The sequence below is a fragment of the Burkholderia guangdongensis genome (assembly GCF_013403875.1).
In the GTDB taxonomy this organism is placed as follows: Bacteria; Pseudomonadota; Gammaproteobacteria; order Burkholderiales; family Burkholderiaceae; genus Burkholderia; species Burkholderia guangdongensis.
Genome location: NZ_JACBNX010000003.1, coordinates 1 through 55,325 on the forward strand (window position 1 = coordinate 1; position 55,325 = coordinate 55,325).

Sequence of the window (55,325 nt, forward strand, 5' to 3'; positions counted from 1 at the left end):
TCTGGCGAAGAGCGGGATGACGATGATCGTGGTCACGCACGAGCTGGGGTTTGCGCGCGAGGTGGCCGATCGCGTGGTGTTCATGGATGGCGGGCAGATCGTCGAGAGCGGTCCGCCCGAGCAGGTGCTGGCGCGGCCCCAGCACAAGCGCACGCAGGACTTCATCGCCGCCGTCATCGCGTGATGGAGCGCCGCCGGCGCGCGTCGCTCAGTTCGCGAGCAAGGTCCTGAGCGACGCGACCGTATGCGGCCGCGCATACCAGAAGCCCTGCGCTTCGTCGCATCCGAGCTCGCGCAGCCGCTCGGCCTGTTCGACCGTTTCGACGCCCTCGGCCGTCACGCGCATCTTCAGCGCATGCGCCATCGCGACGACCCCGCTGACGAGCGCCGAGCTGCCCGCGTCATCGGGCAGCAGCGCGACGAACGAGCGGTCGATCTTGACCCGGCCGACCGGGAAGCGCGTCAGATACGACAGGCTCGAATACCCGGTGCCGAAATCGTCGAGCGCGATCTCGACACCGAGCTGCCGGATCGCCTTGATCGTCGACAGCGCGACCTCCGTATCCGCGAACAGTACGCCTTCGGTGATTTCGATCTCGAGACACTGCGGATCGAGGCCGCTGCGGTCGAGCGCGCTGCGGACGATCTCGAGCAGATTGCCGCGGCCGAACTGCTGCGGCGACACGTTCACGCTCACGCGTGGCACGTGCCGCGTCGTCCGGCGCAGCTTGCCGAATTCCTCGCACGCGGTATGCATCACCCATTCGCCGATCCGGTCGATCATCCCGCTCTGCTCGGCGATCGGGATGAATTCGGTCGGGCTGATCTCGCCGTGATGCGGATGTCTCCAGCGCATCAGCGCCTCGACCTGCGCGATCTCGCCGGTCGCGAGCGTCACCTGCGGCTGATACGCGAGCCAGCATTGCCGGCGCTCCAGCGCACATGCAAGCATCGACTCCAGCTCGAAGCGCCGCGCCGCGCGCACGTCGAGCGCGCTCGAGAAATGCACGACGCCGTTCGTCCCCGCGTCGCGCGCGGACGACAGCGCGACGTCGGTGCGGCGCATCAGCGTGTCGGCGTCCTCGCCGTTGTCCGGATAGGTCGCGATGCCCGCGTGCGCGGCGACGAACAGATGCCCGCCGACGAACTCGACCCGCTCGCACGCCTGCGCGACGACCGCGTCGATCAGCGCCGCGGACGCCTCGTCGCTGAGCAGCGCGAACTTGCCGTCGCCGATCGACGCGAGCGCATGCGCGCGCGGAATCCGCGCGCGCAGCCGGCCGCCAATCACCTGTGCGACCATCTCGACGCCCGCATGCCCGAGCGCGTTGCGGATCGTGTCGAGCCCGGACAGCTCGATCATCAGGACGCTGAACCGGTCGTTGACCGCGCGTGCTTTCGCGATGCGCAGATCGAGCCGCTCGGTGAACAACCTGCGATTCGGCAACTGCATCGAATCATCGAAATGCCACGCGTACCAGCGCTCGCCTTCCGGTGGCCCGTCGTTCGTGCGTTCGAAGCGGTCCGCCCGCTCCGGCGTGCCGGGCAAACGCGGTTCGTCGTGCGTGCCGGCGAGCGGCGACGGCGCATCGGACCGGTCGCCCGGCGAGGTACTTTCTTTCATCAGGCTTCGGCTCCGGCCGCGGATGCGCAATGCGCAGGAATGCGATCGACAAGGGCCATCGCACGATCGGCCCGATTCATCAGATGATAAACGAATCGGGCCGATGCGCGACGGTCGGGTCCGGAGATGTTAAGCGATTTGTCCGACGTACATGTGTCCGGCGTTCTTCACGCCGGCGCGCGAAAAAACGCCGCATTCCTTACTTTCGCGGCGCCGCCGGGTCGGTGACGAACCCCACCTTCGCAAGCCCGTCCGCGTTCGCGGCCGACAGCAGCGCCGCGACGCGTCCGTAGCGTGCGTCGCGATCGGCGAGCAGGCGGATCTCGGGCTGCGGCGCTTGTCGCGCGGCCGCGGCGAGCCGCGCGTAGACGTCGGCGTCCGGCATCGGCTGCGCGTCCCAGCTCATGCGCCCGCTCGCGTCGATGCCGATGTCGACGTGCGGCACGCGCAAGTCTTCGCGCCGGCTACTCGCGTGCGGCAGCGCGATCTTCGCCGCATGATGCAGTACCGGCAGCGTCACCATGAACACGACGAGCAGCACCAGCATCACGTCGATCAGCGGCGTCATGTTGATGTCGGCCGCGAGCCCGCCGTCGTCTCGCGCGGAAAGATCCGTGTTCATGCGCGCTCCTTCGTCACGACGCCCGGCATCGCAGCCGCCGACGGACGGCCGCCGGTCAACAGCAATGCATGCAGCCCGTGCGAGAAGCGATCGAGGCGCGCGACGACGCCGCGCGACAGCCGCGCGAGCGTGTTGTAGCCGAGCACCGCCGGAATCGCGACGCACAGCCCGAGCGCGGTCATGATCAGCGCCTCGCCGACCGGCCCCGCGACACGGTCGAGGCTCGCGTCGCCGCTCACGCCGAGCGACAGCAGCGCATGGTAGATCCCCCACACCGTTCCGAGCAGCCCGACGAACGGCGCGGTACTGCCGATCGATGCGAGCAGCCCGAGGCCGCGCTGCAGGCGCGTTGCGGTGTCGTCGACCGACGCCCGCAAGCTTCGCAGCAGCCAGTCGCTCAGCTCGATCCCACCGTGGCTCGCCGCGTGATGCAGCATCGCGGCCTGGCCCGTGCTCGCGAGATCGAAGAACGGCGTTCCCGGTTCGCCGAGCGCGCGCATCCCGCTGCCGAGGCCGTCCGTGTTCCAGAAGCGCGATTCCGTGCAGCGGCAGAGGCGACCGAGCTCGATCGCCTTCAGCACGATCACGCTCCACGACAGGATCGACATCGCGATCAGCAACAGCGCGACGGCGCGCGTCATCGCATCGCCTTGTGCCCACACGTGCGTGATTCCATAGACTGGCATGATGCCCTCCTCTTCATTCGTCGAGATTGAACGTGATCGGCACATCGGCGCGGGCCGGCACCGGCGTGCCGTTTTCCGCGTACGGCCGGCAGCGGCTCGCGAGCACGGCCTCGCGCGCCGCGTCGTCGAGACGCGCGTAGCCGCTGCTCGTGACGACGCGCGCGGCGCTCACGCGCCCGCCCGAGTCGGTTTCGAGCTCGACGACGACGGTGCCCGCTTCGCCGCGACGCAGAGATTGCGGCGGATAGTCGGGCTTCACCAGCGCGCAGTCGAGATGCGCGACGCGGCGCGGCGTGGCGATCGCGGGCGACGCGGGCGCATCGGCGCGCGGTGCTTCCGTGTTTTTCGGGATGGCCGGTTGTTGCGGCGCATGCTGTTCGGTTGCTTGCGCCACTTGTCGAGTCGAAGACGTCGGCTCGGACGGGGCCGGCATCGCTCGTGATGGACTTTCGTGCACGGGCGGATTCGGTGCGGGTGTCGCCTCGGCCTGACGTTTCGCTGCGGGCGACGCGGGCGGCGCACGATGAACCCGCGTCGGCTCGATCGCACGTTCGCGCGGTGCAGGTGCCGCCGTTGGTGTCGGCGTCGTTATCGGTGCCGGCGTCGGCACAATCAGCGAAGCCTTAATGACCTTGACGCGCACCGTATCGACGCGCAGCGGCGCACTGCGCATCATCGTCGCGAGCAGCACGACGTGCATCGCGAGCACACCCGCGACGATCGCCGCGCGCCGCCCCGCTTCCCGTGCACTGCGCGAGCGTCCGACGTGCATCGCACCCGTCACCTCCGCCACGACCGCGCTCATCGCCGTCTCCACTCAAAGCGCCAGCGAATTTTCCGTGCTGCGGAACACGAGCGGCCGTGCGTCGTCGCGCTTCGGCTGCCGCGCAAACGTCACCGCCTGCACGACCTGCCCGTGATGTTCGGACTTCGCGCACACCGGATCGGCGGCGGCCGGATCGCCGGCCAGCAGATACGCCTGACAGCGGCACCCGCCGTGATCCGCATGACGCTCGTCGCAGTCGCGGCACGGCTCGCGCATCCAGCCGTCGCCACGAAACGCGTTGAATGCGTCGCTGTCGTACCAGATTTCCTTCAGCGACATGTCGCGCACGTTCGGCAGCGCGAGGCCAGGCAGCGAGCGCGCCGCGTGGCACGGCAGCGCGGTGCCGTCCGGCGCGACGCCGAGAAACACCGAGCCCCAGCCGTTCATGCACGCCTTCGGCCGCGACTCGAAGTAGTCCGGCACGACGAACAGAATCCGGCAACGCTCGCCGACGAGCTTCCGGTAGCGGTTGACGGTCTCCTCCGCTTCGCGCAACTGCTCGGCCGTCGGCATCAGCTGATCCCGGTTCAGCATCGCCCAGCCGTAATATTGCGTGTTCGCGAGTTCGAGATAGTCAGCGCCGAGATCGAGCGCCATCTCGATGATCTGCCCGACGTGCGGTAGGTTGTAGCGATGCAGCACGCAGTTCAGCACCATCGGGTAGCCGTGCGACTTGATCAGCCGCGCGACGCGGTGCTTCAGCTCGAACGTGCGCGTGCTCGTGAGGAAGTCGTTCAGCTCGCGCGTCGAGTCCTGCAGCGACAGCTGGATGTGATCGAGCCCGGCCTGCCTGAGCCGCTCGATGCGCGACGCGCTCAGCCCGATTCCAGACGTGATCAGGTTCGTGTAGAAGCCGAGCCCGCGTGCGTGCGCGACGAGCGTTTCGAGGTCGTCGCGCTGCAGCGGCTCGCCGCCGGAGAAGCCGATCTGCGCGGCGCCGAGCGCGCGCGCGGCGCTGATCGTGTCGATCCACGTCGCGGTGTCGAGCTCCGCGCCGTGCCGCGCGTAGTCGACCGGGTTGTAGCAGAACGCGCAGTGCAGCGGGCACCGGTAGGTCAGCTCGGCGAGCAGCCACAGCGGCGGCGATGGAGGAGAAGTGTCGTGTGTCATCTCAGTCGAGCCAGCCGCGCAGCCGCGCGTGATCGAGAAAGCGATAGACGTCGGGCGCGAGCTCGGATGCGCTGAACAGCTGCTCGAGCTCGCCGATGATGTCGTCGAGTTCATGCGCGCCGTCGCAGCGCGCGAGAATCTCGCCGGCGCTCGGATTGAGCTTCACCATCCCCTCGGGATAGAGCAGCACGTACGCGTCCTGGGCCGCTTCCCACTGCAAGCGGTACATGCCCCGCAGGCGGGGACGCAGCGGCACGCCGCTGACGGCATCGATCGGGTTCATACGGGATACGCCTTTTCGACCGCATCGAGAATCGACCAAAGAATGTCGAGCTTGAACTGCAGGATGCCGAGCGCGCGCTGCTGCGCGTCCGGCGTCCGGAAATGATCCAGCGTCACTTCGAGCCCGTGCTCGACGTCGCGCCGCGCGAGCGGCACGCGGCTGCGGAAATAGTGCAGCCCTTCCGGCTCGATCCACGGGTAGTGCGACGGCCAGCCGGCGAGCCGGTCGAGATGGATCCGCGGCGCGAACATCTCGGTCAGCGACGAGCAGACCGCCTCCTGCCACGGCGCGCGCCGCGCGAAGTTCACGTACGCGTCGACCGCGAAGCGCACGCCCGGCAGCACGTGCCGCAGCGACCACAGTTCCGCGCGATCGAGGCCGACCGCTTCGCCGAGCCGCGCCCACGCCTCGATCCCGCCTTCGTCGGCGCCCTGCCCGTCGTGATCGATCAGCCGCTGGATCCAGCGGCGCCGCGTTTCCCGGTCCGGGCAGTTCGACAGGATCGCCGCGTCCTTCAGCGGAATGCTGATCTGGTAATAGAGGCGGTTCGCGACCCAGCCGCGAATCTGCTCGGGCGAGCAGCCGCCGCTGTTCAGCAGCCGGTTGAACGGATGATGGATGTGATAGCCCGATTCGAGCGCGCGCAGCCTCGCCTCGAATTCGGCGGGCGTCCACGGCGTGTCGTGCGGAGCCAAAAAGGAGATTGGTGCGTTCATCGTCATACCTCGAATTGCATGCCGTCACGCGCGACGTCGATGCCGTGCTCGCGCAGCAGCGCATGCTCGGCGGAATGCGGGTCGAGAATCGGGTTCGTGTTGTTGATGTGCGTGAGCACCTTGCGCGTGCCGCGTGGCAACCCGTCGAGCCAGTCGATCATCCCGGGCCGGCCGTGGTCGCCGCATTGCGCGAGATGGCCCATGTCGGCCGCACGCTTCGTCGAGAAGCCGAGATCGATCATCTCGGTCGCGCGCCAGAACGTGCCGTCGACGAGCACGAGGTCCGCGCGATGCATCGCGGCGCGCACGTCGCCGTTGATTTTCTCGAGGCCGGGCGCGTAGAACGCGCGCATGCCGCTCGCGACGTCCTCGATCAGCAGCGCGATGTTGTCGCCGGGCACTGACGACGCGCGGTGCGGCGAGTACGGCGGCGCCTTGCTGTCGACGGGAAACGCGGTGAAGCGCACACCGTCGCACGCGGGAATCGCGAACGGCTCGCCGAGCGCGATCGGATGCGCGTCGACGCCGCAGTAGTGGCCGAGCAGCGGCACGAGCGGTAGTCCCGTCGACAGATCCTCGAGCACCGGCGCGCACGCATAGAGCGGCAGCGGCGTCGTGCGCTCGCGCAGCATCAGCAGGCCGGTCACGTGATCGATCTGCGCGTCGCTGAGCACGACCGCGGCGATACCGCTGTCGCGCATCGCGCGCGCGGGCTGCAGATCCGGTTGCGCGCGCAACTGGGCGAGCAGGTCCGGCGACGCGTTGACGAGAATCCAGTCGACGCCGTCGTCACTGACCGCGATCGACGACTGCGTGCGCGGCAGCACGTCGCCACTACCGTCACGCGCGCGGCGGCAGTTCGCGCAGTTGCAGTTCCATTGCGGCAGTCCGCCGCCGGCACCCGAGCCCAGTATCTTGATCTTCATGATCGTTCGTTCCCGATGCCGCGCGCGCCGCATGATCCGCGACGCGCACGGCGTGTCACGATGCTCAGCGGTTCGCGATGTACATCGTGATTTCGAAGCCGAAACGCAGATCGGTGTAAGACGGCGTCGTCCACTGCATGATGTGTCTCCTGATTTGAAAGTTTGAAAGTCAGTCGAAGAACCGCGCCGGATGTGCGGTCGATACCTTCTGAGCAAGAGGCATGCCGATGCAGCCGCGAGCGCGCGCAGCCGCCGTGAGCGCGGGTTGGCGGTGCGTCCGGACAGGGATTTTTCATTCGCCGCGAAAATCCGGCATGCATGGCGAGCCGCGCGTCGAACGCGCGACACGTTTGGGAAACGAACGGTGTTGAATTTCGGAGCACCGGTGTTGCAGGACGCAACACCGGTGTGACAGTCGGCGCGCGTCAGTCGTCGTCGGATGTGCGGCCGGGCTCGGCGGCGGGCATCTTGCGGTAGATCGTGTTGCGCGACACGCCGAGCGCGCGCGCGGCGGCCGACACGTTGCCGCCGTGCCGCGCAAGCGCGGCCGCGATCGCCGACGCGGCGACGTCCTGCAGCCGCGCGCCGGCCGGCGCGAACGCGACGCCGGCCGCAAGCGGCGCCCCAATGGAGTCTGCGGAGTCGACGGAGCAGGCGGCGGCATCGGCGCCGGCCGCGCAGGGTTCGACGCCCCGACGCAAATCGTCGAAGAAGTCGTCCGGCAAATGCTCGCGCCGGATCTGACCGTCGTCGTCGACCATCGCGGCCGCTGTGCGCAGCAGATTGCCGAGTTGCCGGAAATTGCCCGGCCATGCGCAGCGCTCGAACAGCGCCATCACGTCCGGCGCGACGCTGAGCGGCGGCCGGTCCGCACCGGCAAGCGACTCGCGTTGCAGCATCTTCTGCACGACGACCGCGAGATCGCTACGGTCGCGCAGCGGCGGCAGCCTGACGACGAGGCCGTTCAGCCGGTAATAGAGATCCTCGCGGAAGCGGTTCTGCGCGATCATCTCGCGCAGGTCGCGGTGCGTCGCGCAGATGATCGCAACGTCGACCGGAATCGTCTTCGTCGAGCCGAGCGGATTCACGAGCCGCTCCTGCAGCACGCGCAGCAGCCGCACCTGCAGCGGATACGGCATGTCGCCGATCTCGTCGAGGAACAGCGTGCCGCCGTTCGCCTGCAGCAGCTTGCCGACCGCGCCCTTGCGCCGCGCGCCGGTGAACGCGCCTTCCTCGTAGCCGAACAGCTCGGATTCGATCAGCGTCTCCGGAATCGACGCGCAGTTCACCGCGACGAACGGCCCGTCGCGGCGCGGCGAATCGTTGTGGATCGCCTGCGCGAGCAGTTCCTTGCCGGTGCCGGTCTCGCCGGTGATCAGGATCGGGATATCCTTGCCGATCACCTTGCGGACCTTCGTGATCACCAATGCGACCTGCGGATCGCCGGTGTCGAGATAGCTGAGCCGCGAAAGACCAGAGCCAGAGCCAGAGCCCGCGCCCGGCGCGGCCGGCTGCGGCGCGCACGCACGTGCGGGCGGCCGCGCGGCGTCGTGGTCGTCGATCGGGCGGCGGCCATCCGCGACCGACGCGCGCCGGAACTGCACGCGCGCGCAGACGACCGCGCCGTTGATCAGGTTCAGCGCGAGATGCGGGTCCATGCTCGCACGCACGCGGTCGATCAGTTGCGCGCTCGTGATCTGGAACAGCGACGACAGCGTATGCGCGCGCAGCGCGGCGAGCGGCATCCCGAGCTGGAACTGCGCGCTGCGGTTCGCGGACAGGAAGCGGCCGTCGCTCGTGAACGCGACGATCCCTTCCATCAGCGTGCCGAGAAACTCGGGGCGGCCGTGAAAGGACACCTGCAGCGTCTCCTGAAAGGTCGTCGTAAACAGATGATTCTCGATCATCTGCACCGACATCTTCGCGAGCGCCATCGTGTGCTGGTGATAGCTCCGGTAGTCGCCGGTCACGTCGAGCACGCCGATCACGTCGCCGTACGGATCGAGGATCGGCACGCTCGAGCAGGTCAGGAAGCGGTTCGCCGCGAGATAGTGCTGATCGCCGTGGACCACCATCGCGCAGCGCTCCGCGAGCGCGGTGCCGATCGCGTTCGTGCCCTGCCGGCTCTCCGCCCAGTTCGCGCCAGGCCGCAGCGCGACCTTCTCCGCGCGCTGCAGGAAGTCGTCGTCGCCGATCGAGTGCAGAATCAGCCCTTCCGCGTCGGTCAGCACGATCATGCTCTGCGTGTTGACGATCTGCTCGTGCAGCGTCTCCATCACCGGCATCGCGTGCGCGCACAGCACGCGATTCTGCTCGCGCTTCAGCCCGAGCCCGGCATTCGAAAGAATGTCGTAATCTGGCCGCGCCGATACGCAAAGCCCGAACGTCTCGGAACGCTCGTGCGCCTTCTGGATCGGCGGAGCGGGCCAGCCGGCGGGCCGCAAGGCCGTCTGGCCGTCGGCCGGATCAACATCGTCACGCATTGTCTCCTCCGGGATCGTCCGGTGTCCGGCCGGACGTTTTGCTTCACGATGAAGCAAGCTCCGGGCCAGTCAGTCGTCGTGGACAGGCCGATCGATCGGCACCGAACGCGCGCGCAACGCGCGACACGTGAATGAAAGGCTTGAAAGGCTGAAAGGCGATCGGAATCGCCGAGTCGATACCGGACGGTTTACCGCGAACCGCTACCACGGTGATATCCGGACTCGCACCGATCCACGAACGTCGTGCGCGATTCTTGCTTCGTCGACCGATCATCCACGATACGCATTCACCGGACACCGCCTTCATGACTTCGCATTCCTCAGATCGATCGGCGATGCCAATCGCGGCGCGCCTCCGCCGCGACGGGCAATCGATCGCGTTCGCGGTCGCCGGCAACGACGACGCGCCGGCCGTCGTCGTACTGCACGGCGGCCCAGGCAGCGGCAGTGCGTTCGGGATCCTGAGTTTGTTTGATCCAGCGCAACTGCGTGTCGTGTTCGTCGATCAGCGCGGCGCGGGCGCGTCATCTCCACGCGGCGGGCTGCGCCGCAATCGCACTGACCGACTCGTCGACGATCTCGATGCGATTCGCCGCACGCTCGGCATCGAGCGCTGGGGTGTCGTCGGCGGGTCGTGGGGTGCGGCGCTGGCGGTCGCGTATGCGGGCACGCATCCGGCGAGCGTCGACGGTGTCGTGCTGCGCGGCCTGTTCCTGACGTCGAGGCGCGAAGTGCGGAGCCTGTTCGTAACGTCACGCACGAAGGCACCGCGCGAATGGCAACGCCTGTGCGCGGCGGCCGGATGCGCGCGCCCCGGCGCATTGCTGCGATGCTGTGCCCGGCGACTGCGACCCGGCGTCGGGAAAGCGCGGCAACGCGCAGTCGCGCTCGCATGGCGTGCGTATGAAGATGCGATCCTCGCGTCGGCGCGGCCGGGGCGCTCGCGCGCGGCCGGATCGCGCGACGCGAACCACCCGAAAGCCGTCGCCGCGCTGATCGACAAATACCGGGTTCAGGCGCACTACCTGCTGCACGACTGCTGGCTCGGCGAACGTCGCGTGCTCGCGCTCGCGCGCGCCGCGTCGATCGTGGGCGTGCCGATCTTCGCCGTGCATGGGCGGCGCGATCCCGTCTGCCCGGTCCGCAACGTCGATCGCCTCGCGCACGTGGCGCCGCCCGCGCGAATCGAGCGCGTCGACGCCGGCCATCTCGCGGGCGATCCCGCGCTCGCGCGCGGCGTCGCGCGCGCGATCCATGCGATGTTCGTCGATGCGCGCGCCGCATGACGCACACGTGACGCGCACGTCACACTCACGTAACGATCGCGCGCTCAATCCCATTTGTAATGCAGCCCGACCCAGATACCACGCGGCGCGCCGGGCCCGACGAACTGCTCGTTGACCGGATTCGCGCCATCGAACGAGTGACCGGGCCCGTTGAAGAAGTTCTGACCGAGCACGGCAAAACTCGCGTAGCGCTTATTGAGCACGTTCGTCACGTTCGCGAACACGTCGAGCTGCTTCGTGATCCGGTAACGCGTATCGACATCGATCAGCAGGTAGCCGGCGATCTTTCCGTTGGCATCCTGATTGTTTTCGTCACCTTGCGCGTATACACCGCTGCGCCAAGTGACATTCGTGCCGATGCTCCACGTCGTCGTCGCCGCATAATCGAGCCGCAGCTTCACCGCGTGCTCGGGAATACCCGGAATGCGGTTGCCCGGCTTGACCGTGACGATGCCGTTCGCGTCGGCGCTCGAATTCGCGGGGCTGCTCTCGGTCCACGTCGACCGATAGGTCGCGTCGATGTAGCTGTAGTTCAGCCCGATCCCGAGCGGACCGAGCTGCGTGCGGCCCGCGAGCTCGATGCCTTGCCGCCGCGTCTTGCCGACGTTCTGGAAGTAGCCCCGCGAGCTGCCGGCGGTGCTGACGAACTCGATGTCGTCATCGAGCGTCGTCCGATAGGCGGCCGCGCTCCACGTCGTCGCTCGCCCGATCCGGCCGCGCGCACCGACCTCGAACGTCTTCGACACGACCGGCCGCAACGCCGGGTCCGCGACAAAATCGTTCGGCAGCGAGCACGGCGCGGCAGGATCCGCGCACGCGAGCTCGATCGCGGTCGGTGCGCGCATTCCTTCGTTGTACGTCGCATAGGCGGTCACGCCGGGCGTCGGATTCCAGTTGACCCCGATCGCCGGATTGAAACGCGAGAACGTGTGGTTGCCGTCGAGCAGCGGCTGCACCCCGCTCTCGTCGCCGATTCGCGCGTTCGCGCGGTCGTAGCGGCCGGACAGCGTCATGGTCCATTGCGGCGTCAGCGACAGTGTCTCGCTCAGATAGAAGCCGTCATTCGCGTTGCGCGTCTTCGCATTCGTCTGCTGAACGAAATTGCCGATGCCGATCGCCGCGCGATCGGCGGTGAAGTACGCGTCCTGCTGCGACGCCACGTAACTCGAATTCGCGACGTCGGCGGTAACGCCCGCGACGAACTGACTCGCCATGCCGCCGAGCTTGCCGAGCAGCGTGAGCTGCAGGCTCGCGCCGTAGCTGTCGGTCGTGACGATCGAATCGGCGTTGGTCCCCTGCACCGTGTCGACGTTGCCCTCGGCGTCAAGCGCGCCGTAGTCGGTATTGTTGTTGCTGCTGACGTTCTCGCTGCGCAGATGCCGGTAATACGCATTGCCGCTCAGCTCGACGCCGTCGCTGAAGAAATGGTCGCCGGACAGCGTCAGATAGCCGGCGCGATTGCGGTTCAGGTCCGGATACGTGTACGCCTGCCTGGGGTTGTCGAGGAACGAGCGCGGAATCGTCTGGCTGCCGTACAGCGCGTTGTCCGCGCCGCCGGCCGCGATCGACAGCGTCGTGTCGTCGTCGGTGTAGCGCAGCTTGCCGAACGCCTGCCGCACACGGCTCGCGTCGTGGTCCGCCCAGCCGCCGTCGTTCGACGCGTTCGCGGTCGCATAGTAGTCGACATGCGGGCCGAGCGTGCCGCCCTGCTCGATCTGCGCGGTCTTGCGGCCCCATGAGCCGCCGGTGATCTCGGCCTCGCCGCCGGGGTCCGCGCGGCCGTTCTTCGTCGTGATCGCCACCGCGCCGCCGAGCGTATTCAACCCGTACGCGGGATTCGAGCCCGGGATCAACTGGATCTTGTCGATCGCTTCGACCGGAATCAGATCCCAGTTCACGACGTCGCCGAACGGCTCGTTCACGCGCACGCCGTCGACGAACACCGAAATCCCCTGCGGCGTGCCGAGCAGCGGCGACGCAGTGAAGCCGCGATAGTTGAGGTTCACCTGATTCGGATTGCCTTGCGCATCCGCCAGCGTCACGCTCGGCAGATTCGCGACGAAGAAATCGGTCAGCGTCGCGCGATGCTGGGCGTCGATCTCCGACGCGCGAACCGTCTGCACATTCGCGGGCACCTTCGCCAGCGGCGTGCCGATCCCGAGCAACGGCGTCGTGCCGACGACGACGACGGTCGGCAGCAACGCGGGCGCGGCAGATGTCGCCGCGGGCGTTGCCGATGCCCGCGCGTCGCTCGCCGCGTCGGCAACGGCGGCGATAGATTGCGCGCATGCGCCGCCACCAATCGCACTGAACGTCAGGCCCGCGCCGAGCGCAACGCCGATGCGTCGAGCGCGGCTGCGGCAACGCCCCCGTTGGGTTCGCATGATCAATTTCCGTCTCCGTCCGTTATTTGAAGTCGTGCCTGGCGCAGCCGCGCCGACCGATGCGGATGCAACCGTCTCGTTGCACGTCGACTTCGCGAAAACCGTGCCAGCACCAGTCGCACCGCGTGCGGCCCCGCCGCCGTTCGCTCGACACCGGCATGGCGCGCCAGCTGTGACGTTCGGCAACACCATTCGGCCTGACATGTACCCGAATGCAACACATCGCCCGGCGCCGCCGCATCGCTGCCGAACCCGCGTCACGGCCGCACGGCCGCGCCGCACATGCGTTCCGCGCGAATGGCATGCGATTTGCGAGAACGGGAGCACCCGGCCCGGCACCACGCGAATGCGTCACAGGGCCGACATCGCGGCAGTGCATCGACAAATACTCAGGAGACGATTATGAAAAAACCTTCGGCATCAGCCAGCCGGCTGGCGACGTGCGGGATCGGCATCGCGGCCGTGATCGCGCTGAACGCGGGCCCGGTGGACGCCGCCGCGGACTATCCGGCCGTCACGTACGACCGGCTCGCACACGCGCAGAACGATCCGGGCTGGCTCACCTACTACCGCACGTACAACGGCCAGTCGCATTCGCCGCTCAAGCAGATCGACGCGTCGAACGTCGGGCAGCTGAAACAGGCGTGGAGCTACCCGTTCCCGGCCGATCTGAAGCAGGGCTTCGAGGCGACGCCGATCATCAACGGCAACTACCTGTTCGTGACGACGCCGAAGGACAACGTCTACGCGTTCGACGCCAAGACCGGCAAGCAGCTGTGGAAGTACGAGCCGAAGCTCGGGGCGGAATCGTTCAAGACTGCGTGCTGCGACGTCGTGAACCGCGGCGTCGCGCTGTACGGCAAGAACGTCTACATCGCGATGCTGAGCGGCGAGGTCGCCGCGCTCGACGCGCAGACGGGCAACCTGGTCTGGAAGAAGCAGATGTTCGATCCGGGCCTTGGCTACGCGTTCTCGCTTGCGCCGCTCGCACTCGACGGCGCGATCGTCGTCGGCACGTCCGGCGGCGAGTACGGAATCCGTGGCTACATCGCCGCGCTGAATCCGAAGGACGGTTCGCTGCTGTGGAAGCGCTACACGATCCCCGGCGCCGGCGAGAAAGGCGCGGACACCTGGCCCGACGGGATGCAGGCGCACGGCGGCGGCGCGGCGTGGCTGACCGGCACCTACGACACGGCGTCGCGCACGCTGTACTGGGGCGTCGGCAACCCCGGCCCGTGGCTCGCGGCGCTGCGTCCCGGCGACAACCTGTACTCGGATTCGCTGCTCGCGCTCGATCCGAAGAGCGGCAAGCTGAAGTGGCACTACCAGTACACGCGCAACGACACGTGGGACTACGACGGCGTGAACACCCCGATCCTCGCGGACATCAAGTACGACGGCAAGGACTACGACGCGATCATTCACGCGGATCGCAACGGCTTCTTCCACGCGATCGACCGCCAGACCGGCAAGCTGATCTACGCGAAGCCGTTCGTGACGGCGTCGTCGGTGACCGGCTACACGGCGGACGGCAGGCCGGTCGAGGACGAGTCGAAGTTCCCGAAGGCCGGCACGACGATCGACACGTGCCCGAGCTTCCTCGGCGGCAAGAACTGGTGGTCGGTATCGTACGACCCCGAACGGCACATCGCGGTCGTGCCGTCGCTGCACGCGTGCATGAGCCTGTCCGGCAAGTCCGTCAGCTACATGGAAGGCCTGCCGTATCTCGGCGAAGGCTTCGAGATCAAGCCCGAGCCGGGCAGCCAGGGCTACGGCGAGCTGCAGGCGATCGACGTGACCACCGGCCAGAAGATCTGGAGCCACTGGACGAAGATGCCGTGGAATGGCGGCGCGGCGACGACGTCGACCGGCCTCACGTTCAGCGGCTCGCTCGACGGCCACCTGTACGCGTTCGACACCGCGACCGGCAAGGTGCTGTGGGAGAGCCCGCAGCTCGCGAGCGGGATCATCGCGCAGCCGTCGGTGTTCGAGGTCGACGGCAAGGAGTACGTCGCGGTGCTCGCAGGCTACGGCGGCGCGAACCCGATCTGGGGCGGGCCGATGGCCGACGTCGCGAAGGACGTGCCGCGCGGCGGCACGCTGTACGTGTTCGCGCTCGATCGGAGCTGACACCGGCCCGTTAGCCACCGTCGCGCCCGTGTGGGCACCATGCGGGCACCATGCGGGCGCGACCTCCCCCGCCTTTACTGGAAAGCACGACCATGAACACTCGACTCACTCAAATCGCCGTGGCCGGCGCGCTCGCGGCGGGCGTCGCGCTGACGCCGTTGCACGCATCGGCCGCCGGCGTACGCGTTTGCACGATGCCCGGCAGCCCTTCCGCCGCGCTCGACAAATCCGTCGCACACGAGGCCTTTCTCGCGGCCGGCGTCGCCGCTTCGTTCGCGTCGCACGGGATCGACGGCGGCGACGACGACGACGGCGTCTCCGCACGCGAACTCGCGAAATCGCTTGCACGCGACTGCGACGTGATCGCCGGCTTCCCGCGCTCGGCGCTCGCCGACGCATCGGACACGCATCTGATTTTCTCTCGGGGCTATCTGCGTTCGGGCTACGTCAGCGTCGCGCTGCGCAACCCGCGCGCGGCCGGCGCGTCAGCCGCCGGCAAGGAAACCATCGCCGCCACTTACTCGAGCCCTTCGCAGCTCATCGCGGTTCAGCAGAAGAATGCGCGCTTCGATCTCGAGAACACGTCCGAGCTGACCGTCGACGCGGTCGCGAAGGGGCGTGCACAGCGCGCGATCGTCTGGTATCCGGCCGTCGTCGCCTATCAGCGAAAACATCCGCAGCAGCGCTTCGACATTTCGCCGACCGCGTCTCCCTATACGGACTGGAATCTCGCATTCGCATTCGGTCCGGGCCGGGAAGATCTGCAAAAGCGCGTCGACACCGCGCTGTCGCGGATGAACGACGACGGCCGTCTCGCCGCACTAACGCGCAGTTGGGCGCTGCCGGACACCGTCGCGCAGACGGGCCCGGCCGCGTCGGCTCACTTCACCGGCAACCGGGTATGGGGCCAGCCGCGCGCAAACCTGCTGCCCGCGCGCAACGACACGTCGATCGGCGGCTTCATCAAGGTCGCCGCCACCGCCGGCGGCGACGCACCGACGTTCGATCACGAACAGGTCGAGCACGGCCAGCATCTGTATGCGGATTCGTGCGCGAAATGCCATGGCGCGCAGCTCGAAGGGATCACCGCGCCGGCGCTGAGCGGGCCGGCGTTCGCACCGGCGGCGCACTCGCACCTGACGATCGGCGGCATCTATCAGTACATGTCGACGAACATGCCGGCGGACCGCCCCGGAAAGATGACCGATCAGGAATATGCGGATCTGATGGCCTTCCTGCTTTACACGAACGGCTACAACGCGGGCAACGCGAAGCTGACCGCCGACATGGCGCGTACGTCGGCGACGCCGCTCAACGCGGGCCCGCGCAAGTAGCGCGCCGCGATGCCGGGCCGCGCGCCCGGCACTTCTTTCCTTGCTTTTTATTTAGTAATACGAATAAAAACACTCAACAACCTGGAGACGCCCTATGAAAGGCAAGCAGTTGATTCTCTGTACGGCACTACTCGGCGCGACGACCTGCACGAACGCATTCGCGCAAAGCAGCGTGACGCTTTACGGAAATCTGGACGGTGCATTGCTGTATACGAACAAGACGCTGAACTCGGCGACCGGCGGTAACGCCGGTCATCAGGTCGCGCTGGTCGACACCGGCATGACCCCGACGAATTTCGGGCTGAAGGGAACCGAGGATCTCGGCGGCGGCCTCACCGCGCAGTTCCAGCTCGAAAACGGCTTTGCGATCACGGACGGCGCGATCAACCATTCGAACGGCAACTTCTTCGGACGTCAGGCATGGGTCGGGCTCGGCGGCGGATTCGGCACGGTGAAGCTGGGCCTGCAATACTCGCCGTTCGTGCTCGCGGTGCTCGGCTCGGACCCGCGCCGCGTGTCGCACTTCGGCAGCACGCTCAACAGCTACGTCGACAACGTACTCGTCACCGGCCTGTTCAACCAGAACTCGGTCTCGTACACGACGCCAACGCTCGCCGGCCTGACCGGCAGCGCGATGGTTGCGTTCGGCGGCCAGGCGGGCGACTTCCAGGCGGGTCGTCAATACTCGGGCAGCCTCAAGTATCAGCTCGGCGGGCTCAACGTCAACGCCGGCTTCTACGACAGCAACGCGGCCACGTCCCCGACGCCGGTGCCGAGCACGGTCGCGTTCGTCGGGCGCACGCTCGGCGCGTCGTACAACTTTGGTCCCGTCACCGCGTCGGCGGCGTTCGCGAGCTACAAGGTCGCGGGCTCGTTCAGCAACAACGTCTACAGCGGTGGCCTCGACTATCAGGCAACGTCCGCCCTCGACCTGAACGGCGGCGCGTGGTACACGACCGACCGGAACGACACGCACAACCATTCGCTGATGGCGTCGGTCGGCGCGGACTACAGTCTGTCGAAGCGCACCGGCCTTTATGCGCAGGTCGGTGTGGTGAACAATCACGGCGCGATGGATTCCGGTCTCGCGATCAATGGCGGCGCGTTGTTCGGTGCGGTCGGCACGACCGTCGGCATCGACGTCGGCATCCATCACACGTTCTGACCGGCCAGCAGTCGGACAGGCCGGACGGGCCGCACGCGCTCGTCCGGCGCCCGATCCGGTCACGGTCACTTCAGCGCGACGCTCGCATTCGCATGCGAATCGTCGTACTCGCTCCATCCACCCCCGAGCGACCGATACAACGCGACCGCGGCCAGCGCCTGCTCGCGGCGCGCCTGATTCAGCGCCTCCGCATCGTGCAGATACACCTCCTGCGCGGTCAGCACGTCCAGAAAATCCGTTGCGCCGCCTTTGTACAGCTTGTTCGCGAGATCGAGCGCGCTGCCGGACGCGGTCGACGCATTCGCGAGGCGCTCGGCGGCCGTCGTCGAACTGACGAGATCGGCGCGGGAATCCTCGACTTCGCGCAACGCCTGCAGCATCGACTGATGCAGTTGCAGTTCCGACTCGCGCATCTGGCTCTCGCTCCGGTCGATGTCCGCGGAGATGCGCCCCGCATCGAAGATCGGGCTGACTGCGCTCAACGCGGCGCTGAACAGGTTGTCGGTCAGCGTCGGCAACCCGAGATACGACGACGCGAGCACGCCGTCGGCCAGGTTCAGCGAGAACTTCGGATAACGCTCGCTCTTCGCGACACCGACCTGCGCCGCTTGCCGTTCGACGCGCGCATACGCGGCCAGCACGTCCGGGCGGCGCAGCAGCGCCTCCGACGGCAGCATCCGCGGCGTCCCCTGCGGCGGCGCCGGAATCTCGCCGGGCGTCGACAGCACCAGTTTGTCGACCGACTCCGGCGCGCGGCCGGAATAGACCGCGATCAGATTCAACTGATGATCGATCCGTGCCTGCGTCGGCGGAATGCGCGCTTCGAGCGCATCGAGCTCGTTTTGCGCACGCGTCACGTCGAGCTTCGTCGACAGGCCGTACGCGAAGCGCTTGCGCGTCAGATCGAGCGCGTGCTGCCGAATCCCGACGTTATCCTGAAGAATGCGCAGATCCTGCTGCGCCCAGCGCAGATCGACGTAAGCGGATGCGGTATCGGCCGCGAGCGCGAGCCGGATCATGTCCTCCGCATGCTTCTGCCCGACCAGATCGGCTTGCGCGGCCAGCCAGTCGAGCCGCTCGCCGCCGAACACGTCCGGCGACCAGTTCAGCGCGATCCCAGCGCCCGCCTGCTTCACGTACCCGACCGGCGGCGGCGTGTTCTGGCGCGCATCGGACGCCCGCGCGGTTGCGTCGAGCTCCGGCCACAGCACGGAACGCTTCCGCGCGACGAGTGCCTGCGCCTGCTTCACGCGCTCCGCCGCCGCCTGCAGATCGAGGTTGCGATCGAGAACAGTCACGAGCAGCACGTCGAGCGCCGGGTCGCGAAATTGCGCCCACCACGACGATACGTCGGCGGTGGGCGGCGGCACCACGCGGTCCCAATCCGCCGGCGCGACCGTGTGCAAGGTGCTGCTCAGCGCTGGATGATCGGCCGGCTGCACCGCGCATCCTGCAACGAGTGCACCGCTCGCGATCGCGATCAGAATTTTTTTCATCATGGTCTCAATGTGCATCCGGCGGCGGCGGCGCCATGGAAATCGGGTTCGTGAACAGCACCGCGACGAGCGCGACGACGAAGCACATCGACAGCACGTAGTAGACGTCCGCGTACGTCAGCGTGAGCGCTTCGCGATAGACGATCCGGTGCAGCGTCGCGAGGCTCGCCTGCGCGGCGTTCAGCGCATCGCCAGCGGCCGCCATCCAGTGCGCGACCTGCCCGCCGAGCAGCGCATCGACCTGCGGCTGCCCGGCGGTGATGCGCTCGTTCAGCCTCAGGTAATGGAAGTTGAGCCGGTCGTTGAGCATCGTCGCGCTGACCGCGATGCCGATCGCGCCGCCCAGGTTGCGCATCAGATTGAACAGCCCGCTCGCGGATTTCAGCCGCGACGGCGGCAGCGAGCCGAGCGCCATCGTCACGATCGGTGGTACCGCGAATTGCTGGCCGATGCCACGCAGCGCCTGCGGCAGCAGCAGTTCCCGCCAGCCCCAGTCGTGCGTGATCGGCGTGTACAGATAACAGCCGAGGCCGAAGCAGATGAGCCCGAACACCAGCCGCGCGCGCATGCTCGCATAGCGCGACGCGATCGCATAGGCGCCGAGCGCGAGCATCTGGAACACGCCGACCGACAGCAGCGCGACGCCAGTCTGCAGCGAGCTGAAGCCGCGCACCTGCGTCAGGAACAGCGGCGTCAGGAAGACCGTCACGAAAATGCCGATGCCCGTCACGAACGACAGCAAGCAGCCGATGCCGAAGTTGCGCACGGCCAGCGCGCGAAGATCGACGATCGGATCGTCGGTGGTCAGCGCGCGCACGATGAACAGGAACCCGCAAATCGCCGATATCCACGCGCAGACGACGATCGCCTGATCGCTGAACCAGTTCTTGCGCGGTCCCTCCTCAAGCACGTATTCGAGGCAGCCGAGAAATCCCGACATCAGCAGCATGCCGAAGTAGTCGCCGTTGCGGATCAGGCGGAGATCGGGCTCGTCGATCCGCACGTACTTCGGCACCAGCGCGGCCACGGCGATGCCGGGCACCAGATTCAGATAGAACAGCCAGTGCCACGACCACTGATCGGTGATCCACCCGCCGATGACGGGCCCGATCGCCGGCGCCAGCGACGCGAGCGCGCCGATCGTCGTCGACGCGACGAGGCGCTGCTTGCCGGGAAACAGCACGAACGCAGTCGTGAACACCGTCGGGATCATCGCGGCGCCGAGCGCGCCTTGCAGGCCGCGAAACAGGATCATCGAATGGATGTCCCACGCGAGCCCGCACAGCATGCTCGTGATCGTGAATCCGATCGCCGACGCGACGAACAGCCAGCGCGTCGAAAACACCTTCGACAGCCATCCCGACATCGGGATCACCAGGATCTCGGCGATCAGATACGCGGTCTGCACCCAGGACAGCTCGTCCTGGCTCGCGGAAAGACCGCCGCCGATGTCGCGCAGCGAAGACGCGACGATCTGAATGTCCAGCGTCGCCATGAAGAAGCCCACGCACATCAGCGCGAAGGCGAACACGCGCTGGCGGATCGGCTGCGTGGAAGGGTCGGCATGCGGGGTCGTCATCACCGGTTCTCCTGCCGCGTCACTGCGCGCGATCGAGGTGCACGTCCACGACCGCCGATAGTCCCGGCCGCAACACGCCGTCAAGGCCCGGCTGCGCATCGAGATGCACGCGCACCGGCACGCGCTGCACGATCTTCGTGAAATTGCCGGTCGCGTTTTCGGCGGGCAGCACGCTGAACGTCGCACCGGTCGCCGGCGCGAGGCTTTCGACGCGGCCGTGCAGGCTCAGGTTCGATGCGTCGAGCGACACGTCCACGTGGTCGCCGACGCGCATCTTCTTCAGTTGGTCTTCCTTGAAGTTCGCGTCGATCCACAGGCCCGACGCCGGCACGATCGTCAGCAACGGCGCGCCAACGTTCGCGAGCATCCCGACGCGGCCGGTGCGGTTGGCGACGTAGCCGTCGACCGGCGAGCGGATCGTCGCATACTCGACGTTCAACTGCGCGACGCGCTGCGCCGCGAGCGCGGTGTCGACGCGCGCGCGCGCCTCGCCCAACTGCGCGCCGATCACGTCGAGCTGGCGTTTCGCGGCGAGCAGCCCCGCGTCGCTGCGCTCGACGGCCGCGCCCGCTTTCGAGTAATCGGCGTCCGCGCGCTCGACGACCTGCGTGGACACCGCATCGTCCTTCACGAGCTCGCGATAGCGCGCGCGATCGGACGTCGCGCGCGTCAACTCGGCGCCCGACGCGCTGCGCTCCGCCGCCTGCTGGTTGATGACCGCGAACTGAAGCTGCTGCGTCGCCTCGAGTTCCGCGACCGCCGAGCGCGCCCGCTCGACGTCGGCCATCGCCTGCGCGAGCTTCGCGTCATAGTCGCGCGAATCGAGGCGGATCAGCACGTCACCGGCTTTCACGCGCTGGTTGTCCGCGACGAGAATCGCGTCGATGAAGCCGCCGACTTTCGGCGCGAGCACGGTGACGTTGCCGCCGACGTACGCATCGTCGGTGCTCTCATGCCAACGCAGCACGAAATACCAGTCCAGCGTCGCGATGGCGACGGCGGCAACGACGCCCGCGATCGCCAGCGCCATCCACGGCACGGTCCGACGCCCGGTGATGCGCCCGGATTCGACGGTCTCCCGCTGCGTGACAGTTGGTGTAGTGCTCATCGTTTTACCTATGCATATACACTAATTAGGACGAACCTCGGCATCTCGCGATCACTCGCCGGCTCGCCGGCCGTCGATCGACATGTGCATGCACACATGTTAGCCGGCGTGTGCCCGGCCACTAAGATGCGGCGGCGTACCAATTTGTATCGCGATTCGTACCAATCCCGGCAACAATGCAATGGCTCACGGGTTTTCCCGGATAGGCCAGCCGACCGCCGCTTCGCTCAGCGCGCGTCGGAACCGCCGTTCGCGTGCTCGTAGAACGCCGCCGCGTAGTCGATGAACGCCCTCACCTTTGCCGGAATCAACGCCCTGCTCGCATACGCGAGCTTGATGTCGACGTGCGCGTCGATCATCTCGACGCCTTCCAGCACCTGCGTCAGCGTGCCGTTCCCCAACTCCGTTTCGACGAGCGACCTCGGGATCGCGCCGATCCCGAGGTGACGCAGCACCATCTCCCGATTGAACGCGGGATTGTTCGACGAGATGTCGAACTGGTACGGAATCGACACCTCCTGACCGTCGACGCGGAACATCAGCGATGGCCGGCGCAGCGACACCGACATCGCGACGAAGCGATGATCGAGCAGGTCCATCGGCGTCGCCGGCGCGTGATGTTCGCGCAGGTACTGCGGCGTCGCGACCAGCACGACCGGGATGCGTCTCAGCAGCCGGACCACCATCTTGTCGCTGTTCAGCATGTACGGCACGACGATGCCGAGATCGAAGCCGTCGGCCACGAGATCGACCGGGCGCTCGGTCAGCGTCACGTCGAGGCGCACCTTCGGAAAGGCCGTCTTGAATCCGGCGATCAGCGGCACGAGCCGGTTCAGCGTCGCGGTGGTGTGCGCGACGATCCTCAGCAACCCGTCCGGCTCGCGCGCCTGCACTTGCGCGTCGGCCTCGAGCGCGTCCAGTTCGTCGAGAATCTGCGAGCATCGCTCATAGATCCGTTCCGCCGCCTCGGTCAGCGACACCTGTCGGGTCGTTCGATGAAGCAGCCGGCAGCCGAGGCGCTCCTCCAGCTCGGCGATCGCGCGGGACACGACGGGGCGCGCGAGCCCGTGCATGTCCGCCGCGCGGGTGAAGCTGCGTGCCTCCACGACCGAGCGGAAAATCCGCAGTTTGTCGAAATAGTCCATCTGCCCCACCTCGTATGATCCGCCCCCGAACGGCACGTGCTCGCAAGTATATATTGACAATATGCATATGCACATATATCTTTCCACCCCATGAGCGATCACGATTTCGGCATCGAATGCAACTGCTTCGCGCTGCGTCAGGCGGCGCGATTCGCTACGCAGATCTACGAGCGCCACCTGAGCGCAGTCGGCGTCACGCCGGCTCAGTTCTCGATTCTCGCGCGGCTGTCGCGTCAGCGCGACGTGCTGATGAGCGACCTCGCCGACGCGATGGTGATGGACCGCACGACGCTGCTGCGCGCGCTCAAGCCGCTGCAGCGCGACGGCCTCGTCGAAGCCGCGCCGTCCGAGAGCGATGCGCGCGCGCATTCGCTGAATCTGACGAAAGAAGGCCAGCGGATTTTCGGGAAAGCGAAGATCGCGTGGAAGGCCGCGCAGGACGAATTCGAAAGCACGTTCGGCCGCACACGCTCGAAAGCGTTGCGCGGCGAGCTGTTCAGTCTGACCGCGAAACGATAGCGCAATCGGTCGCCCCCCGGCATTCCGTTTTAAGCGTGCTTTAATCCGCGTCTCCTACGCTGAAACCAGCGTCTCGCGTCGCCGCGCACCCGTGTGGCTGTCCGGCGATCGAGCCGGGTTTCAAGTGTCGGAGCAGCGCATGGACGAACCACCGGTCGAATCCGCCGACGTCGATGTCAATGTCGATGTCCATCGGCGCAGATGGCTGATCGCGACATCCGTCGCGACCGGCCTCGGGAGCGTCGCCGCCGCGATCCCGTTCGCGGAGTCGCTGTCGCCGCCCGCCAGCGCACTGGCCGCGGGCGCGCCGGTCAAGGCCGACATCAGCCAGCTCACCGTCGGCGCCATGATGACGGTCGCCTGGCGCGGCAAGCCGGTGTTCATCGTCGACCGGTCGCCGGCGATGCTCGACGGCGTCGTCAAGGCCGCGTCGATGGTCGCCGATCCGGACACGTCGAATCCGTTCTCGATGCCGTTGCCGGACTACTGCAGGAACGCGTTCCGCTCGCGTGCCGATCATCGGAACATCCTCGTGGTGATCGGCGTCTGCACGCATCTCGGCTGCACGCCGATTCCGCGCTTCGAGCCGGGAGCGCAGCCGAACCTTCCCGACGACTGGCCCGGCGGGTTTCTCTGCCCGTGTCACGGCTCGACGTACGATCTCGCCGGACGCGTGTTCCGCGACAAGCCGGCGCCGCAAAACCTCGACGTGCCCCGTTATATGTTCGTGTCGTCGACCGAGTTGCTGATCGGGCGGGACGAGCACGGCGACGCGTAGCGGACAAGAAAATCTACACGATGGACGACGCGCTGCGCCTGCTGGCGCCGCGCGCATTCACGACGCACGACGGCCTTGCGCCGTCGCGCCGCCTCGCATGTCACGCGACTTCGATGATGACCTTCAGCGCATGCGTATCCGCGGCACGGCCGAACGTGTCGTAAGCCAGCCCGATGTCGTCGAGCGCTTCGCACAGCTCGAACGTCGCCGGCACGCCGACGGCTTCGATCGCGCAGGCCTCCGTTGATCTGCGTCAAGCGCGCGGACAGCCCCGTTCGTAGACTGAATCGCACTGACGGATCCACCGTCGATGGAGGGAACGCGATGAGCTACAAGAGCCTGGTCGTGCATCTCGACACGAGCGACCGCGCGCATCCGCGCCTCGAATTCGCATTGCGGCTCGCGCGGCGATTCGGAGCGCATCTGACCGGTGTCTTCGCCGTCTATACGCCGGAGCCGAGCTCGTTCTACGTGATGGCCGGATCCGCCGAGTATTTCCGCGCCTACCGCGAGCAGCGCGACGAGCGGGCCGCCGCACTCCAGCGCCTGTTTCATGCGGAAACCGCGCGCGCGAAGATTTCGAGCAACTGGATCGCCGCCGACACGCGGGCAAACCGCGCGGTGCCCCATCATGCGCGCTATGCGGACCTCGTGATCGCCGGCCAAAGCAATCCGGACGACCCCGAGTCATACATCGACGACCAGTTCCCGGAGAACCTGGTCCTGTCGGCCGGCCGCCCGGTGCTGTTCCTGCCTTACGCGGGGGAATTTCCGTCGGTCGGCGAGCGCGTGCTCGTCGCCTGGGACGGCAGCCGGGAAGCGGTGCGGGCCGCGCACGACGCAATGCCGTTCGTCGAGCACGCGAAGCGCACGGCGATCGTCGCGGTCACCGGCGCGAACGACGCGCCGGCGACCTTGCCCATTCCTGGCGCCGACGCGGCGCTGATGCTCGCCCGTCACGCGGCGAACGTCGACGTGCTCGACGTCGTCGGCGACGACGACACGTCCGTTGGCGACGCGTTGCTGTCGCGCGCACACGAGACCGGGGCCGATCTGCTCGTGATGGGCGCCTATGGGCACACGCGCTGGCGCGAGCTGCTGATGGGCGGCGCGACGCGCACCGTGCTCGCGTCGATGACACTGCCCGTTCTGATGTCGCACTGAGCGCGCCGATGCGCGACGCGATCACGCTCCTGCGCGGCGATCGCGGCGCTTGATCCAGATCAGCGCAAGCGCCGCCGCCGCGTCGATGATGAATACATCTCCACCCGTTCAAGGAAACGCCATGTACTCGAAAATCCTGGTCGCACTCGACGGCAGCGAGACGTCATCGCATGCGCTCGACGTTGCGCTGACGCTCGCGTCGGAAGCGGGTGCACGCCTGCACCCGGTCTACGTCGTCGATTTCCTGGTGCCGGCCTACGACGCGCCCGGGTACGATCCGTCGATCATGATCGAGGCGGTCCGTGACGAGGGCCAGCAGGTCGTCGACGACGCCGCGAAACGCATGGCCGCCCACGGCGTTTCCGGAACGCCGCAGATCGCCGAAACCGATCCGGTTGGCGAAGACGTCGCGCAGCGCATTCTGACCGTCGCCGCCCAGGCGGGCGACGAGCTGATCGTGATGGGCACGCACGGCCGGCGCGGTTTCCAGCGCCTCATGCTCGGCAGCGTCGCCGAGCGCCTGCTGCGCAGCGCCACGTGCCCCGTTCTGATCGTCCCGGCGCACCGCGCACAGGCGGCCGCCGTCGAAGCGGCGACGACGGCGGCAACGACGGCGGCAGCGGCCGAAAAGGAGCCGTCATGAGCTACAAGACCTTGCTCGTCCATCTCGACGACAGCCGGCGCTGCAGCGCGCGCGTGGAACTGGCGCTCGATCTCGCGGGGCGCTGGAACGCGCATCTGATCGGCCTCTACGTCGTCTGCCAGGACATGCTCGAACCGTTGCGGCGCCCCGACGAGCCGCTCAAGCTCGCGGTGTACGAGCGCCTGTGCGACGAACGCCGGCGGCAGGCGGAGGCCGCGTTCCTCGAGGCGGCCGAACGCGCGGGGCGCCGCGTGGAGTGGCGGGCGCCCGCCGGCCCCTCGACCGACACCGCGATGCTGCATGCGCGTCACGCGGATCTCATCGTGCTCGGCCAGTTCAATCCTCACGACCGCACGACAACCATCGCGCACCACTTCGTCGAGGACGTGCTGATGGGCAGTGGACGTCCGGCGATCGTCGTGCCGTATGCGGGCCAGGTGCGCACGATCGGCGAGAACGTGCTCGTCGCGTGGGACGGCGGCCGGGAAGCGGCTCGCGCAATCGGCGACGCGCTGCCGCTGCTCGAACGCGCCCGCTTCGTCACCGTCGAAACGGTGGAGCGCCGGCGGCCGGATCCGGACAAGACGCCCGCCGGTGTCGACGTCGCCGCGTACCTCGAGCGTCACGGCATCCAGGCGTCGTTCTCGGCGACGCCGCGCGACGGCGACATCGGATCGGGCGCGACGCTGCTCAACCGGTCGAGCGACCTCAATGCAGATCTCATCGTGATGGGCGCGTACAGCCACACCCGGATACACGAGCGCGTGCTCGGCGGCGCAACGCGAACGATCCTGGAAACGATGACGGTGCCGGTGCTGATGTCGCACTGAGCCGCCCCCTTGACGCGGATCAAGCGTGCGGCACGACCTCTCGACCGCCCCGATTGGCGAACACCGACAAACCGTACACAATTCCCGCATGAGCAAGGAGAGGAGCAGTCGTGATCAAGGTACTCATCGCCGACGACCACGCGCTCGTGAGAGAAGGCCTCCGGCACATCCTGCGGAACGAGAGCGGCTTCGAAGTCGCCGGCGAAGCGAAGGACAGCGCGTCGACGCTCGCGCTCGTGCGCGGCACCGACGCGCACATTCTCGTGCTCGACCTGTCGATGCCCGGCCGCAACGGCATCGAGCTCATCAAGCAGATCAAGGATGAAAAACCGGCGCTGCATATCCTCGTACTGACGATGCACGCGGAGCAGCAATACGCGGTGCGCGCATTCCGCGCGGGAGCGGCCGGCTACATCACGAAGGAAAGCGCGAGCGCCGAACTCGTCGCCGCGCTGACGAAGATCGCTTCCGGCGGCGTCTACGTGAGCCTCGCGATGGCGGAGCAGTTCGCGCAAAGCCTCGTCGAGCCGGTCGACTCGCTGCCGCACCAGCGCCTGTCCGACCGCGAGTTCGACGTATTCCGCAGAATCGCCGCCGGTCAGGCGATTTCCGAGATCGCCCAGGAACTGTGCGTGAGCGTCAAGACCGTCAGCACGTACAAGACCCGCATCCTCGAGAAAATGCAGATGCCGAACGACACGGCGCTCGTGCGCTATGCGGTGCGGCACAAGCTGTTCGACGATTCGGACGAGATCTGAGCTTCGTCGCGCGCGATGCTTGCGGCATCGCGCGTCCTTGTAGGAATCGTCCTACAGCCCTTCCACGCGTCCTACCGCAACTTCAAGCACCGCTGATTTCGGTCGCGCGCCGCGCCGTCCATACTGAATGCTGTGGAAACCGATCGATCGCATGCAGCACGGTCGACGCGACCGACCCAACGAATGGAGCAGATCATGCTGAGCAATGCCGACGCCGCGACGGCCGCACCGTTGCGCCCCATTTTTCCGCTGCATCCGGTCGCGCCCGAAGATCAACCCAAACGGGCCACGTCCCGCTGTTCGTCATGCGCGATGCGCGCGGTCTGCATGCCGCAGAATCTGACGGCCGAGGACTTCGCGCGCGTCGACGCGATGATCTGCACGACGCGTCACGTCAAGCGCGGCGATGCCCTTTACCGCGCGGGTGACACGTTCCACAGCATCTACGCGGTACGAACCGGCTCGTTCAAGACGGTGATGGTCCACCGCGACGGCAACGAGCAGGTGACGGGTTTCCAGATCGTCGGCGAGTCGCTCGGCCTCGACGGCGTGCACGAGGGCCGGCACAACGGCGACGCGATCGCGCTCGAAGACAGCACGGTCTGCGTGATCCCGTTCGGCCAGCTCGAGCAGCTGTGCCGCGACATGCGGCCGATGCAGCATCACGTGTACCAGATGATGAGCGGCGAGATCGTCCGCGAATCGAGCCTGATGCTGCTGCTCGGCACGATGACCGCCGAACAGCGCGTCGCGGCGTTCCTTCTGAATCTGTCGAAGCGCTTCAGGATGCGCGGCTATTCGTCGGCGGAATTCGTGCTGCGGATGACGCGCGAGGAAATCGGCGGCTATCTCGGGATGAAGCTCGAAACGGTCAGCCGCATGCTGTCGACATTCCAGCGCAAAGGGATGGTCGCCGCACAGGGCAAACAGATTCGCATCGTGGATTCCGAAAGCCTCGCGCGCATCTGACGATCAGGCGCGATGGCTCCACGTCCCGTCGACGTCGATTTCGGTCCTGACCGAATTCGCGAGATAGCACGCGTCGTGCGCCGCGTGATGCAGCGCGATCACGTCGTCGTCCGTCGGCGCGAGCGCGCCGCCGAACGTGACGGCCGGCTTCAGCACGACGCGCGTCATCACGTCCTTGCCCGCGTCGTTCTTCGCCATCGTGCCCTCCGCCGCGTCGCGGTAATGCGTGACGACGAATTTCTTCTGCGCGGCGAGCGACAGAAACCACAGCATGTGGCAGCTCGACAGCGCCGCGACGAACGCCTCCTCCGGATCGACCGCCGACGGATCGGAAAACGGCACGCGCACGACGTGCGGCGAGCTCGACGCCGGCACCGTCACGCCGCCGTCGAAACGCCACGCGTGCCTGCGGCTGTAACGGTTGTCGATGAATGCGTCGTCCGGCTGCGCGCGCCATTCGACTTCGGCGATATAAGTCGACATCGTGAATCCTCGTGGTGGAAATCGTTTCGTGGTCCGGATCACCCACGGACTACAGCGGGCACTGCCCCGCTTTCGGGCACGTCCCCGCTTCGACGCATTGCTCGAAGATCAGTTCCCGATGCGCACGGCCTTCGAGGCCGCCCGTCTGGCGCAGCTCATGAATGCGCGTCACCACGACGACCTGCTCCACGAGCGCGCACGGATAGAGTTGTTGGGTGGCCTCCATGGTCAGTGCCAGCGCCCGCGTCGATACCAGATCGCGCAGCGCAGTTGTCGCGTCAATCGTGAGCGCCGATGCTCGCGGCAATAGTGGGCGACCATGAAGGCCAGCGCGAACGTCAGCACGACCAGGCCCACCGCGATGCTGATTTCCATCGTATTCACCGTCCTCTCCTGTGCCGCGGCGATGCCTGCCGCCGTCGGTCGAGTCGGGGCATCCGAAAGCGAACGCCCCGTTCAGCAAGCACCCGCCGTCATCGCATGCGTGACGGGCGGTGCAACGCTTACCGCTTCGCGGCTTGAGCCTGGGCGGCGGTCGGCTCGGCGGACGGAGCCGCGGCCAGCGCGGCGGCCGTGTCGAGATGGCCTCGGGCAATTTCCAGCGTGCGCGCGCCGCTCGCCTGGAACGTTTCGACCAGCGCGTTCGCGACGGCAAACGCCGATTCGAACGCACCCATCGCGGTGGCGGTGCCGGTGGGGGCGCCGTTCGCGACGTTGTCGGCAAGCGCCTTCGTTTCCTCGCCGAATGCCGTCCATTGCTCACGCAATGTTCTCGCGCATTCGGTCTGCGTCGTCACGACGATTTCAAACAGTTGACGGCCGTAGGCTTGCGCCTTCTCCGACGCCCGGGTCGTCCGTGCGTTCTGCCGTTCGAACCATTCACGCGGCTCGACCGGCGGCAACGCGCGCAGCGCGCCGTCGAGCGTGTCCGCCATCGTCGAACGCGTGGTCTGCATGTTCAGCCGAACGAGCTCGTCGACGCCGTCGACGATTTGCCGGCTCAGGCCGAAGAACGTATCGAGATGCGTCTTCTGAAGGGCGGCAAAATGATTCTGGATCGGCATGTCAAGGCTCCTGTCAAAAATGCGAACCGCACGGTCGAGGCGGTCGACCGCGCAGCGAAATCGCGGGTGAAATGAAAGATCCGCATCACGCGGCGCGACTGCGCCGCGTGTCGTGAATCGACGATCGGGCAATGCGCGTTAACAGCGGATTCGTTCGACCGACTGAAGCATCGAATCGCCGTCGCGCGTGAGATAGGGGCGGAAATCGCCCGAGAGACGCCGTTCCAGCTCGATCAGACGATGTTCGAGCAGAACGCTCAACTCTTCACGACCAAGATCGATCTGGTCGGGACAAGACTTGACCAACATCAAAGTAGCAAGCTCATGAGGACTCAGCATGGTTGTCTCGGATTCGCTGGTTGTTCCACGATCAAGCAAAAATTACCGCCTCCGCGCAAAAATCGGGAATTGTTCCAATCTATTTATTCCGGCCTTGCGAGTTTGACAGACTTTAAACAACGGTCGGTATCTTAACCGTGATTCGAGGTCGAATTGAATAGGTATGGGAGATAATTTTTGAGGGTACGGTCGCAGCATCGATATTCACGATGCAGCCCTGTTTGATTTAGAAACGATCGTTCGTCACTTTTGCGTATGTTGCACGTGCCGCGCCAGCACGAAGGCATGCGCGATTCTCATGCATGCGGACATGACATCCGAATGACGACTTGATTCGCTCGTACCATTTTTTACTCGGATCGGTATTTTCCATACTTTCCGAGATATCGAAAGTTATTCGGCCATATTTTCCGTATTTGCCGGTCGACTCGAAATATTTCCATGACCGTCGCACACGACTATCGCGCAAATCATTAATGACGCCGTCGAACATGGCCGGAATGGGCGCCGGCATCCCCGCGCCGCCGGCGGGCACGCGCGGTTTGCCAAAGCGGACTCGCTCAAGTAAGTTTGCATCTGACCCGCTCACTCCCTTTTTCTTCCAGACGCAGGAGATTGGCCCGATGAAGTTCGCCCTGCCCGCCCGCCTGCCGGGCCTCGCGCTCGCCGCCACCGCCGCCGTCGCCGTCGCGTTCGCGGCCGCGCCCGTCGCATTCGCCGCCGACGCCGTCGTCGTCTCGTCGAAGATCGACACCGAAGGCAATCTGCTCGGCAATCTGATCGCACAGGTGCTGAAGGCGCACGGCATCGCGGTCACCGACAAGATCGCGCTCGGCGCGACGCCGATCGTCCGCAAGGCGCTGACGAGCGGCGAGATCGACATCTATCCGGAGTACACGGGCAACGCCGCGTTCTTCTTCAACAAGACCGACGATCCCGTCTGGAAGAACGCGGCGCAAGGCTACGAGACCGCGCGCAAGCTCGACTACGCGGCGAACCATCTGGTCTGGCTCACCCCCGCGCCCGCGAACAACACGTGGGGCGTCGCGGTACTCGCGTCGCTCGCGAACGCGCATCGTCTGAAGACGTTCTCCGATTTCGGCAAGTGGGTCGCCGGCGGCGGCACCGTGAAGCTCGCGGCGTCGGCCGAGTTCGTGAACAGCGCATCCGCGCTGCCGTCGTTCGAGAAGGCGTACGGATTCAAGCTGACGCCGGCGCAGCTCGTCGTGCTGTCCGGCGGCGACACCGCCGCGACGATCAAGGCCGCCGCGAACCAGACCGACGGCGTCAACGCGGCGATGGTCTACGGCACCGACGGCGGCATCGCGTCGAGCGGCCTCACGGTCCTCGACGACGACAAGCACGTGCAGCCCGTCTACGCGCCGACGCCCGTGATTCGCGAAGCGGTGCTGAAAGCGCATCCGCAGATCGCCGACTATCTGAAGCCGGTGTTCGCGAGCCTCGACCTGAAGACGCTGCAGTCGCTGAACAGCCGCATCCAGATCAACGGCGAACCGGCGGCGGCCGTCGCCGCGCAGTATCTGAAAGCGAAGGGCTTCATCAAATGACCGCGCACGCGGCCGCTGCCGCGCCGCGTCGTCTGATGCTCGACAAGGTCGGCGTGCCGGTCGGGCTGCTCGCGATCGGCGCGCTGCTGTTCGCGCCGTTCGTCGTGCTGCGGGCGAACCGGATCGCGGCGGGCACCGACCTGTCGCTGTTCCAGTCGCTGCCCGCCGCGCAGGCCGGCATCGTCGCCGCGCTGTGGATCGCGGGCGCGCTCGCGACGGCGATCGCGAGCCGCGCCCGCGTGCGCGTCGCGCTCGGCTGCGCGCTGCTCGTGTCGCTCGGTTTCGTGACCGGCGCGGCCGCGATGCACGTCGTCGCACCCGACGACGCGCTCGCGCGCGTGTCGCCGGCCGCGGGCGTGTGGCTGCTGCTGTTCGCGTGGAGCGTGCTCGTCGCCGACGCGCTCGCGCGCGTCGCGCCCGGGCCGTGGCAGCGCGTCGCCGCGCTCGCGGTCGCGGCGGCGCTCGTCGCCGCGACGCTGAAGAGCGGCTGGTGGGACGGCCTGTCGGTGATGCGCGAATACGCGGTCCGCAGCGACGGCTTCTGGCAGGAAGGCGCGCGGCATCTCGCGCTCGTCGGCGGCTCGGTCGCGGCGGCGCTCGTCGTCGGCGTGCCGCTCGGCATCGCCTGCGCGCGCGTCACCGCATTGCGCCGCGCGGCGATGCCGGTCCTCGACATCGTGCAGACGATCCCGAGCATCGCGATGTACGGCCTGATGATGGCGCCGCTCGGCCTGCTCGCCGCGCACGTGCCGCTCGCGGCCGCACTCGGCATACGCGGGATCGGCGTTGCGCCCGCGCTCGTCGCGCTGTTTCTGTATGCGCTGCTGCCGATCGTGTCGAGCGTCGTCGTCGGGCTGCGGCAGGTGCCGCCGCTCGCGATCGAGGCCGCGACCGCGATGGGCATGACGCGCGCGCAGCGGCTCGCGCAGGTCGAGCTCCCGCTCGCGCTGCCGGTGATCCTGAGCGGCGTGCGCATCGTGCTCGTGCAGAACATCGGGCTCGCGGCGGTCGCCGCGCTGATCGGCGGCGGCGGCTTCGGCACGTTCATCTTCCAGGGGATCGGGCAGTCGGCGTCCGATCTCGTGCTGCTCGGCGCGCTGCCGACGATCGCGCTCGCGCTCGTCGCGGCGACCGTGTTCGACGCCGCGACCGCGCTCGCGAAAGGACGAGCGGGACGAGCGGGACGCGCGGAACATGCGGGGGGCGCGCGATGATCGAGATCGAGCGACTCGGCAAGCGTTTCGGCGATATCGTCGCGGTCGACGACGTGTCGCTCGCGATGCAACGCGGCACGATCACCGCGCTCGTCGGCGCATCGGGCAGCGGCAAATCGACGCTGCTGCGGATGATCAACCGGCTGATCGCGCCGACGGCGGGCACGATCCGCATCGACGGCACCGACACCGCGAGCGTGCCGCCCGAGCAGTTGCGCCGCCGGATCGGCTACGTGATCCAGGGGCATGGCCTCTTTCCGCACTGGAGCGTCGCGCGCAACATCGCGACGGTGCCGCGCCTGCTCGGCTGGCCCGCCGCGCGGATCGACGCGCGCGTGCGCGAGCTGCTCGCGCTGTTCAATCTCGCGCCCGCCGAGTTCGCGGACAAGCTGCCGCACGAGCTGTCGGGCGGCCAGCAGCAGCGCGTCGGCGTCGCGCGCGCGCTCGCGGCCGAGCCCGCGATGCTGCTGATGGACGAGCCGTTCGGCGCGCTCGATCCGATCATCCGCGGCAAGGCGCAGGACGAGCTGCTCGCGCTGCAGCGGCGGCTCGGAATCACGGTCGTGCTCGTCACGCACGACATCGAGGAAGCGCTGAAGCTCGGCGACACGATCGCGGTGCTCGATCGCGGCCGGCTGCTGCAGGTCGCGACGCCGGCCGACATCCTCGGGCAGCCTGCGCCCGGTGTCGTCGAACAGCTCGTCGCGGGCGTCGACCGGCCGCTGCGCCTGCTCGCGCTGACGCCGGTCGACGCGGTCGCCGAGCCCGGCCACGCGGACGGCCCGCCGATCGCCGCGACGCGCACGCTGCGCGACGCGATCTCGGACATGCTGTGGCGCGGCGTCGATGCACTGCCGGTCGACGATGCCGACGGCGAGCCGGCCGCGACGAACGCCGCCCGCGCCACACAAGCCACACACCGCCCCCCACGCCGCATCACGCTCGACGCGATCCGCGCGCACGCGCGGCGGCCCGGATGACCGCGCGGCTCGCCGCCTGGCTCGCGCGCGGCGCGACGCTCGCGCTGCTCGCCGTGCTGCTCGCGCGGCCCGCGTGGCTGCAGCCGCTGCTCGCGCCGTTCGCGGAAAACGGCGCGCCGGCGATCTACGATCGCGCCAGCCTGCTCGACCTGACGCTTGCGCATCTCGCGACGGTCGCGGTATCGAGCGCGCTCGGCACCGCGATCGCGGTCGCGGCCGGCATCGCGGTCACGCGGCCCGCGGGTGCGGCGTTCCTGCCGGTCGCGCGCAGCGTCGTGAACATCGGCCAGACGTTTCCGCCCGTCGCGGTGCTCGCGCTCGCCGTGCCGGCGGTCGGCTTCGGGCTGAAGCCCGTGCTGATCGCGCTCGTGCTGTATGGGCTGCTGCCGGTTTTCGAGAGCACGCTCGCGGGGCTGGACGACGTGCCGCGCGACGTCGTCGATGCGGCGCGCGGGATGGGGATGAGCGGCTGGCAGCAGTTGACGTCGGTCGAACTGCCGCTCGCGCTGCCGGTGATCCTCAACGGCGTGCGGCTCGCGGCCGTGATCAACCTGGGCACCGCGACGATCGGCTCGACGGTTGCCGCGCGCGGGCTCGGCGACGTGATCATCGCGGGGCTGCAGACCGCGAATACCGCGTTCGTGCTGCAGGGCGGCGTGATCGTCGGGTTGCTGGCGGTGGTGGTCAGTGACTGGATCGGCGTCGTGGGGGCGGTGCTGGTCGCGCGGGTGGGTGGACGACCGCCGGTGGGCGGTGATTGACCGAGGGCATTCCTCCGCGAGATTTCGGCGCAAAATAAGCGCGTGACAACCGTCGACGACGGCGGAGGCAGGCGTGGCGAACCTCACCAGGCTCGAGTTGTTTTGCCGGTTATTTCTGGGGCTCTTCGTGGGCTTTTTTTGCGTAACGGCTATGCTTTTCGTGCGTGACGAATTGCCGAGTTCGTTGCCGCAAGGCGCTGCGGTGCAGCCGAAAAACGCGACGCGTGCATTGCCGGGAGGCGCGCCGGCAGTCCGATTTTCTTCCGTGTCCCCATCCCAACCGGCAGCGCCGTCGCCGGATGCGAAGGAGAAGGTACTCATTGCGTCGTCGACCTCCACGCTCGTCACGTTCATCGCGGCGGCAGTGGCCAACTTTCTGGGCTGGAGGAAGGGCAGGCAGAGGAGGCGAAGCATTCGATGACAGACATCACGCATCGAGGATCAGGCACATCAACTCATTTGAACTGGTCGAAATCCACGTCTTCCTTGACGAACATTCCAGTGGATAAAAGCGCCTGCTCAACATCCGCGATAATCGACGAATTGTTGACTGCGGCACTGACGAACAATGCCCAAATGTCATCGTCAATTTCGTAGTGGCCGCCGGCATACGTCCAATAACTGAAGTAGCGATCCTGATACAAAGCGACCACCGGAGCATCGAGGTCATTGGGATGCGGTACTTGAACTGAGTGCAGTGCATCTTGCAGGATCGCAGCGACATTCGGGAAGCCATCTGCGCGATGGTCGTCAAGTATCTCGACCAGCAGTTGGCTGCCATGATATACCGGCCGAACCCGGAATCGGATCACTCTTGTCATGGCTCGTTGTCTGTTCGTCCTCTTATCTTCCGCTACAGCCTGATAGGATTGTAGTCTTGGTCGATTCGGCAATGACATCGTATACGTCACAATTTGAAACGTTCACATTTTCCTTACACAACGAATCAGCGACGCTCATGAGTCACTCGTCCGATCTAGAAAACTCCGGCTCCGGCCCGTCATCCAGTGCGATCACGCTCGCAATTGCAACCGTCATCGGATTGTGGCTTCCGTGGGCCGGCTTTGCTTACTGGTATGTGCACGTTGGTGGATTTCACAGCGGAATCTTCGTCGACCGCCCCGTCAATTTCATTTGCTTCACACTTGCCACGTGGATCACGATCCCTCTCTTTACGCTGATTTACGTCATTTACGCGAAGTGCTCAGCTCCCCGCAATCCATACGATCAAACGATCTTTGTCATTGAATCGTGGATTCTCGTCGCGCTGTGGATCCTCGGATTCATTTCATATTGCTTGTGACAGATCTCTTTTCCGGCGGGCATCGACGCTCCCGACTGGGAAATAAGGTTCTCCGACTCAGTCACCGAAATCCTGCCGCACGCGAAAGACACGCCGTTCAACGCCCGCTAACCCGCCGTCCCCGCATAAGCGGCCTGCAACGCGCGGACGTCGAACTTCGTCATCCGCATCATCGCTTGGGCAACACGCGTGGCCTTGACCGGATCGGGATCGGCCATCATCGGAATGAGATCGGCCGGAACGATCTGCCACGACACGCCGAAGCGGTCTCTCAGCCACCCGCAGCCGTCGGTCGCCCCGCCACCCGCGAGAAGCGCGTCCCAGTAGCGGTCGAGCTCCGCCTGATCAGTACAGCTGACCAGCAACGATATCGAATGATTGAACGACTCGGTTCGCTCCGCGCTCATCGCGAAGAAGGGTTGCCCGAAGAGAACGAACTCGACGAGCTTCGTGGAACCCGCGCTCGGCACCGGCGTCACCCGAATCACGCGAGAGTCCGGAAAGATGCCCACATAGAAAGCAGCGGCCTCCTCGGCCTCCGCGGAATACCAAAGAAAAGGCGTAATCTTTTGAATCGTCATCGCAAATCTCCTGTTAGAGAACAAACTATCCGACAACCCGAGCCCAAACCGCCCGGATGCGCCGCGCGCGATCTTCGAGGAGATAGGACGCGGCCAGCGCGAATAGCCCGGAAATGACACCGGTCACGACGTGCTCGACAACGGGGATACGGTAGTGGCTCGTGTGCGAGTAAGCGTCACCCAACGTCGTCAGGCAACCGACGACCAGCGCATTGCCGTATCGGTGCGCGTAGAGTTTCGCCGCCGGCGTGAAAGTCAGCAGTACCGCCAGCATTCCGGTGAACAGTCCCGTCTGGAATGCAATCGCCCAGTGGGCACCACTCAGGACGTTGCTCCAGCTCCCCGGCATGCAGGTCATGCACGCGCTGGTCGGCTGCCAGAAACGCTGGACAAACAGTCTGACGCGATACTTCCATTCGCCTGACATGATGTATTCCCCTGCGTCGTTCGCGATACGTGCGCTTAAACGCCCTTCGAATCCTTTCCTTTCCCGGCAATGAGCTCGAGCGGCGCATGCTTCAGCAACGCGATACCGAACGACGCCGCGGTCTGACACGCATAGGCGGTCCAGTTCGCATCCCGCTTCAGGCCGACCACGTCGCTGATCCCCCGGATCGCCAGAATCGGATAGTCCTTGTCCGCGCGCCGCGACGCGGCATACACGCCCGACAGTTCCATTTCGACCGCGCAAATTTCCCGAGAGCTTTCGATCCAGCGCTTGAGCAGCGCCGCATCCTTGACGAGCATCCCGCTCGACGCGATCGCCCTGCCCGTGACGATCGGAAAATTCCGCCCTGTCGGGCCGAAATTTGTCTCGAGGGATTCCCTGACCTTCTTTTCCCACGCGTCGCCGCCATACGTCGTGCAGTTCGACAGGTCGATGGTGGGCCGGGCGACGGTCAGCTCTCGCGGGTCGCGCCAATAGGCGATCGGCCCCTTCGAGAGCGCCGGAAGCAGCGCGATCAGATCCTGCACCCTTTTGGCGGACGGCCCGCCCTGGTCGGCGACTTCGATGACACCGCCATCTTTCGCGGCGCCGACGACAAAATCATGGAATCGCGTCACCGCGACGACGTCGCCCAACGTAAATTCATTATCGGGAGCGGCGCCCGCAATACCCGACACGACGATCAGATCGGGATCGAGATCCTCGATCGCATCGCGAGCCGTGTCGTGCGCCGCGTTCGGCCCCTGCTCCGCCTGCTTGATCAGATACACCGAAACGTCGGCGCCCGATGCATGCTTGAGCGTCGCATTGACGTAGGTCCGATGGGTGCCGAGGAAAATATGCGTGTCTTGCAGGCGATCGAACACCGCCAGATATTCGTCGTCGCGAATGGTGATGATGACGACGCGACACGCATCGTCAGACAGCTCGGGTTTCGCGGACAACTCGTGCATCGCGAGATATTCGCGCCCCTTCAGCGTGATCGTTTTGCTGTCCTTATAGATGAAATTCTTCGCGTCCTCAAGCAGCCCCCGCGCCATCATCAAATCGGTAATGGCGCCGATCTTGTTGAAATCGAGGCCGCCGTTCACGTGATCGTGCGGCAGGTGGCTGACCAGGCACCCTATTGCGCTGGTGACCTTGCCCGTTTCATTGAATTCGGCACGCGCAATATCGTAGTTGGTCGAGATATCCGCCCCCGAAAACCAGGTCCGGCTCTCCCGGTCCGCAAAGTGGCGGGCGTACTCCAATATGATGAGCGTCCATGATTCCAAATCCGCCTTCGATTTATCGTTCATTTCGGTCATCCTTGACGCGGCGGAGAGCGGCGCACGGCGCGCCGCCCCCGCAACCGCCACTCAGACTACGATTCAGCCCGCCGCGACCGTCACCGACTTCGTGACGAGATACGCCTCCAGCGCTTCCGGCCCGCCTTCCGACCCATACCCGGAATCCTTCACGCCGCCGAACGGCATCTCCGGCCACGGCGTCGCCGGCTGGTTGATCCACAGCATCCCGACCTCGAGCCCGTGCGTGAGCTTGTGCACGTTCGCGAACGAGCGTGTGAACGCGTAGCCGGCGAGGCCGAACGGCAGCCGGTTCGCTTCGGCAATCGCTTCGTCGAGCGAATCGAAGCCGCGGATCGCCGCGATCGGGCCGAACGGCTCGTTGTTCACCACGTCCGCATTCAGCGGCACGTCGGTCAGCACGGTCGGCGCGAAGAAGTTGCCCGCGCTGCCGATCCGCTCGCCGCCGGTCGCCACCGTCGCGCCGGTCGCGCGCGCGTCCTCGACGATCTTCGCCATCGCGGTCAGCCGGCGCGCGTTCGCGAGCGGCCCGAGGTTCGTGCCGTCGGCGAGGCCGTCGCCGATCTTCAGCCCCTCCGCCACCTTGACGAGCGCCTGCTCGAACTCGCGGCGGATGCTGTTGTGCACGAGGAAGCGCGTCGGCGAGATGCAGACCTGCCCCGCGTTGCGGAACTTGAAGCTACCGCCCGCCTTCACCGCAAGCGCGAGATCCGCATCCTCCGCGACGATCACCGGCGCGTGCCCGCCGAGTTCCATCGTCGCGCGCTTCATGTGCTGGCCCGCGAGCGCCGCCAGATGCTTGCCGACCGGCGTCGAGCCGGTGAACGTGATCTTGCGGATCACCGGATGCGAAATCAGGAAGCCCGACACCTCGGCCGGATCGCCGTACACGAGCCCGATCACGCCCTTCGGCACGCCGGCGTCCGCGAACGCGCGGATCAGCTCGGCCGGCGACGCGGGCGTCTCTTCCGGCGCCTTCACGAGGAACGAGCAGCCGGTCGTGAGCGCCGCGCTGAGCTTGCGCACGACCTGGTTGATCGGGAAGTTCCATGGCGTGAACGCGGCGACCGGGCCGACCGGCTCCTTCACGACCGTTTGCTGCACCGCAAGATTGCGCGGCGGCACGATCCGGCCGTACACGCGGCGGCCTTCGTCCGCGAACCATTCGATGATGTCGGCGGCCGACAGCACCTCGATGCGCGACTCGCCGAGCGGCTTGCCCTGCTCCTGCGTCATCAGGCGCGCGATCGCGTCCGCGCGCTCGCGCACGAGCGCGGCCGCCTTGCGCATCAGCGCCGCGCGCTCGTGCGCGGGCACCTTGCGCCACTGGTCGAAACCGCGCTGCGCGGCCGCGACCGCGCGCTCCAGATCGGCGATCGACGCACGCGCGACCGTGCCGATCACGCCGCCGGTTGCAGGATTGACGACGTCGAGCGTCTTGCCGCCTTCCGCATCGCACCATTCGCCGTCGATGAAAAGCCGAGTATCCACGTAACCCGCAATCGCCATGCTGTTCTCCTGTTCGATACAGACAACGCGCTCGCGAGCGGCGCCCGCGATACGCAACGACAAACCGCTACTTTGCCGGAAATCGATGGATTCCGCAGTGTCGGCGCCGATCGGGATCGGACGCGCTTCACGGCCCCTGGGATGGCCCCTGAGTGGCCCCCGAGATGGCCCTCGAGTCTCGCGGCCGATCACGCAAGCTCAAAACCCGCCGCTCGTCAAAGAGTGTCAGATCGGTTCACCTCCGACAATTGGCCGATATACTATCTCCCTCCCCGATCCCAGGACTTCCCGGCCATGCGACGGTTACTCTGCCTGATCGCGCTTTCGGTGGGCGTGGCGCATCAGGCGTCGGCACAACAGGCATCCGAGCCGCTCGCGGCTTCCGCGACGCAATCCGCGTCGGAGCCCCAGTTGGCGTCGGCTGCACTACCAGCGTCGCAGACGCGTCGCGACGCGCGCATCACCGCATACCTGACCAGAAAATTCGGCATGGCGAAGGAAAAGGCCGTGCAGCTCGCGGACATCGTGAACGTCGCGGCGGCCAAATACTCGCTGCCGCCCGCGATGGTGTTCGCGATCATCTCGATCGAATCGCGCTTCAAGGAAAAGGCGAAGGGCCCGCGCGGCGCGACCGGGCTGATGCAGGTCGTGCCGTCCGCGCACCGCGGCATGCTGAGGAACGTGAAGGATCTGACCGAGCCGAACGCGAACGTCGACGCGGGCTCGAAGATCCTGTCCGGCTACGTGAGGATGAACGGCGGCGACATGGACGCCGCGCTGAAGAACTACGGCGGCTCGCACGCCTATGCGGAGATGGTGCAGCAGCGCGTCGAGTCGTTCCGGCGCGTGCTCGAGCCGCACGGCACCGAGGCCGCGCAATTCACGACCGGCGGCTTGCCGAGCGCGCCTTCGCCCGCATCCGCGGCGGGTTTCGAACGAACGTCGTCGACGACGATGACGCTCGACTCACGGTGAGCGTGCGCGACCGCATCGGGTCACGCCGTCACCCCGCGCGTCGCGTCATGTCACGTCCGCGCGCGCCGCGTCAGCTCCGCTCGCGCGCCGCCGCCTGACTCCATCGTGAGTAATCCGCGCGCGTCCAGTCCAGCGCGACGCCGACGCGTTTCGTCCCGGGGCGGATCTTCGGCTTGTGCACCGCGAGCTCGAGCGTCTCGAGCGCCGGCCATTCGCGAAACGACAGCACCGCGATGTCGGCGACGAGCGTTTCGAGCAGCCGCGTATGCGGCTTGCTCGCGAGAAACGCGGCGATGCGCGCGCAGTAGCCGTCGTAGTCGATCCACTCGCCCGCCTCGCTCGGCTCGCAGCGATAGCCGAGCCGCGCATCGATCACGACCGGCTGCGGCCCGTCGTGCTCGTGCGGATGGATGCCGATTCGCACCGCCACCGTCAACCCGTCGACGAACACGCTCCAGCCGCGCCCGCGCACGCGGTGCGGATCGAGCGCGGCGAACGGCGCCTCGACCGGCTTCATGACGCGAGCGGCTCAGCCGCATCGAGCATCATGCGGCAGAAGTAGTCGGCGAAGCTGCGGCGCACGACGATCTCGAACGTGTCGTCACCGGTCGGCACGAGCACGATCGACGCCTTGAAGTAGTGGCTCTGCGCGCACTGGCCCGGCTGCAGCAGGCTCGGGTGCAGATCGAGCGGGCAGCCGCGCGCCAGCACGTCGCGCACGCGCTCGCCGGTGATCTCGACGACCGTGAAGCCGCTGCCGACGTCGACCGCCGCCGAATACGTCCCCTGCACGGCTTCCGCGAGCTTCGCCTCGAGCACGCCCGCCTGCACCGGCCCGTTCGAGCGCACGAGCCATTCGTCGGGGCCGAGCCACAGCACGTCGTAGGCGGCGCTCTTCGCGACCGTGTTCGGCGCGGCCGGCGGTTGGCAACCGACCACGCGCTCGAACGCGTCGACGAACGCCGGATCGGACAGCTCGCCGCGCACGTTCACGAGATCGAGAAACGCGCGCTCACGCATCGCGAACTTCTTCGACGCCCGCGCCTGATGCGTCTTCAGCAGATCGGCCGTGCCGACGAACGGCGACTCGAGCCCCACTACGCCGCCGCGCGCCACCGGCGCGTCGGCGACCGCCGTCTGGTTTCTCGTTTCATTCCACATGCTGACGCACCCCTTCGGTATCGTAGAAAACCGGGCTCGCGATCTTCGCGGTCACGCGCCGGCCGTCGGCCAGCGGGATCACGACGCTCTCGCCCATCTTGTTCAGTCCGCCCTTCACCACCGCCAGCGCGATCGAGCGATCGAGGATCGGGCTGTAGTAGCTCGACGTCACGTGGCCGATCATCGGCGTCGGATCGGTCGTCGACACCTGCGTGTCCTTCGCGATGATCTGCGCGCCTTCGGGCAGCACGTGTTGCGCGTCGTCGGTCAGCAGGCCGACGAACTGCTTGCGGTTGTCCCTCGCGGTGTCCGAGCGCGTCAGCGAGCGCTTGCCGAGGAAGTCCTTCGACTTCGCGACGAGCCCGCCCATCCCGAGGTCGTACGGCGTGACCGATCCGTCGGTATCCTGACCGACGATGATGTAGCCCTTCTCCGCGCGCAGCACGTGCATCGTCTCGGTGCCGTACGGCGTGATGTCGAACTCGGCGCCCGCGGCCATCAGCGCTTCCCACACCGCGCGCCCGGCGTTCGCCGGCACGTTCACTTCATACGCGAGCTCGCCCGAGAAGCTGATCCGCATCACCCGCGACTTCGCGCCCGCGACGGTGCCGTTGCGATAGCTCATGAACGGGAACGCGTCGTTGGCGAAGTCGATGTCCTGGCAGACCTTCTGCAGCACCTTGCGGCTCTTCGGCCCGACGACCGCGAACGTCGCCCAGTGGTCGGTCACCGACCCGAGGCGCACCTTCATGTCCGGCCATTCGGTCTGCAGCCAGCGCTCGAGCCACGTCAGCACGCGCGCGGCGCCGCCCGTCGTCGTCGACATCATGAAATGCTGGTCGGCCAGGCGCACCGTCACGCCGTCGTCGAACACCATCCCGTTCTCGTCGAGCATCAGCCCGTAGCGGCACTTGCCCACCTCGAGCTTGTTCCACGGGTTCGTGTACATCCAGTTCAGCAGCTTCACCGCGTCCGGGCCCTGGATGTCGATCTTGCCGAGCGTCGACGCGTCGAGAATGCCGACGCTGTTGCGCACCGCGAGGCATTCGCGCTTCACCGCCGCATGCAGGTCCTCACCCTTCTTCGGGAAGTACCACGGACGCTTCCAGTTGCCGACGTCCTCGAACATCGCGCCGTGCTCGACATGCCATTCGTGGATGCAGGTCTTGCGGATCGGATCGAGGTAATCGCCGAGCTCGCGGCCCGCGAACGTGCCGAACGTGACCGGCGTGTAGTTCGGACGGAACGTCGTCGTGCCGGTCTCGGGGATCGTCTTGCCGAGCGCGCCCGCGAGGATCGCCATCCCGTTGATGTTGCCGAGCTTGCCCTGATCGGTGCCGAAGCCCATCGCGGTGTAGCGCTTCACGTGCTCGACCGACTCGAAGCCTTCGCGCGCGGCGAGCAGGATGTCGGCCGCCGACACGTCGTTCTGGAAGTCGACGAACTGCTTCGGCCCGCGCGCGGCGGCCTCGCGGCTGCCGACGAGCCACAGCGGCATCAGCGGGCCTTCCGCGACGTCCGCGATCTGCGGCACAGCCGGACGCTGCGCGGCGCTGAAGCCGGCCGCTTTCGCAGCCTCCACGCCCGCGTCGATCGCGAGCCGCATCGCGCGCGCGAAATCGAACTCGCCGGCCGCGCCGCCGATGCTCGCTTCCGCCTGCACCGCCTTGCCCGGCACGAAGCACGCTTTCTCGTCGACCCAGTGCGCCTTGCCGCCGGACTGCGCGAACAGGTGCAGCACCGGGCTGAAGCCGCCCGACATCGCGACGAGGTCGCACGGCAGCGTCGACAGCTTGCCGCCCGTCTGGCCGTTCGAGTACGACGCGACGTCGACCGACGACACGCGCCACTTGCCCGACGCGGCCGTCACGACCGCGCCGCTCATCACGGTCACGCCCTGGCGCTTCGCGGCGGCCGGCAGCGCGCCGTTGGTCGCCGCGCGCGCGTCGACGACGGTCACTTTCGCGCCGCACGCCTTCAGGTCGAGCGCAGCCTGATAGCTGCGGTCGTTGTTCGTGAACACGACCGCCTCGCGGCCCGGCAGCACGCCGTAGCGATGGATGTAGGCCGACACCGCGCCCGCCAGCATCACGCCCGGCAGATCGTTGTTGCCGAACACGATCGGACGCTCGTGCGCGCCGGTCGCGAGGATCACGCGCTTCGCGCGGACCTTCCACAGCAGCTCGCGCGTGCCCTTGCGCATCGACACCGGCAGATGGTCGGTCAGCCGCTGCGTGACGGTCACGAGGTTGTGGTCCTGATAACCGAACGCGGTGCTGCGCGACAGGATCTTCACGTCGGGCAGCTTGCGCAGCTCCGCCTCGATCTTCTCGACCCACTGCGTCGCCGGCTTGCCGTCGATCTCGGTGCGGCCGGACAGCAGGCTGCCGCCGAGCTCGCGCTGATCGTCGACGAGGATCACGCGCGCGCCGGCCGTCGCCGCCGCATGCGCGGCCGCGAGGCCCGTCGGGCCGCCGCCGACGACGAGCACGTCGCAGTGCGCGTAGCACTTGTCGTAGCGATCGGCATCGAGCGTGTCGGGCGCCTTGCCGAGGCCGGCTGCCTCGCGGATCTTCTCCTCGTACTTCGGCCACATCTTGCGCGGCCACATGAACGTCTTGTAGTAGAAGCCGGCGGGCAGGAAGCGCGACAGCTTCTGGTTGATCGCGTAGCGGTCGTTCTCGAGCGACGGTTCAGCGTTCACGCTGGTCGCGACGAGGCCCTGATACAGCTCGATCTCGGTCGAGCGCGCGTTCGGCACGCTGTACGGGCCGGACTCGAGCTGCACGACCGCGTTCGGTTCCGCGACGTCCGCGGTGACGATCCCGCGCGGACGGTGATACTTGAAGCTGCGCGCGACGAAGTGCACGCCGTTCGCGAGCAGCGCGGACGCGAGCGTGTCGCCCTGGAAGCCCTGGTACGTGCGCCCGTTGAACGTGAAGGTCAGCGGAATCGCGCGATTGACGCGGCCGCCGGTGCCGAGACGGTCTTTCTGGCTCATTTGCTGGTGCCCTCTTGCTTGGCGTTGGCGGCGGACGCGCCGTTCGCGCTCCCACCGAATTTTTCGTAGCCCTTGATGTCGTACGAGACGGTGTCGCGTTCGACCTTGAACCAGCGGCGGCAGCCCTGCGTGTGCAGCCACTGCTCGCGCGCGATGCCGCGCGGGTTCTCGCGCATGAACAGGTATTCGCCCCATTCGCGGTCCGACAGCTTCTCGGTATCGAGCGGACGCGCGATGTCGGCTTCGCCGCCGCACGTGAACTCGGATTCGGCGCGCGGGCCGCACCACGGACATTCGATCAGCAACATAAGGTTCTCCTCGTGGCGGTTGGCGGTCAGTGCGCGACGGCGGCGGCGCCGTGTTCGTCGATCAGGTGGCCGTTGTAGAAGCGGTCGAGCGCGAATGCCGCGTTGAGCGCGTGCGGCTCGTCGCGCGCGATCGTGTGCGCGAACACCCAGCCCGAGCCCGGCGTCGCCTTGAAGCCGCCGGTGCCCCAGCCGCAGTTGAAGTACAGGCCCTTCACGTCGGTCTTGCTGATGATCGGGCACGCGTCCGGCGACACGTCGACGATACCGCCCCACTGGCGGTTCATCCGCACGCGCGAGAACACCGGGAACATCTCGACGATCGCCTGCAGCGTGCCTTCGATGACCTGGAAGCTGCCGCGCTGGCCGAAGCCCGTGTACTGGTCGATGCCGGCGCCGATCACGAGGTCGCCCTTGTCGGACTGGCTGATGTACGCGTGCACCGCGTTCGACATGATCACCGTGTTGACGACCGGCTTGATCGGCTCCGACACGAGCGCCTGCAGCGGATGGCTTTCGATCGGCAACCGCACGCCGGCCATGTCGGCGAGCGTCGTCGTGTTGCCGGCCGCGACGACCGCGACCTTCTTCGCCTTGATGAAGCCCTTCACCGTATCGACGCCGACGACCGCGCCACCTTCGCGACGGATGCCCGTCACCTGGCAGTTCTGGATGATGTCGATGCCCGCGCGGTCCGCGCCGCGCGCGAAGCCCCACGCGACCGCGTCGTGGCGCGCCACGCCCGCGCGGCGCTGGATCGACGCGCCGAGCACCGGATAGCGGCTGTTCAGGTTGATCGTCGGCTCGATTTCCTTGATCTGCTGCGGCGTCAGGAACTCGGCGTCGACGCCGTTCAGCCGGTTCGCGTTCACGCGGCGCTCGGTGTCGCGCACGTCCTGCAGCGTGTGCGCGAGGTTCATCACGCCGCGCTGGCTGAACATCACGTTGTAGTTCAGGTCCTGCGACAGCCCTTCCCACAGCTTCATCGCCTTCTCATAGAGCGCGGCGGATTCGTCCCACAGATAGTTCGAGCGGACGATCGTCGTGTTGCGCGCGGTGTTGCCGCCGCCGATCCAGCCCTTCTCGAGCACCGCGACGTTCGTGATGCCGTGCTCCTTCGCGAGGTAATACGCGGTGGCGAGCCCATGGCCGCCGCCGCCGACGATCACGACGTCGTATTCCTTCTTCGGTTCCGGGCTCCTCCACTGCTTTTCCCAGTTCTCGTGGTAGGACAGACCGTTGCGGAACAGGCTGAATATCGAATAGCGGCTCATTTCATGCACCCTTCGTTAGCATTCAATGACGTTCACGGCCAGACCGCCGCGCGACGTCTCCTTGTATTTCGTCTTCATGTCGGCGCCGGTCTCGCGCATCGTCTTGATCACCGAGTCGAGCGACACATAGTGCTGGCCGTCGCCCTTCAGCGCCATCCGCGATGCGTTCAGCGCCTTGATCGCGCCCATCGCGTTGCGCTCGATGCACGGGATCTGCACGAGCCCGCCGACCGGATCGCACGTCATCCCGAGGTTGTGCTCCATCCCGATCTCGGCCGCGTTCTCGACCTGATCGGGCGTACCGCCCATCACCGCCGCGAGCGCGGCGGCGGCCATCGAGCACGCGACGCCGACCTCGCCCTGGCAGCCGACCTCCGCGCCGGAGATCGACGCGGTTTCCTTGTAGATGATCCCGATCGCGGCGGCCGTGAGCAGGAACGTGACGATGCCGTCGTCATTCGAGCCGGGCACGAACTTCACGTAGTAATGGAGCACCGCCGGGATCACGCCGGCCGCGCCGTTCGTCGGCGCGGTGACGACGCGGCCGCCCGCCGCGTTCTCCTCGTTGACGGCCATCGCGTACAGGTTCACCCAGTCGAGCATCGACAGCGGATCGCGCAGCGATTCTTCGGAACGCGAACGAAGGTGGTTGCTCATCTCCGCCGCGCGGCGCTTCACCTGCATCGGGCCGGGCAGATTGCCCTCGACCTTGCAGCCGCGCTCGACGCACGCGGCCATCGTGCGCCAGATCGTCAGCAGCCCGGCGCGCACGTCTTCCGGCGACCGGGACGCGCATTCGTTCGCGAACGTCACCTCGGCGATCGACCGCCCGCTTTCGCGGCAGACGCGCATCAGGTCTTCGCCGGTGCGGAACGGATATGGCACCTCCGCCATCGCGCGCACGCCGTTCACGCGATCGCCGTCGCGGTTCACGACGAAGCCGCCGCCGATCGAGTAATACTCTTTCTCGACGAGCAACTGATCGTGCTCGTCGAATGCCTGAAAGCGCATGCCGTTCGAGTGCACGACGCTGCCCGTGCCGTTCATCAGCTTCCGGTAGAAGCCGATGTGCTCCTTCTCGTCGAAACGGACCGTCTGCCGGCCGAGCAGCGACAGCGACTTCTCCGCGCGGATCGCGGCGAGCCGCGGCTCGATGATGTCCGGATCGATCTGGTCGGGCAGATGCCCCTCGAGGCCGAGCAGCACCGCCTTGTCGGTGCCGTGCCCCTTGCCGGTCGCGCCGAGCGAGCCGTACAGCTCGACCCGCACGCTGCGCACGAAGCCGAGCAGGTTCGCATCCTCGACGTGCGACGCGAAGCGGCACGCGGCGATCATCGGGCCGACCGTATGCGAGCTCGACGGGCCGATGCCGATCTTGAACAGGTCGAAAACGCTGACGTTCATCTGGGTCTCTCTGCGTTCAAACGCGGTAAGTGACGATGGACGCCAGTACACCAAAGCGTAAAATCGGCCGATAGAACAAAAACGGCATCGGCGTGGGACGACACCGCCAACCGCCTCGTCCAACGTGCCCGATGGGCGTTTTGACGATGGTTCGCGGCGGAAAAACGCAAGTCCGCGCGTGCCCGTTCGGCGACGCTGGCAGCGAAGGCTACCGCGCCGCCGCCCCGAGTTCCGCCCGCCTTCGCGAGCCTGTCACGATATTTGCTCAATGACCGCCGACTTACCCGCCTCTCCCCTCGCCGAGCCCGCGCCGCGGCGCATCCGCTTCGGCATCGTGCTGCTGCCGAACTTCACGCTGACGGCGTTCTCCGGCTTCGTCGACATGCTGCGGCTGTCCGCCGACGACGGCGACTACAGCAAGCCGGTGCGATGCGCGTGGAGCGTGATCGGCGACACGCTCGCGCCGGTGCGCGCGAGTTGCGGGATCCAGATCACGCCGTGGGAGACGTTCGACGATGCCGAACCGTTCGACTACGTAGTCGTCGTCGGCGGGCTGCTGCACTCCGGGCCGCAGGCGGGGCCGGAGACGCTGCAGTTCATCCGCCGCGCGGCGGAGCGCGGCGCGACGATCGTCGGGATCTGCACCGGCGTATTCACGCTGATGCGCGCGGGCGTGCTCGCCGCGCACCGGATCTGCGTGAGCTGGTTCCATTACTGGGATTTCATCGAGCGCTTCCCGTCCGCCGATCCGGACCTCCTGATCGCCGACCGCCTGTTCGTGATCGACCGGCGCCGGATCACGTGCTCCGGCGGGCGCGCGTCGATCGACGTCGCGGCCGCGATCCTGCTGCGCCACTTCGATCACGCGACCGTGCAGAAGGCGCTGCGGATCCTGCTCGTCGGCGAGATGCAGAAGGGCAACGCGCCGCAGCCGCATCCGCCGGGCCTCGAGCCGGCCACGCACCCGAAGGTCAAGCGCGCGATTCTGCTGATGGAACAACACGTCGGCCGGGCGCTGCCGCTCGAGGAGCTCGCGTGCAAGCTCGACCTGTCCGCGCGGCAGCTCGAGCGGCTGTTCAAGGCGGAGACCGGCAAGAGCCCGCAGGCGTTCGCGAAGCAGGTGCGGCTGCGCACCGCCGCGTGGCTGCTGACGAGCTCGGACCGCACGGTCGCCGACATCGCGTCGAGCTGCGGCTTCGCCGACGCGTCGCACCTCGGCCGCGAGTTCCGCAAGCAGTTCGGCGTGCCGCCCGCGACCTATCGGGAGAAAGGCGCGCCGGCGGGAGATGGGGTTGGCGACGAGGCTGGCAATATTGGGGCTGGCGACGCCGGGCTCGATCTCGCGCCAGGCGACGCGTGGCCGGGCGACGCTTCGCCCGGTGGCGCCCCGCTTCCGCACGACGACGCCGGCGCGTTTCCGGAAGACGAAGCCGGGCCGGTTCCGCTTGGCTGATATTTCATCATACCAATAGACATCGACCTTCTCTTCGGGAATTCCAGTCATGCCGCGCTTCGCCGCCAACGTTTCGATGATGTACACCGAGCACGCGTTCCTCGACCGCTTCGCCGCCGCCGCGAAGGATGGCTTCAACGCGGTCGAGTACCTGTTCCCGTACGATTTCCCCGCCGACGCGATCCGCGCGCGGCTCGACGCGCACGGGCTCACGCAGGCGCTGTTCAACGCGCCGCCGGGCGACTGGGCCGCTGGCGAACGCGGAACCGCGTCGCTGCCGGGCCGCGAGGACGAGTTCAGGCGCGGGATCGACACCGCGCTCGCGTACGCGCGCACGATCGGCAACCGGAAGCTGCATGTGATGGCCGGCCTGCTCGCGCCCGGCCAGGACCGCGCGCGCCATCATGCGACGTACGTCGCGAACCTCGCGCATGCCGCGCAGGCGGCGGCCGCCGACGGCGTCACGGTGCTGATCGAGCCGATCAACCCGCGCGACATGCCCGGCTACTTCGTGAGCCGCCAGGACGACGCGCATGCGATCTGCGCCGAGGTCGGCGCACCGAACCTGAAGGTGCAGTTCGACTGCTACCACTGCCAGATCGTCGAAGGCGATGTTGCGATGAAACTGAAGCGCGATATCGCGGGGATCGGCCACATTCAGATCGCGGGCGTGCCGGAGCGGCACGAGCCGAATATCGGCGAGCTGAACTATCCGTATCTGTTCGATGTGATCGACGCGCTCGGCTACGATGGCTGGATCGGCTGCGAATACCGCCCGAAGGCAGGCACGTCCGACGGGCTCGGCTGGCTGAAGCCGTATCTGTGATCGGACCGGGAAAGCCCCCGGCGTGCGCGGATGCGGTCGCATCGCCGGCACCGGGGGATGACGGCAGCGGCCGCTTCGGGCCGCGGCCGCGTCACATCTTCACGATGTCGAGCACCTGCTTCTTGCCGTTCGTGTAGTGGAAGATCGAAATCGACGATTGCTTGAGATCGCCGTGGCTGTCGAACTGGACGAGACCGGTCACGCCTTCGCGCTTCGTCTGCTGCATCGCGCCGACGATCGCCGCGGACGACGTCGAGTTCGCGCGTTTCATCGCATCGACGAGCACGTACACCGCGTCGTACGCGAACGGCGCATAGATCACGACCGGCTGACCGAAGCGCGCCTGATATTTCTGACCGAACGCAGCGCCGCCGGGCATCTTCTCGAGCGCGATGCCGGCCTCGGAGCAATAGACCGAGTCGGTCGCGTTGCCCGCCAGCTTGCTCAGGTCGGTCGTGCACGCGCCGTCGCCGAACAGCATCTTCGACGACACCGCGAGTTGCCGCGCCTGCTTCGCGAACGGGCCGGCCGTCGCGTCCATGCCGCCGTACATGATGACGTCCGGGCGCTCGCCCTTGATCTTGGTCAGGATCGCGCGGAAATCGGTTGCCTTGTCGTTCGTCGCATCGCGCGACACGACCGTCAGGCCGGCACTGCTCGCGGTCTTCGCGAACTGCTCGGCCAGCCCCTGCCCATACGAGGTCGCATCGTCGACGACCGCGACGGTCTTCGCCTTCAAGCCCGACGCCGCATAACGCGCGAGCGCGGGGCCTTGCTGCGCGTCCGTGCCGACCATCCGGTACGCGACATTGAAACCCTGCAGCGTCAGCGTCGGATTCGTCGCGGACGGGGTGATCATCGTCACGTGCGCGTCGTTGTAGATCTTCGATGCCGGAATCGACACGCCCGAGTTCAGATGGCCGACAACGGCGGCCACGCCATCGTCGATGAGCTTCTGCGCGACCTGGGTGCCTTGTCGCGGATCGGCGGCGTCGTCCTGCGCATCGAGGCTCAACGTCACCTTCTGCCCATTGATCGTCAGCCCGGATTTGTTGATCTCGTCGATCGCGAGCTGGGCGCCGTTCTCGATGTCCTTGCCCATGTGTGCAAGATCGCCCGTCAGCGGAACCGCGCAGCCGATTTTCACGGTCTGGTCCGCATGCGCGGCGGGAGTCAGCGCGGGAGCGAATCCGCCGAGCAGCAGCGTGGCGGTAGCAAGTGGGCGACGGTAATTCATGCAGGTCTCCATAACAGTTTTTGATCGAACCAACGGAACGGCAAAGGGGAAACCCCAGGGCGCTCGGAAGCGAGAGATTAATGTAGTGAATTAGGCCTATACAGATACATGTACACTTCGAAGCGGTGTCGGCTGACTGTATTGGTTACGGCACCACCACAATTTTATGTATCGACCATTTTTGACGTGATAGGCGCGCGACGATGAAGCCCGTTCTGATGCTCGATCCTCAATCGGAAACGTCACTGGTTCAACAGATCGTGACCGGGCTCGCGGCGATGGTCGACGACAAGCGCTGGCGGCCGGGCGTGCGCGTGCCGAGCATTCGCGCATTTGCGGAAGCGCATCGCGTATCGACCTTCACGGTCGTCGAGGCGTACGACCGGCTCGTCGCGCAAGGCGTGCTGATGGCGCGGCGCGGCTCCGGTTTTTACGTCGCCGAAAGGAATCGCAACGACGTGCGTCCGGCCATCGAGAAGCTCGACGAGAAGTTCACGAACGGCTGGTCGATACGCAACGTGCTGGAGCGGGCGGAAGGCACGATTCACGCGGGCTCGGGCTCGATCCCGGAAGGATGGCTCGACGTGGACGGCATCGCGCGGGCGCTCAGGCAACTGGCCGCGCGTCCGCAGGCGCTGCTGGGTTCGGGGCACGCGAAGGGATATGAGCCGTTGCGCGAGCAGATCGTGCGGCAGCTCGCCGAACACGAGATCGAAGCGAGCCCCTCCGGCATCGTCACGACACTGGGGGCCAACCAGGCGCTGGATCTTGCCGTTCGGCATCTCACGCGCGAAGGCGACGTCGTGCTGGTCGACGAGCCGGGCTATAGCGATCTGCTCGTCGGATTGCGGCTGCGTCGGGTCAAGACGGTCGGGATACCGATGACGCCCGCGGGTCCGGACGTTCCCGCGATGGAGCGCGCGTTCGAAACGCATCGCCCGAAAGTGTTCTTCACGAATACGCGGCTGCACAATCCGACCGGCGCGAGCTACAGTTCCGCCACGGCATTCAAGGTGCTGAAGCTGGCGGAGCGCTACGACTGCATCATCGTCGAGGACGATGTGTCGGCGAGCCTCGTGTCCGGAAATTCCGTCGCGCTCGCGTCGATGGATCAGCTGAAGCGCGTCGTCTACATCGGCAGTTTTTCAAAGACGGTGGGGCCGGGCCTGCGCGTCGGCTTCGTCGCGGCCGACCCTGCGCTGCTCGAGGGGCTGCTTTACCACAAGCTGGTGTCCGGGATGGCGACGCCGACCGTGACGGAGCAGCTGGTGCACGCGGTGCTGTCCGAAGGGCATTTCAGGAAACAGACGGAGCAATTGCGCGACCGTCTGGCGGCCGCCCAGGAGCGCACGTGCCGCCGGCTCGAATCGATCGGCTTCGAGGTATTTTGCGAACCGCGAGCCGGCATGTTCGTCTGGGCACGGCCCGCCGGTTTGCATTGCGATTCCGCCGAGCTCGCGATGCGTGCCGTCGATAGCAGGATTTTCCTCGCGCCGGGTAGTTTTTTTTATGCGGATGCGCCGGAGAGCGGGTGGTTGCGGTTCAACGTCGCGCATTGCAATTTCGATCGGTTGTTTGGGTTTCTTGAGGAGGCGGTGGGGGGGTGAAACGTAAAAAGCGGGAGGAAACGCGACGCGCCGAACGTTTGCGCGCCCGGCCCTATGTCATGGACGGTGAACAGGTTCTGCCGCGCCCTCGCCTTGGACGGGAAGATGTGTCTCAGCCGATGGGTGTTACTCCGTATTGCGTGGATTTTCTTAATTTCGGATAAGAGCATGAGCCCGCCTGGCGCAAGTGTCATGCGTGTCGCGGGATAGGACAGCGTTCGCATGCATGATGCTGTAATCGGTTCAGGGTTCGAATAAATTTTATTGCCGACACGCTCAAGTTCACCGGGGGAGACGATGCATGATGATGCTGTTCGCAGTGCGTTGGAAGCGTCTGATGTGTCTGCTGAAAAACAATCAAACCATGAGATGGCAGTAGCCATTCTCCTGCTTGCCACGCTCTGGCTCCTGACTCGCCCCTATTTCGGCATCTACCACGATTCACGGCTTTATATCGTTCAAGGTTTGGCTCATCTCCACCCGGAAGCCTATGCCGACGATCTCTATTTCAAGTACGGTTCGCAGGATTCGTTTTCGATCGTCGGAATTCTGCTCGCACATGGTCTTGCCCACTTCTCTCCAGAAACGGTCAATCTTTCGCTGACCGTGATGGGGGAGGCATTCTGGTTGATTGCCGCGTGGCGGTTCGCGACTGCAATCTACTTGCCGGGCCGCGAAAAATTGCTGGCGTTGGCTGCGCTTTTCATTTTGCCACCCGATTATGCGGCGGCTAATGTTTTTCATTACGGCGAACCGTTCTTTACGCCTCGCTTGTACGCAGAAGCCATGACGATGATCGCATTGGCTGCGTTTCTGAGTGGGCGGTGGTTGATATCGGCGGCTTGGGCACTACTCGCACTCGTCACTCACCCTATCGCTCCGCTCTCCGGTGTGATGTTGGCCTTCTTCATGCTAGCCGCCAAGGATGTGAGATGGTGGTGGGGCGCGGCTCTTGGTGGCCTGCTTGGCGTTGGCCTCTGCGTGTTGGGTGTCGAACCGTTCGTACGATTTCGTGTAGTTGTTTCGGGAGACTGGCTCAGCGAGGTGATGATTCGCTGTAAATGGACGTTCTTCTCGGGCTGGTCATCTCTTGATTATTCACGACTCGTCGTGCAAGCCTTGATCGTCAGCACGGCGTTCACCACTTTCTCGAAGACCGAGCGGCGACTATGTGCTGCACTCGGGGCGACCGTCGTCGCGAGTTTATTGCTGAACGCTGTCGGGGTTGATCTGATGCATAGCCTGCTCATCATCAATCTTCAACCGGTCCGTTTTTTGTGGCTTGCAAGTGTAATCGCAAACCTGGTCGCGGGTGCCGCTCTTTGTCGGGCATTCACTACAAAAGAGCCGTATCGATGGCATTTTGCGGGGGCGCTGGCGATATACGCCTCCTCCATTTGTTTCTCCAATCTGCTTATATTTGCAATACCGCCGCTAATCGTTTCACTATGGCTAATAATACGTGGCAATTCAGAATCCAGGTGGATTCGGCGCACGAACTTTATAGTCACGACTCTTGCCGTTGAGTTAGCTGCGGGAGGCGTTATCCTTACGGCATATGTCGCAGCTAAGCGACCCGACGGAATCTTTAGCTTCCTCATAGCGAGTGGATTGGTTCTTACCGTTCTTGCCGCGGCCGCATCGTATCGCAGGCACCATACTGCGGCGCTTGCGCTTTCGATAGCAGCATGCATGACTGCAGCGAGCGCAGTCGACAGGCGCGATGGTTGGGAGCGTGTCATCGAGGTACCCACTCCACCGGCACTTCCCGAAAAACTCCTGGGGAATGCGCGTAACATTTATTGGGAAGACGGAGTTGAGTTCATGTGGCTGCGACTAGGTCGCGCAAGCTATTTTTCGTGCCTCCAGGGATCGGGCGTAATGTTCTATCGCAGAACGGCGCTCGAATATTTCAGAAGATTGAATGTATTAAGCCAATTGAATACGCAAGATTTTTGGGA

General features: G+C 66.3%; 56 protein-coding genes and 1 pseudogene (1 of these 57 running past the window's edge). 23 read left to right on the forward strand and 34 right to left on the reverse strand.

Annotated elements, in window-relative coordinates; genetic code table 11:
• Positions 1-184: pseudogene (locus tag HZI36_RS03745) on the forward strand (amino acid ABC transporter ATP-binding protein); the annotation flags it as partial.
• 24 nt (positions 185-208) lie between these two features.
• Here HZI36_RS03745 and HZI36_RS03750 read toward each other — a convergent pair.
• The 11 genes from HZI36_RS03750 to HZI36_RS03800 all read right to left on the reverse strand — a co-directional run bounded on the left by HZI36_RS03750 (position 209) and on the right by HZI36_RS03800 (position 9,583).
• Positions 209-1,624: a putative bifunctional diguanylate cyclase/phosphodiesterase gene (locus HZI36_RS03750; protein ID WP_179401299.1), complete on the reverse strand. Its 1,416-nt coding sequence runs from the start codon at positions 1,622-1,624 to the stop codon at positions 209-211.
• Between the two features lie 199 nt (positions 1,625-1,823).
• Positions 1,824-2,246, reverse strand: a complete 423-nt coding sequence (locus tag HZI36_RS03755) for an ExbD/TolR family protein (RefSeq protein WP_179401300.1) — start codon at positions 2,244-2,246, stop codon at positions 1,824-1,826.
• Positions 2,243-2,932, reverse strand: coding sequence for a MotA/TolQ/ExbB proton channel family protein (locus tag HZI36_RS03760; protein WP_179401301.1), 690 nt, complete (start codon positions 2,930-2,932; stop codon positions 2,243-2,245). The genes HZI36_RS03755 and HZI36_RS03760 overlap by 4 nt, the downstream gene beginning before the upstream one ends.
• A 13-nt stretch (positions 2,933-2,945) precedes the next feature.
• Complete coding sequence (locus HZI36_RS03765; RefSeq protein WP_179401302.1) at positions 2,946-3,737, reverse strand: energy transducer TonB; 792 nt, start codon at positions 3,735-3,737, stop codon at positions 2,946-2,948.
• Between the two features lie 12 nt (positions 3,738-3,749).
• Positions 3,750-4,868 (reverse strand): pyrroloquinoline quinone biosynthesis protein PqqE, encoded by a 1,119-nt coding sequence (gene pqqE / locus HZI36_RS03770; protein WP_179401303.1) that lies wholly within the window; start codon positions 4,866-4,868, stop codon positions 3,750-3,752.
• Between the two features lies 1 nt (position 4,869).
• Positions 4,870-5,151 carry a pyrroloquinoline quinone biosynthesis peptide chaperone PqqD gene (gene pqqD, locus HZI36_RS03775; protein ID WP_179401304.1) on the reverse strand — a complete coding sequence of 94 codons (282 nt, stop codon included), beginning with the start codon at positions 5,149-5,151 and terminating at the stop codon, positions 4,870-4,872.
• Positions 5,148-5,867 carry a pyrroloquinoline-quinone synthase PqqC gene (pqqC, locus tag HZI36_RS03780; RefSeq protein WP_179401305.1) on the reverse strand — a complete coding sequence of 240 codons (720 nt, stop codon included), beginning with the start codon at positions 5,865-5,867 and terminating at the stop codon, positions 5,148-5,150. Before pqqC ends, pqqD begins: the two co-directional genes overlap by 4 nt.
• A 2-nt stretch (positions 5,868-5,869) precedes the next feature.
• Entirely contained in the window at positions 5,870-6,793 is a 924-nt protein-coding gene (pqqB, locus tag HZI36_RS03785; RefSeq protein ID WP_179401306.1) for a pyrroloquinoline quinone biosynthesis protein PqqB, read from the reverse strand.
• Between the two features lie 64 nt (positions 6,794-6,857).
• Positions 6,858-6,932, reverse strand: coding sequence for a pyrroloquinoline quinone precursor peptide PqqA (gene pqqA / locus HZI36_RS03790; RefSeq protein WP_006485436.1), 75 nt, complete (start codon positions 6,930-6,932; stop codon positions 6,858-6,860).
• Positions 6,933-7,218: 286 nt separating this feature from the next.
• Positions 7,219-9,276 carry a sigma-54-dependent Fis family transcriptional regulator gene (locus HZI36_RS03795; RefSeq protein ID WP_179401307.1) on the reverse strand — a complete coding sequence of 686 codons (2,058 nt, stop codon included), beginning with the start codon at positions 9,274-9,276 and terminating at the stop codon, positions 7,219-7,221.
• 43 nt (positions 9,277-9,319) lie between these two features.
• Positions 9,320-9,583, reverse strand: coding sequence for a hypothetical protein (locus HZI36_RS03800; RefSeq protein WP_179401308.1), 264 nt, complete (start codon positions 9,581-9,583; stop codon positions 9,320-9,322).
• Here HZI36_RS03800 and HZI36_RS03805 point away from each other — a divergent pair.
• Positions 9,582-10,562 (forward strand): alpha/beta fold hydrolase, encoded by a 981-nt coding sequence (locus HZI36_RS03805; RefSeq protein WP_179401309.1) that lies wholly within the window; start codon positions 9,582-9,584, stop codon positions 10,560-10,562. The genes HZI36_RS03800 and HZI36_RS03805 overlap by 2 nt on opposite strands.
• A gap of 44 nt (positions 10,563-10,606) precedes the next feature.
• Here HZI36_RS03805 and HZI36_RS03810 read toward each other — a convergent pair whose 3' ends face one another.
• Entirely contained in the window at positions 10,607-12,946 is a 2,340-nt protein-coding gene (locus HZI36_RS03810; protein WP_179401310.1) for a TonB-dependent receptor, read from the reverse strand.
• Between the two features lie 402 nt (positions 12,947-13,348).
• Between HZI36_RS03810 and HZI36_RS03815 the strand changes: the two genes are divergently transcribed.
• The 3 genes from HZI36_RS03815 to HZI36_RS03825 all read left to right on the forward strand — a co-directional run bounded on the left by HZI36_RS03815 (position 13,349) and on the right by HZI36_RS03825 (position 17,575).
• Complete coding sequence (locus HZI36_RS03815) at positions 13,349-15,076, forward strand: methanol/ethanol family PQQ-dependent dehydrogenase (protein ID WP_179401311.1); 1,728 nt, start codon at positions 13,349-13,351, stop codon at positions 15,074-15,076.
• Positions 15,077-15,168: 92 nt separating this feature from the next.
• The gene (locus tag HZI36_RS03820) at positions 15,169-16,410 is read left to right on the forward strand and encodes a c-type cytochrome (protein ID WP_179401312.1); all 1,242 of its coding nucleotides are present in this window, start codon (positions 15,169-15,171) and stop codon (positions 16,408-16,410) included.
• 94 nt (positions 16,411-16,504) lie between these two features.
• Positions 16,505-17,575 (forward strand): porin, encoded by a 1,071-nt coding sequence (locus HZI36_RS03825; RefSeq protein ID WP_179401313.1) that lies wholly within the window; start codon positions 16,505-16,507, stop codon positions 17,573-17,575.
• Positions 17,576-17,640: 65 nt separating this feature from the next.
• On the opposite strand, the gene HZI36_RS03830 is transcribed toward HZI36_RS03825, so the two are convergent.
• The 4 genes from HZI36_RS03830 to HZI36_RS03845 all read right to left on the reverse strand — a co-directional run bounded on the left by HZI36_RS03830 (position 17,641) and on the right by HZI36_RS03845 (position 22,903).
• Positions 17,641-19,071 carry an efflux transporter outer membrane subunit gene (locus tag HZI36_RS03830; protein ID WP_179401314.1) on the reverse strand — a complete coding sequence of 477 codons (1,431 nt, stop codon included), beginning with the start codon at positions 19,069-19,071 and terminating at the stop codon, positions 17,641-17,643.
• A gap of 7 nt (positions 19,072-19,078) precedes the next feature.
• Entirely contained in the window at positions 19,079-20,650 is a 1,572-nt protein-coding gene (locus HZI36_RS03835; protein ID WP_179401315.1) for a DHA2 family efflux MFS transporter permease subunit, read from the reverse strand.
• Positions 20,651-20,669: 19 nt separating this feature from the next.
• Positions 20,670-21,758, reverse strand: coding sequence for an HlyD family secretion protein (locus HZI36_RS03840; protein WP_179401316.1), 1,089 nt, complete (start codon positions 21,756-21,758; stop codon positions 20,670-20,672).
• A gap of 227 nt (positions 21,759-21,985) precedes the next feature.
• On the reverse strand, positions 21,986-22,903 hold the full coding sequence (locus HZI36_RS03845) for a LysR family transcriptional regulator (protein WP_179401317.1): 918 nt from the start codon (positions 22,901-22,903) through the stop codon (positions 21,986-21,988).
• Positions 22,904-22,993: 90 nt separating this feature from the next.
• Between HZI36_RS03845 and HZI36_RS03850 the strand changes: the two genes are divergently transcribed.
• The 7 genes from HZI36_RS03850 (at position 22,994) to fnr (ending at position 28,564) form a co-directional block, all read left to right on the forward strand.
• Positions 22,994-23,422: a MarR family winged helix-turn-helix transcriptional regulator gene (locus HZI36_RS03850; RefSeq protein ID WP_179401318.1), complete on the forward strand. Its 429-nt coding sequence runs from the start codon at positions 22,994-22,996 to the stop codon at positions 23,420-23,422.
• Between the two features lie 139 nt (positions 23,423-23,561).
• Complete coding sequence (petA, locus tag HZI36_RS03855; protein WP_179401319.1) at positions 23,562-24,200, forward strand: ubiquinol-cytochrome c reductase iron-sulfur subunit; 639 nt, start codon at positions 23,562-23,564, stop codon at positions 24,198-24,200.
• A gap of 324 nt (positions 24,201-24,524) precedes the next feature.
• Complete coding sequence (locus tag HZI36_RS03860; protein ID WP_179401320.1) at positions 24,525-25,364, forward strand: universal stress protein; 840 nt, start codon at positions 24,525-24,527, stop codon at positions 25,362-25,364.
• A 121-nt stretch (positions 25,365-25,485) separates the two neighbouring features.
• Positions 25,486-26,007: a universal stress protein gene (locus HZI36_RS03865; RefSeq protein WP_179401489.1), complete on the forward strand. Its 522-nt coding sequence runs from the start codon at positions 25,486-25,488 to the stop codon at positions 26,005-26,007.
• A complete protein-coding gene (locus tag HZI36_RS03870) occupies positions 26,004-26,837 on the forward strand; it encodes a universal stress protein (protein ID WP_179401321.1) in 834 nt (277 codons plus the stop codon). The genes HZI36_RS03865 and HZI36_RS03870 overlap by 4 nt, the downstream gene beginning before the upstream one ends.
• Positions 26,838-26,947: 110 nt before the next feature.
• Complete coding sequence (locus HZI36_RS03875) at positions 26,948-27,595, forward strand: response regulator (RefSeq protein ID WP_179401322.1); 648 nt, start codon at positions 26,948-26,950, stop codon at positions 27,593-27,595.
• A 195-nt stretch (positions 27,596-27,790) separates the two neighbouring features.
• Positions 27,791-28,564, forward strand: coding sequence for a fumarate/nitrate reduction transcriptional regulator Fnr (fnr, locus tag HZI36_RS03880; RefSeq protein ID WP_179401323.1), 774 nt, complete (start codon positions 27,791-27,793; stop codon positions 28,562-28,564).
• A 3-nt stretch (positions 28,565-28,567) separates the two neighbouring features.
• On the opposite strand, the gene HZI36_RS03885 is transcribed toward fnr, so the two are convergent.
• The 6 genes from HZI36_RS03885 to HZI36_RS03910 form a co-directional block, all read right to left on the reverse strand.
• Positions 28,568-29,047, reverse strand: a complete 480-nt coding sequence (locus tag HZI36_RS03885; RefSeq protein WP_179401324.1) for an OsmC family protein — start codon at positions 29,045-29,047, stop codon at positions 28,568-28,570.
• A gap of 49 nt (positions 29,048-29,096) precedes the next feature.
• Positions 29,097-29,273 carry a hypothetical protein gene (locus HZI36_RS03890; RefSeq protein ID WP_179401325.1) on the reverse strand — a complete coding sequence of 59 codons (177 nt, stop codon included), beginning with the start codon at positions 29,271-29,273 and terminating at the stop codon, positions 29,097-29,099.
• Positions 29,274-29,275: 2 nt separating this feature from the next.
• A complete protein-coding gene (locus HZI36_RS03895; RefSeq protein WP_179401294.1) occupies positions 29,276-29,422 on the reverse strand; it encodes a hypothetical protein in 147 nt (48 codons plus the stop codon).
• Positions 29,423-29,550: 128 nt separating this feature from the next.
• Positions 29,551-30,111 (reverse strand): TIGR01841 family phasin, encoded by a 561-nt coding sequence (phaP, locus tag HZI36_RS03900; protein ID WP_179401326.1) that lies wholly within the window; start codon positions 30,109-30,111, stop codon positions 29,551-29,553.
• A gap of 138 nt (positions 30,112-30,249) precedes the next feature.
• The gene (locus tag HZI36_RS03905; RefSeq protein WP_179401327.1) at positions 30,250-30,450 is read right to left on the reverse strand and encodes a hypothetical protein; all 201 of its coding nucleotides are present in this window, start codon (positions 30,448-30,450) and stop codon (positions 30,250-30,252) included.
• 226 nt (positions 30,451-30,676) lie between these two features.
• Positions 30,677-31,039, reverse strand: a complete 363-nt coding sequence (locus HZI36_RS03910; RefSeq protein ID WP_179401328.1) for a hypothetical protein — start codon at positions 31,037-31,039, stop codon at positions 30,677-30,679.
• Positions 31,040-31,073: 34 nt separating this feature from the next.
• Here HZI36_RS03910 and osmF point away from each other — a divergent pair, with 34 nt between their 5' ends.
• From osmF to HZI36_RS03935, 5 genes are all read left to right on the forward strand, one after another.
• Complete coding sequence (gene osmF / locus HZI36_RS03915; RefSeq protein ID WP_179401329.1) at positions 31,074-32,018, forward strand: glycine betaine ABC transporter substrate-binding protein OsmF; 945 nt, start codon at positions 31,074-31,076, stop codon at positions 32,016-32,018.
• Positions 32,015-33,232, forward strand: coding sequence for an ABC transporter permease (locus HZI36_RS03920; RefSeq protein ID WP_179401330.1), 1,218 nt, complete (start codon positions 32,015-32,017; stop codon positions 33,230-33,232). Before osmF ends, HZI36_RS03920 begins: the two co-directional genes overlap by 4 nt.
• Positions 33,229-34,212 carry an ABC transporter ATP-binding protein gene (locus HZI36_RS03925; protein ID WP_179401331.1) on the forward strand — a complete coding sequence of 328 codons (984 nt, stop codon included), beginning with the start codon at positions 33,229-33,231 and terminating at the stop codon, positions 34,210-34,212. The genes HZI36_RS03920 and HZI36_RS03925 overlap by 4 nt, the downstream gene beginning before the upstream one ends.
• Positions 34,209-34,973: an ABC transporter permease gene (locus tag HZI36_RS03930; RefSeq protein WP_179401332.1), complete on the forward strand. Its 765-nt coding sequence runs from the start codon at positions 34,209-34,211 to the stop codon at positions 34,971-34,973. Before HZI36_RS03925 ends, HZI36_RS03930 begins: the two co-directional genes overlap by 4 nt.
• A 73-nt stretch (positions 34,974-35,046) precedes the next feature.
• Positions 35,047-35,394, forward strand: a complete 348-nt coding sequence (locus HZI36_RS03935; RefSeq protein WP_179401333.1) for a hypothetical protein — start codon at positions 35,047-35,049, stop codon at positions 35,392-35,394.
• A gap of 34 nt (positions 35,395-35,428) precedes the next feature.
• Here HZI36_RS03935 and HZI36_RS03940 read toward each other — a convergent pair whose 3' ends face one another.
• Entirely contained in the window at positions 35,429-35,794 is a 366-nt protein-coding gene (locus tag HZI36_RS03940) for a hypothetical protein (RefSeq protein WP_179401334.1), read from the reverse strand.
• Positions 35,795-35,931: 137 nt separating this feature from the next.
• Here HZI36_RS03940 and HZI36_RS03945 point away from each other — a divergent pair, with 137 nt between their 5' ends.
• A complete protein-coding gene (locus tag HZI36_RS03945; RefSeq protein WP_179401335.1) occupies positions 35,932-36,276 on the forward strand; it encodes a hypothetical protein in 345 nt (114 codons plus the stop codon).
• Positions 36,277-36,383: 107 nt separating this feature from the next.
• Here the strand turns inward: HZI36_RS03945 and HZI36_RS03950 are convergent, their stop codons facing one another.
• The 4 genes from HZI36_RS03950 to HZI36_RS03965 form a co-directional block, all read right to left on the reverse strand.
• Positions 36,384-36,857, reverse strand: coding sequence for a VOC family protein (locus HZI36_RS03950; RefSeq protein ID WP_179401336.1), 474 nt, complete (start codon positions 36,855-36,857; stop codon positions 36,384-36,386).
• Between the two features lie 25 nt (positions 36,858-36,882).
• Entirely contained in the window at positions 36,883-37,284 is a 402-nt protein-coding gene (locus HZI36_RS03955; protein WP_179401337.1) for a hypothetical protein, read from the reverse strand.
• Between the two features lie 35 nt (positions 37,285-37,319).
• On the reverse strand, positions 37,320-38,603 hold the full coding sequence (locus HZI36_RS03960) for a 5'-methylthioadenosine/S-adenosylhomocysteine nucleosidase family protein (RefSeq protein WP_179401338.1): 1,284 nt from the start codon (positions 38,601-38,603) through the stop codon (positions 37,320-37,322).
• A gap of 72 nt (positions 38,604-38,675) precedes the next feature.
• Entirely contained in the window at positions 38,676-40,121 is a 1,446-nt protein-coding gene (locus tag HZI36_RS03965) for an NAD-dependent succinate-semialdehyde dehydrogenase (RefSeq protein WP_179401339.1), read from the reverse strand.
• Between the two features lie 294 nt (positions 40,122-40,415).
• On the opposite strand from HZI36_RS03965, the gene HZI36_RS03970 reads away from it, so the two are divergent.
• Positions 40,416-41,096 carry a lytic transglycosylase domain-containing protein gene (locus tag HZI36_RS03970; RefSeq protein ID WP_179401340.1) on the forward strand — a complete coding sequence of 227 codons (681 nt, stop codon included), beginning with the start codon at positions 40,416-40,418 and terminating at the stop codon, positions 41,094-41,096.
• 70 nt (positions 41,097-41,166) lie between these two features.
• On the opposite strand, the gene HZI36_RS03975 is transcribed toward HZI36_RS03970, so the two are convergent.
• Genes HZI36_RS03975 through HZI36_RS04000 form a run of 6 tightly spaced genes read right to left on the reverse strand, consistent with a single transcriptional unit; the run spans position 41,167 to position 48,241 of the window.
• Positions 41,167-41,613: a dihydroneopterin aldolase gene (locus HZI36_RS03975; RefSeq protein ID WP_179401341.1), complete on the reverse strand. Its 447-nt coding sequence runs from the start codon at positions 41,611-41,613 to the stop codon at positions 41,167-41,169.
• A complete protein-coding gene (locus HZI36_RS03980) occupies positions 41,610-42,257 on the reverse strand; it encodes a sarcosine oxidase subunit gamma (RefSeq protein WP_179401342.1) in 648 nt (215 codons plus the stop codon). The genes HZI36_RS03975 and HZI36_RS03980 overlap by 4 nt, the downstream gene beginning before the upstream one ends.
• Positions 42,247-45,258 carry a sarcosine oxidase subunit alpha family protein gene (locus tag HZI36_RS03985; RefSeq protein ID WP_179401343.1) on the reverse strand — a complete coding sequence of 1,004 codons (3,012 nt, stop codon included), beginning with the start codon at positions 45,256-45,258 and terminating at the stop codon, positions 42,247-42,249. The genes HZI36_RS03980 and HZI36_RS03985 overlap by 11 nt, the downstream gene beginning before the upstream one ends.
• Positions 45,255-45,566: a sarcosine oxidase subunit delta gene (locus HZI36_RS03990; protein WP_179401344.1), complete on the reverse strand. Its 312-nt coding sequence runs from the start codon at positions 45,564-45,566 to the stop codon at positions 45,255-45,257. Before HZI36_RS03990 ends, HZI36_RS03985 begins: the two co-directional genes overlap by 4 nt.
• Positions 45,567-45,592: 26 nt before the next feature.
• Positions 45,593-46,837 carry a sarcosine oxidase subunit beta family protein gene (locus tag HZI36_RS03995; protein ID WP_179401345.1) on the reverse strand — a complete coding sequence of 415 codons (1,245 nt, stop codon included), beginning with the start codon at positions 46,835-46,837 and terminating at the stop codon, positions 45,593-45,595.
• 15 nt (positions 46,838-46,852) lie between these two features.
• Positions 46,853-48,241, reverse strand: coding sequence for an L-serine ammonia-lyase (locus HZI36_RS04000; protein ID WP_179401346.1), 1,389 nt, complete (start codon positions 48,239-48,241; stop codon positions 46,853-46,855).
• Between the two features lie 268 nt (positions 48,242-48,509).
• Between HZI36_RS04000 and HZI36_RS04005 the strand changes: the two genes are divergently transcribed.
• Together HZI36_RS04005 and otnI are read left to right on the forward strand one after the other, a co-directional pair.
• Positions 48,510-49,694, forward strand: a complete 1,185-nt coding sequence (locus HZI36_RS04005; protein ID WP_246326951.1) for a GlxA family transcriptional regulator — start codon at positions 48,510-48,512, stop codon at positions 49,692-49,694.
• Positions 49,695-49,743: 49 nt separating this feature from the next.
• Positions 49,744-50,520, forward strand: a complete 777-nt coding sequence (gene otnI, locus HZI36_RS04010) for a 2-oxo-tetronate isomerase (RefSeq protein WP_179401347.1) — start codon at positions 49,744-49,746, stop codon at positions 50,518-50,520.
• Positions 50,521-50,611: 91 nt separating this feature from the next.
• Here the strand turns inward: otnI and HZI36_RS04015 are convergent, their stop codons facing one another.
• Positions 50,612-51,757: a branched-chain amino acid ABC transporter substrate-binding protein gene (locus tag HZI36_RS04015; RefSeq protein ID WP_246326952.1), complete on the reverse strand. Its 1,146-nt coding sequence runs from the start codon at positions 51,755-51,757 to the stop codon at positions 50,612-50,614.
• 203 nt (positions 51,758-51,960) lie between these two features.
• Between HZI36_RS04015 and HZI36_RS04020 the strand changes: the two genes are divergently transcribed.
• Both HZI36_RS04020 and HZI36_RS04025 read left to right on the forward strand, forming a co-directional pair.
• A complete protein-coding gene (locus HZI36_RS04020) occupies positions 51,961-53,364 on the forward strand; it encodes an aminotransferase-like domain-containing protein (protein WP_179401349.1) in 1,404 nt (467 codons plus the stop codon).
• A 297-nt stretch (positions 53,365-53,661) separates the two neighbouring features.
• Positions 53,662-55,325: the 5' portion of a hypothetical protein gene (locus HZI36_RS04025; protein WP_179401350.1), read on the forward strand. Its footprint extends 274 nt past the window's final position; the window shows 1,664 of its 1,938 coding nt (coding positions 1-1,664); the start codon lies at positions 53,662-53,664; the stop codon falls past the right edge of the window.

Excerpts from the sequence above, each read along its gene's own strand:
- HZI36_RS03930 (WP_179401332.1), top strand. The coding sequence starts at position 34,209 with ATGACCGCGCGGCTCGCCGCCTGGCTCGCGCGCGGCGCGACGCTCGCG.
- HZI36_RS03980 (WP_179401342.1), bottom strand. The coding sequence starts at position 42,257 with ATGTGGAATGAAACGAGAAACCAGACGGCGGTCGCCGACGCGCCGGTG.
- HZI36_RS03975 (WP_179401341.1), bottom strand. The coding sequence starts at position 41,613 with ATGAAGCCGGTCGAGGCGCCGTTCGCCGCGCTCGATCCGCACCGCGTG.
- HZI36_RS03825 (WP_179401313.1), top strand. The coding sequence starts at position 16,505 with ATGAAAGGCAAGCAGTTGATTCTCTGTACGGCACTACTCGGCGCGACG.
- HZI36_RS03760 (WP_179401301.1), bottom strand. The coding sequence starts at position 2,932 with ATGCCAGTCTATGGAATCACGCACGTGTGGGCACAAGGCGATGCGATG.
- HZI36_RS03920 (WP_179401330.1), top strand. The coding sequence starts at position 32,015 with ATGACCGCGCACGCGGCCGCTGCCGCGCCGCGTCGTCTGATGCTCGAC.
- HZI36_RS03905 (WP_179401327.1), bottom strand. The coding sequence starts at position 30,450 with ATGCTGAGTCCTCATGAGCTTGCTACTTTGATGTTGGTCAAGTCTTGT.
- HZI36_RS03925 (WP_179401331.1), top strand. The coding sequence starts at position 33,229 with ATGATCGAGATCGAGCGACTCGGCAAGCGTTTCGGCGATATCGTCGCG.
- HZI36_RS03970 (WP_179401340.1), top strand. The coding sequence starts at position 40,416 with ATGCGACGGTTACTCTGCCTGATCGCGCTTTCGGTGGGCGTGGCGCAT.
- osmF (WP_179401329.1), top strand. The coding sequence starts at position 31,074 with ATGAAGTTCGCCCTGCCCGCCCGCCTGCCGGGCCTCGCGCTCGCCGCC.
- HZI36_RS03865 (WP_179401489.1), top strand. The coding sequence starts at position 25,486 with ATGTACTCGAAAATCCTGGTCGCACTCGACGGCAGCGAGACGTCATCG.
- HZI36_RS03955 (WP_179401337.1), bottom strand. The coding sequence starts at position 37,284 with ATGTCAGGCGAATGGAAGTATCGCGTCAGACTGTTTGTCCAGCGTTTC.
- HZI36_RS03765 (WP_179401302.1), bottom strand. The coding sequence starts at position 3,737 with ATGAGCGCGGTCGTGGCGGAGGTGACGGGTGCGATGCACGTCGGACGC.
- HZI36_RS03830 (WP_179401314.1), bottom strand. The coding sequence starts at position 19,071 with ATGAAAAAAATTCTGATCGCGATCGCGAGCGGTGCACTCGTTGCAGGA.
- HZI36_RS04015 (WP_246326952.1), bottom strand. The coding sequence starts at position 51,757 with ATGAATTACCGTCGCCCACTTGCTACCGCCACGCTGCTGCTCGGCGGA.
- HZI36_RS03990 (WP_179401344.1), bottom strand. The coding sequence starts at position 45,566 with ATGTTGCTGATCGAATGTCCGTGGTGCGGCCCGCGCGCCGAATCCGAG.
- pqqE (WP_179401303.1), bottom strand. The coding sequence starts at position 4,868 with ATGACACACGACACTTCTCCTCCATCGCCGCCGCTGTGGCTGCTCGCC.
- HZI36_RS03805 (WP_179401309.1), top strand. The coding sequence starts at position 9,582 with ATGACTTCGCATTCCTCAGATCGATCGGCGATGCCAATCGCGGCGCGC.
- HZI36_RS03985 (WP_179401343.1), bottom strand. The coding sequence starts at position 45,258 with ATGAGCCAGAAAGACCGTCTCGGCACCGGCGGCCGCGTCAATCGCGCG.
- HZI36_RS04005 (WP_246326951.1), top strand. The coding sequence starts at position 48,510 with ATGACCGCCGACTTACCCGCCTCTCCCCTCGCCGAGCCCGCGCCGCGG.
- fnr (WP_179401323.1), top strand. The coding sequence starts at position 27,791 with ATGCTGAGCAATGCCGACGCCGCGACGGCCGCACCGTTGCGCCCCATT.
- HZI36_RS03835 (WP_179401315.1), bottom strand. The coding sequence starts at position 20,650 with ATGACGACCCCGCATGCCGACCCTTCCACGCAGCCGATCCGCCAGCGC.
- phaP (WP_179401326.1), bottom strand. The coding sequence starts at position 30,111 with ATGCCGATCCAGAATCATTTTGCCGCCCTTCAGAAGACGCATCTCGAT.
- HZI36_RS03965 (WP_179401339.1), bottom strand. The coding sequence starts at position 40,121 with ATGGCGATTGCGGGTTACGTGGATACTCGGCTTTTCATCGACGGCGAA.
- HZI36_RS03850 (WP_179401318.1), top strand. The coding sequence starts at position 22,994 with ATGAGCGATCACGATTTCGGCATCGAATGCAACTGCTTCGCGCTGCGT.
- HZI36_RS03890 (WP_179401325.1), bottom strand. The coding sequence starts at position 29,273 with ATGGAGGCCACCCAACAACTCTATCCGTGCGCGCTCGTGGAGCAGGTC.
- HZI36_RS03800 (WP_179401308.1), bottom strand. The coding sequence starts at position 9,583 with ATGAAGGCGGTGTCCGGTGAATGCGTATCGTGGATGATCGGTCGACGA.
- HZI36_RS04000 (WP_179401346.1), bottom strand. The coding sequence starts at position 48,241 with ATGAACGTCAGCGTTTTCGACCTGTTCAAGATCGGCATCGGCCCGTCG.
- HZI36_RS03895 (WP_179401294.1), bottom strand. The coding sequence starts at position 29,422 with ATGGAAATCAGCATCGCGGTGGGCCTGGTCGTGCTGACGTTCGCGCTG.
- HZI36_RS03810 (WP_179401310.1), bottom strand. The coding sequence starts at position 12,946 with ATGCGAACCCAACGGGGGCGTTGCCGCAGCCGCGCTCGACGCATCGGC.
- HZI36_RS03870 (WP_179401321.1), top strand. The coding sequence starts at position 26,004 with ATGAGCTACAAGACCTTGCTCGTCCATCTCGACGACAGCCGGCGCTGC.
- HZI36_RS04020 (WP_179401349.1), top strand. The coding sequence starts at position 51,961 with ATGAAGCCCGTTCTGATGCTCGATCCTCAATCGGAAACGTCACTGGTT.
- HZI36_RS03950 (WP_179401336.1), bottom strand. The coding sequence starts at position 36,857 with ATGACGATTCAAAAGATTACGCCTTTTCTTTGGTATTCCGCGGAGGCC.
- pqqB (WP_179401306.1), bottom strand. The coding sequence starts at position 6,793 with ATGAAGATCAAGATACTGGGCTCGGGTGCCGGCGGCGGACTGCCGCAA.
- HZI36_RS03860 (WP_179401320.1), top strand. The coding sequence starts at position 24,525 with ATGAGCTACAAGAGCCTGGTCGTGCATCTCGACACGAGCGACCGCGCG.
- HZI36_RS03885 (WP_179401324.1), bottom strand. The coding sequence starts at position 29,047 with ATGTCGACTTATATCGCCGAAGTCGAATGGCGCGCGCAGCCGGACGAC.
- pqqC (WP_179401305.1), bottom strand. The coding sequence starts at position 5,867 with ATGAACGCACCAATCTCCTTTTTGGCTCCGCACGACACGCCGTGGACG.
- HZI36_RS03995 (WP_179401345.1), bottom strand. The coding sequence starts at position 46,837 with ATGAGCCGCTATTCGATATTCAGCCTGTTCCGCAACGGTCTGTCCTAC.
- HZI36_RS03795 (WP_179401307.1), bottom strand. The coding sequence starts at position 9,276 with ATGCGTGACGATGTTGATCCGGCCGACGGCCAGACGGCCTTGCGGCCC.
- petA (WP_179401319.1), top strand. The coding sequence starts at position 23,562 with ATGGACGAACCACCGGTCGAATCCGCCGACGTCGATGTCAATGTCGAT.
- HZI36_RS03940 (WP_179401334.1), bottom strand. The coding sequence starts at position 35,794 with ATGACAAGAGTGATCCGATTCCGGGTTCGGCCGGTATATCATGGCAGC.
- HZI36_RS03815 (WP_179401311.1), top strand. The coding sequence starts at position 13,349 with ATGAAAAAACCTTCGGCATCAGCCAGCCGGCTGGCGACGTGCGGGATC.
- HZI36_RS03840 (WP_179401316.1), bottom strand. The coding sequence starts at position 21,758 with ATGAGCACTACACCAACTGTCACGCAGCGGGAGACCGTCGAATCCGGG.
- otnI (WP_179401347.1), top strand. The coding sequence starts at position 49,744 with ATGCCGCGCTTCGCCGCCAACGTTTCGATGATGTACACCGAGCACGCG.
- HZI36_RS03820 (WP_179401312.1), top strand. The coding sequence starts at position 15,169 with ATGAACACTCGACTCACTCAAATCGCCGTGGCCGGCGCGCTCGCGGCG.
- HZI36_RS03755 (WP_179401300.1), bottom strand. The coding sequence starts at position 2,246 with ATGAACACGGATCTTTCCGCGCGAGACGACGGCGGGCTCGCGGCCGAC.
- HZI36_RS03960 (WP_179401338.1), bottom strand. The coding sequence starts at position 38,603 with ATGAACGATAAATCGAAGGCGGATTTGGAATCATGGACGCTCATCATA.
- HZI36_RS03750 (WP_179401299.1), bottom strand. The coding sequence starts at position 1,624 with ATGAAAGAAAGTACCTCGCCGGGCGACCGGTCCGATGCGCCGTCGCCG.
- pqqD (WP_179401304.1), bottom strand. The coding sequence starts at position 5,151 with ATGAACCCGATCGATGCCGTCAGCGGCGTGCCGCTGCGTCCCCGCCTG.
- HZI36_RS03945 (WP_179401335.1), top strand. The coding sequence starts at position 35,932 with ATGAGTCACTCGTCCGATCTAGAAAACTCCGGCTCCGGCCCGTCATCC.
- HZI36_RS03845 (WP_179401317.1), bottom strand. The coding sequence starts at position 22,903 with ATGGACTATTTCGACAAACTGCGGATTTTCCGCTCGGTCGTGGAGGCA.